At 73.0% G+C, this 54379-nt stretch carries 52 protein-coding genes, 7 tRNA genes and 1 pseudogene (2 of these 60 cut by a window edge); 18 read left to right on the top strand and 42 right to left on the bottom strand.

The window, feature by feature from the left end; translation table 11 throughout:
• A protein-coding gene (locus tag ACX6XY_RS00570) for an exonuclease domain-containing protein (protein WP_460325048.1) crosses the window boundary here: on the top strand, positions 1–71 show its 3' portion. It extends 655 nt beyond the left edge of the window; only the last 71 of its 726 coding nucleotides appear in the window; the start codon falls outside the window, past its left edge; its stop codon occupies positions 69–71.
• Positions 72–211: 140 nt separating this feature from the next.
• Here the strand turns inward: ACX6XY_RS00570 and ACX6XY_RS00565 are convergent.
• From ACX6XY_RS00565 to ACX6XY_RS00550, 4 genes are all read right to left on the bottom strand, one after another.
• Positions 212–283 (bottom strand) — tRNA-Val (locus ACX6XY_RS00565).
• Positions 284–338: 55 nt separating this feature from the next.
• On the bottom strand, positions 339–785 hold the full coding sequence (locus ACX6XY_RS00560) for an SRPBCC family protein (protein WP_460325046.1): 447 nt from the start codon (positions 783–785) through the stop codon (positions 339–341).
• A 114-nt stretch (positions 786–899) separates the two neighbouring features.
• Positions 900–971, bottom strand: a tRNA-Val gene (locus ACX6XY_RS00555).
• A gap of 58 nt (positions 972–1029) precedes the next feature.
• The gene (locus ACX6XY_RS00550; protein WP_460325044.1) at positions 1030–1470 is read right to left on the bottom strand and encodes a TIGR02611 family protein; all 441 of its coding nucleotides are present in this window, start codon (positions 1468–1470) and stop codon (positions 1030–1032) included.
• A gap of 189 nt (positions 1471–1659) precedes the next feature.
• Between ACX6XY_RS00550 and ACX6XY_RS00545 the strand changes: the two genes are divergently transcribed.
• A complete protein-coding gene (locus ACX6XY_RS00545; protein WP_003959770.1) occupies positions 1660–2073 on the top strand; it encodes an SsgA family sporulation/cell division regulator in 414 nt (137 codons plus the stop codon).
• Positions 2074–2316: 243 nt separating this feature from the next.
• The gene (locus ACX6XY_RS00540) at positions 2317–2874 is read left to right on the top strand and encodes a CGNR zinc finger domain-containing protein (protein WP_460325041.1); all 558 of its coding nucleotides are present in this window, start codon (positions 2317–2319) and stop codon (positions 2872–2874) included.
• A gap of 43 nt (positions 2875–2917) precedes the next feature.
• Here the strand turns inward: ACX6XY_RS00540 and ACX6XY_RS00535 are convergent, their stop codons facing one another.
• Together ACX6XY_RS00535 and ACX6XY_RS00530 are read right to left on the bottom strand one after the other, a co-directional pair.
• Positions 2918–3091: a hypothetical protein gene (locus ACX6XY_RS00535; protein ID WP_460325039.1), complete on the bottom strand. Its 174-nt coding sequence runs from the start codon at positions 3089–3091 to the stop codon at positions 2918–2920.
• A gap of 141 nt (positions 3092–3232) precedes the next feature.
• A complete protein-coding gene (locus tag ACX6XY_RS00530; protein WP_460325037.1) occupies positions 3233–3730 on the bottom strand; it encodes a hypothetical protein in 498 nt (165 codons plus the stop codon).
• Between the two features lie 149 nt (positions 3731–3879).
• Between ACX6XY_RS00530 and ACX6XY_RS00525 the strand changes: the two genes are divergently transcribed.
• On the top strand, positions 3880–4416 hold the full coding sequence (locus ACX6XY_RS00525; protein WP_460325035.1) for a DsbA family protein: 537 nt from the start codon (positions 3880–3882) through the stop codon (positions 4414–4416).
• Between the two features lie 51 nt (positions 4417–4467).
• On the opposite strand, the gene ACX6XY_RS00520 is transcribed toward ACX6XY_RS00525, so the two are convergent.
• The 4 genes from ACX6XY_RS00520 to ACX6XY_RS00505 form a co-directional block, all read right to left on the bottom strand.
• Positions 4468–5595 carry an amidinotransferase gene (locus tag ACX6XY_RS00520; RefSeq protein WP_460325033.1) on the bottom strand — a complete coding sequence of 376 codons (1128 nt, stop codon included), beginning with the start codon at positions 5593–5595 and terminating at the stop codon, positions 4468–4470.
• A gap of 48 nt (positions 5596–5643) precedes the next feature.
• Positions 5644–6480 (bottom strand): GNAT family N-acetyltransferase, encoded by an 837-nt coding sequence (locus tag ACX6XY_RS00515; RefSeq protein WP_460325031.1) that lies wholly within the window; start codon positions 6478–6480, stop codon positions 5644–5646.
• A gap of 84 nt (positions 6481–6564) precedes the next feature.
• On the bottom strand, positions 6565–7386 hold the full coding sequence (locus ACX6XY_RS00510) for an aminotransferase class IV (protein ID WP_460325029.1): 822 nt from the start codon (positions 7384–7386) through the stop codon (positions 6565–6567).
• Positions 7383–8462, bottom strand: coding sequence for a chorismate-binding protein (locus tag ACX6XY_RS00505; protein ID WP_460325027.1), 1080 nt, complete (start codon positions 8460–8462; stop codon positions 7383–7385). The genes ACX6XY_RS00510 and ACX6XY_RS00505 overlap by 4 nt, the downstream gene beginning before the upstream one ends.
• 181 nt (positions 8463–8643) lie before the next feature.
• Between ACX6XY_RS00505 and ACX6XY_RS00500 the strand changes: the two genes are divergently transcribed.
• From ACX6XY_RS00500 to ACX6XY_RS00480, 5 genes are all read left to right on the top strand, one after another.
• Positions 8644–8716 (top strand) — tRNA-Gly (locus ACX6XY_RS00500).
• Between the two features lie 36 nt (positions 8717–8752).
• Positions 8753–8826 (top strand) — tRNA-Cys (locus ACX6XY_RS00495).
• A 1-nt stretch (position 8827) separates the two neighbouring features.
• Positions 8828–8899 (top strand) — tRNA-Val (locus tag ACX6XY_RS00490).
• A gap of 20 nt (positions 8900–8919) precedes the next feature.
• Positions 8920–8991 (top strand) — tRNA-Val (locus ACX6XY_RS00485).
• 34 nt (positions 8992–9025) lie between these two features.
• Positions 9026–9097: transfer RNA gene (locus ACX6XY_RS00480), tRNA-Val, on the top strand.
• Between the two features lie 68 nt (positions 9098–9165).
• Here ACX6XY_RS00480 and ACX6XY_RS00475 read toward each other — a convergent pair.
• From ACX6XY_RS00475 to ACX6XY_RS00465, 3 genes are all read right to left on the bottom strand, one after another.
• Complete coding sequence (locus ACX6XY_RS00475; RefSeq protein ID WP_460325025.1) at positions 9166–9462, bottom strand: TFIIB-type zinc ribbon-containing protein; 297 nt, start codon at positions 9460–9462, stop codon at positions 9166–9168.
• Between the two features lie 44 nt (positions 9463–9506).
• A complete protein-coding gene (locus tag ACX6XY_RS00470) occupies positions 9507–10472 on the bottom strand; it encodes a phosphotransferase family protein (protein ID WP_460325326.1) in 966 nt (321 codons plus the stop codon).
• Between the two features lie 295 nt (positions 10473–10767).
• Entirely contained in the window at positions 10768–10974 is a 207-nt protein-coding gene (locus ACX6XY_RS00465) for a hypothetical protein (protein WP_460325023.1), read from the bottom strand.
• 557 nt (positions 10975–11531) lie between these two features.
• Between ACX6XY_RS00465 and ACX6XY_RS00460 the strand changes: the two genes are divergently transcribed.
• Positions 11532–12878, top strand: a complete 1347-nt coding sequence (locus ACX6XY_RS00460; protein WP_460325021.1) for a serine/threonine-protein kinase — start codon at positions 11532–11534, stop codon at positions 12876–12878.
• A gap of 287 nt (positions 12879–13165) precedes the next feature.
• Positions 13166–13972 (top strand): DUF4389 domain-containing protein, encoded by an 807-nt coding sequence (locus ACX6XY_RS00455; protein ID WP_460325019.1) that lies wholly within the window; start codon positions 13166–13168, stop codon positions 13970–13972.
• Positions 13973–13988: 16 nt separating this feature from the next.
• Here the strand turns inward: ACX6XY_RS00455 and ACX6XY_RS00450 are convergent, their stop codons facing one another.
• The 8 genes from ACX6XY_RS00450 to ACX6XY_RS00415 all read right to left on the bottom strand — a co-directional run bounded on the left by ACX6XY_RS00450 (position 13989) and on the right by ACX6XY_RS00415 (position 25683).
• Positions 13989–14822, bottom strand: a complete 834-nt coding sequence (locus ACX6XY_RS00450) for a TrmH family RNA methyltransferase (protein WP_460325017.1) — start codon at positions 14820–14822, stop codon at positions 13989–13991.
• Positions 14823–14886: 64 nt separating this feature from the next.
• Positions 14887–16110 carry a uroporphyrinogen-III C-methyltransferase gene (gene cobA / locus ACX6XY_RS00445; protein ID WP_460325015.1) on the bottom strand — a complete coding sequence of 408 codons (1224 nt, stop codon included), beginning with the start codon at positions 16108–16110 and terminating at the stop codon, positions 14887–14889.
• 146 nt (positions 16111–16256) lie between these two features.
• Positions 16257–20414 (bottom strand): nicotinate-nucleotide--dimethylbenzimidazole phosphoribosyltransferase, encoded by a 4158-nt coding sequence (gene cobT / locus ACX6XY_RS00440; protein ID WP_460325013.1) that lies wholly within the window; start codon positions 20412–20414, stop codon positions 16257–16259.
• Between the two features lie 424 nt (positions 20415–20838).
• Positions 20839–22038 (bottom strand): precorrin-6y C5,15-methyltransferase (decarboxylating) subunit CbiE, encoded by a 1200-nt coding sequence (gene cbiE / locus ACX6XY_RS00435; protein ID WP_460325011.1) that lies wholly within the window; start codon positions 22036–22038, stop codon positions 20839–20841.
• A gap of 134 nt (positions 22039–22172) precedes the next feature.
• Positions 22173–22865, bottom strand: coding sequence for a GNAT family N-acetyltransferase (locus ACX6XY_RS00430; RefSeq protein ID WP_460325009.1), 693 nt, complete (start codon positions 22863–22865; stop codon positions 22173–22175).
• A gap of 150 nt (positions 22866–23015) precedes the next feature.
• Positions 23016–23840: a MetQ/NlpA family ABC transporter substrate-binding protein gene (locus tag ACX6XY_RS00425; protein WP_460325007.1), complete on the bottom strand. Its 825-nt coding sequence runs from the start codon at positions 23838–23840 to the stop codon at positions 23016–23018.
• 62 nt (positions 23841–23902) lie between these two features.
• Entirely contained in the window at positions 23903–24634 is a 732-nt protein-coding gene (locus ACX6XY_RS00420) for a methionine ABC transporter permease (protein ID WP_460325005.1), read from the bottom strand.
• Positions 24631–25683: a methionine ABC transporter ATP-binding protein gene (locus tag ACX6XY_RS00415; protein WP_460325004.1), complete on the bottom strand. Its 1053-nt coding sequence runs from the start codon at positions 25681–25683 to the stop codon at positions 24631–24633. Before ACX6XY_RS00415 ends, ACX6XY_RS00420 begins: the two co-directional genes overlap by 4 nt.
• Positions 25684–26263: 580 nt before the next feature.
• On the opposite strand from ACX6XY_RS00415, the gene ACX6XY_RS00410 reads away from it, so the two are divergent.
• Together ACX6XY_RS00410 and ACX6XY_RS00405 are read left to right on the top strand one after the other, a co-directional pair.
• A complete protein-coding gene (locus ACX6XY_RS00410; RefSeq protein ID WP_460325002.1) occupies positions 26264–26623 on the top strand; it encodes a hypothetical protein in 360 nt (119 codons plus the stop codon).
• Positions 26604–27065 (top strand): hypothetical protein, encoded by a 462-nt coding sequence (locus ACX6XY_RS00405; RefSeq protein ID WP_460325000.1) that lies wholly within the window; start codon positions 26604–26606, stop codon positions 27063–27065. The genes ACX6XY_RS00410 and ACX6XY_RS00405 overlap by 20 nt, the downstream gene beginning before the upstream one ends.
• On the opposite strand, the gene ACX6XY_RS00400 is transcribed toward ACX6XY_RS00405, so the two are convergent.
• The 3 genes from ACX6XY_RS00400 to ACX6XY_RS00390 form a co-directional block, all read right to left on the bottom strand.
• Positions 26983–27501: a GNAT family N-acetyltransferase gene (locus tag ACX6XY_RS00400; RefSeq protein WP_460324998.1), complete on the bottom strand. Its 519-nt coding sequence runs from the start codon at positions 27499–27501 to the stop codon at positions 26983–26985. The two genes, ACX6XY_RS00405 and ACX6XY_RS00400, sit on opposite strands and share 83 nt — an antisense overlap.
• Before the next feature lie 17 nt (positions 27502–27518).
• A complete protein-coding gene (locus tag ACX6XY_RS00395) occupies positions 27519–28064 on the bottom strand; it encodes a sigma-70 family RNA polymerase sigma factor (RefSeq protein ID WP_460324996.1) in 546 nt (181 codons plus the stop codon).
• A gap of 134 nt (positions 28065–28198) precedes the next feature.
• Positions 28199–29419 (bottom strand): glycerophosphodiester phosphodiesterase, encoded by a 1221-nt coding sequence (locus tag ACX6XY_RS00390; protein WP_460324994.1) that lies wholly within the window; start codon positions 29417–29419, stop codon positions 28199–28201.
• Between the two features lie 284 nt (positions 29420–29703).
• On the opposite strand from ACX6XY_RS00390, the gene ACX6XY_RS00385 reads away from it, so the two are divergent.
• Positions 29704–30375: a lysophospholipid acyltransferase family protein gene (locus tag ACX6XY_RS00385; RefSeq protein WP_460324992.1), complete on the top strand. Its 672-nt coding sequence runs from the start codon at positions 29704–29706 to the stop codon at positions 30373–30375.
• 238 nt (positions 30376–30613) lie between these two features.
• On the opposite strand, the gene ACX6XY_RS00380 is transcribed toward ACX6XY_RS00385, so the two are convergent.
• From ACX6XY_RS00380 to ACX6XY_RS00325, 12 genes and pseudogenes are all read right to left on the bottom strand, one after another.
• On the bottom strand, positions 30614–32182 hold the full coding sequence (locus tag ACX6XY_RS00380; protein ID WP_460324990.1) for an MFS transporter: 1569 nt from the start codon (positions 32180–32182) through the stop codon (positions 30614–30616).
• A complete protein-coding gene (locus ACX6XY_RS00375) occupies positions 32179–32730 on the bottom strand; it encodes a TetR/AcrR family transcriptional regulator (protein WP_460324988.1) in 552 nt (183 codons plus the stop codon). The genes ACX6XY_RS00380 and ACX6XY_RS00375 overlap by 4 nt, the downstream gene beginning before the upstream one ends.
• Positions 32731–32868: 138 nt before the next feature.
• Positions 32869–34296, bottom strand: a complete 1428-nt coding sequence (gene argH, locus ACX6XY_RS00370; RefSeq protein WP_460324986.1) for an argininosuccinate lyase — start codon at positions 34294–34296, stop codon at positions 32869–32871.
• 253 nt (positions 34297–34549) lie between these two features.
• On the bottom strand, positions 34550–35125 hold the full coding sequence (locus ACX6XY_RS00365; protein WP_460324984.1) for an FkbM family methyltransferase: 576 nt from the start codon (positions 35123–35125) through the stop codon (positions 34550–34552).
• Positions 35126–35304: 179 nt separating this feature from the next.
• Complete coding sequence (locus tag ACX6XY_RS00360) at positions 35305–35838, bottom strand: arginine repressor (RefSeq protein WP_460324982.1); 534 nt, start codon at positions 35836–35838, stop codon at positions 35305–35307.
• Positions 35839–35848: 10 nt separating this feature from the next.
• Complete coding sequence (locus ACX6XY_RS00355; RefSeq protein WP_460325324.1) at positions 35849–37012, bottom strand: acetylornithine transaminase; 1164 nt, start codon at positions 37010–37012, stop codon at positions 35849–35851.
• 41 nt (positions 37013–37053) lie between these two features.
• A complete protein-coding gene (gene argB / locus ACX6XY_RS00350) occupies positions 37054–38022 on the bottom strand; it encodes an acetylglutamate kinase (protein ID WP_460324980.1) in 969 nt (322 codons plus the stop codon).
• Between the two features lie 6 nt (positions 38023–38028).
• Positions 38029–39186 carry a bifunctional glutamate N-acetyltransferase/amino-acid acetyltransferase ArgJ gene (gene argJ / locus ACX6XY_RS00345; protein ID WP_460324978.1) on the bottom strand — a complete coding sequence of 386 codons (1158 nt, stop codon included), beginning with the start codon at positions 39184–39186 and terminating at the stop codon, positions 38029–38031.
• Positions 39187–39271: 85 nt separating this feature from the next.
• On the bottom strand, positions 39272–40300 hold the full coding sequence (gene argC / locus ACX6XY_RS00340) for an N-acetyl-gamma-glutamyl-phosphate reductase (RefSeq protein WP_460324976.1): 1029 nt from the start codon (positions 40298–40300) through the stop codon (positions 39272–39274).
• A gap of 55 nt (positions 40301–40355) precedes the next feature.
• Complete coding sequence (locus ACX6XY_RS00335; protein ID WP_460324974.1) at positions 40356–41207, bottom strand: putative protein N(5)-glutamine methyltransferase; 852 nt, start codon at positions 41205–41207, stop codon at positions 40356–40358.
• A gap of 248 nt (positions 41208–41455) precedes the next feature.
• A pseudogene (locus tag ACX6XY_RS00330) lies at positions 41456–41559 on the bottom strand (GNAT family N-acetyltransferase); the annotation flags it as partial.
• Positions 41560–41602: 43 nt separating this feature from the next.
• Positions 41603–43045, bottom strand: coding sequence for an aminotransferase-like domain-containing protein (locus tag ACX6XY_RS00325; RefSeq protein ID WP_460324972.1), 1443 nt, complete (start codon positions 43043–43045; stop codon positions 41603–41605).
• Here ACX6XY_RS00325 and ACX6XY_RS00320 point away from each other — a divergent pair.
• Positions 43044–43988, top strand: a complete 945-nt coding sequence (locus ACX6XY_RS00320; RefSeq protein ID WP_460324970.1) for a DMT family transporter — start codon at positions 43044–43046, stop codon at positions 43986–43988. The genes ACX6XY_RS00325 and ACX6XY_RS00320 overlap by 2 nt on opposite strands.
• 106 nt (positions 43989–44094) lie before the next feature.
• A complete protein-coding gene (locus ACX6XY_RS00315) occupies positions 44095–44295 on the top strand; it encodes a DUF1918 domain-containing protein (protein ID WP_460324968.1) in 201 nt (66 codons plus the stop codon).
• A 15-nt stretch (positions 44296–44310) separates the two neighbouring features.
• Here ACX6XY_RS00315 and ACX6XY_RS00310 read toward each other — a convergent pair whose 3' ends face one another.
• Positions 44311–45573 carry a glycoside hydrolase family 10 protein gene (locus ACX6XY_RS00310; protein ID WP_460324966.1) on the bottom strand — a complete coding sequence of 421 codons (1263 nt, stop codon included), beginning with the start codon at positions 45571–45573 and terminating at the stop codon, positions 44311–44313.
• A gap of 205 nt (positions 45574–45778) precedes the next feature.
• Here ACX6XY_RS00310 and ACX6XY_RS00305 point away from each other — a divergent pair, with 205 nt between their 5' ends.
• Together ACX6XY_RS00305 and ACX6XY_RS00300 are read left to right on the top strand one after the other, a co-directional pair.
• Entirely contained in the window at positions 45779–46648 is an 870-nt protein-coding gene (locus ACX6XY_RS00305; RefSeq protein ID WP_460324964.1) for a 3-hydroxybutyryl-CoA dehydrogenase, read from the top strand.
• Between the two features lie 284 nt (positions 46649–46932).
• Positions 46933–47190, top strand: coding sequence for a hypothetical protein (locus ACX6XY_RS00300; protein WP_460324962.1), 258 nt, complete (start codon positions 46933–46935; stop codon positions 47188–47190).
• A gap of 75 nt (positions 47191–47265) precedes the next feature.
• Here the strand turns inward: ACX6XY_RS00300 and ACX6XY_RS00295 are convergent, their stop codons facing one another.
• The 5 genes from ACX6XY_RS00295 to pheS form a co-directional block, all read right to left on the bottom strand.
• Positions 47266–47796: an NUDIX hydrolase gene (locus ACX6XY_RS00295; protein ID WP_460324960.1), complete on the bottom strand. Its 531-nt coding sequence runs from the start codon at positions 47794–47796 to the stop codon at positions 47266–47268.
• A gap of 52 nt (positions 47797–47848) precedes the next feature.
• A complete protein-coding gene (locus ACX6XY_RS00290; RefSeq protein ID WP_460324958.1) occupies positions 47849–49207 on the bottom strand; it encodes a transcriptional regulator in 1359 nt (452 codons plus the stop codon).
• Between the two features lie 325 nt (positions 49208–49532).
• Positions 49533–50525 carry a PP2C family protein-serine/threonine phosphatase gene (locus tag ACX6XY_RS00285; protein ID WP_460325322.1) on the bottom strand — a complete coding sequence of 331 codons (993 nt, stop codon included), beginning with the start codon at positions 50523–50525 and terminating at the stop codon, positions 49533–49535.
• A 294-nt stretch (positions 50526–50819) separates the two neighbouring features.
• Positions 50820–53348 (bottom strand): phenylalanine--tRNA ligase subunit beta, encoded by a 2529-nt coding sequence (gene pheT / locus ACX6XY_RS00280; protein ID WP_460324956.1) that lies wholly within the window; start codon positions 53346–53348, stop codon positions 50820–50822.
• On the bottom strand, positions 53348–54379 hold the 3' portion of the coding sequence (pheS, locus tag ACX6XY_RS00275) for a phenylalanine--tRNA ligase subunit alpha (protein ID WP_460324954.1). 108 nt of this gene lie beyond the right edge of the window; 1032 of the gene's 1140 nt are visible here — the last part of the coding sequence; its start codon lies beyond the right edge, outside the window; its stop codon occupies positions 53348–53350. Before pheS ends, pheT begins: the two co-directional genes overlap by 1 nt.

Here is a 54379-nt window from a genome sequence, read left to right as displayed (position 1 = left end):
CGCGCTCCGGCGCCCCGGAGGCGGTGGATCCGGCGTGGCCGCTGCGGCCCGAACTCCCGGCGGCGGCCTGACGCGTACGGGTGTACGGCCCGCGCGGCGGCTCGTCCAGCCCGCGCGGCGGCTCGTCCGGCCTGTGCGGTGTCGCGTCTGGCGCGGGCGGTGTCCGGGCAGAAAAAAACCGGTCCGTCGTCGACGGACCGGTCCTTCCGGGTGGGCGATACTGGGTTCGAACCAGTGACCTCTTCGGTGTGAACGAAGCGCTCTCCCACTGAGCTAATCGCCCTAGGGCTGATCGCCCTGGGAACGGACTGAACCATACAGGCCCTGACGCCCGTCGTTCAAACCGTCTTCAGCATGCGGTGCAGTCCACGCCGTCCGCCGCGCATCATCAGCGCGTGATTCAGCCGGAACACCGGCCTGGCCACCAGCGAGAGGCGCCGCATCAGCGGTTTGCGCACCTCGACTTCCTGCTCGTACACGACCCGGCTGCCGTCGCCGCGCGGGGCGACGGTCCAGCGCGCCCAGCCGTCCAGGTCTCCGGTCATCGCTATCTCCAGTACCCCGGCGGCGGGGTCGCGCCGCTGTTCGCGGGCGGTGACGACCAGGTCGTACGGGAGCAGCGAGCGGAAGCGCGCGATGCCGCTGCGGTCGTCGAGCGGCGTCACCTCACGTACCTGCGGCCACCAGGCGGGGTAGTGCTCGGCCCGCTCGAGCGCCGCGTAGACGGCGGCGGGCTCTCCGGCCAGTTCCCAGACGCAGCGGAAGCGGTAGCGGCACCAGTCCATGGTTCCAGTCTGCCCGTCGCGGGCGCGTCGACCGGTGAACCCGGTGAACCTGGTGAACCCGTCAACGACGAAGGTCCGTGAGACGGGTGTCGTCTCACGGACCTTCGATCCGGGTGGGCGATACTGGGTTCGAACCAGTGACCTCTTCGGTGTGAACGAAGCGCTCTCCCACTGAGCTAATCGCCCGGGCGCACCGAGAACATTACCGCACCTCAGAGGGTGCCCCCGACCACCCCCGCCCTGGTCAGTCGCCGATGCTCCAGGGCGGGGTGATCCCGAACTTCCAGAGGTAGACGCCGAGCAGCACCGCGGTGATCACCAGGCCGACGGTGGTGAGGATGATGTTCCGGCGGCGGACTTTCGGGTCGAGCGCGCGCTGTGCGGCCTCGGTCACCTTGCGCTTGGTCCAGCGCAGCACCAGCTGAGCCCAGACGAACTCGGTGGCCCAGATCGCCATGCCAGCGAAGATCACGAACCAGCCGGGGCCCGGCAGCACGAGCATGGCGGCGCCCGCGGCCACCACCGCGAGCCCGACGATGAAGACGCCGACCTGCCAGCTCAGGTGCAGCGCCCTGCGCGCCTTGATGAAGTCGGGCGCCTTGGACCCGAGCTCCCGTTCGCCCTGCGCCGCCGAGCCCTCGGCCGTCACGACGCCACCCCCACCCCGGTCACTCTCCGTATCCATACTCGAAACATTACCGGACGGAAACACGTCACCGGAATGGGCGCACCGAGTCCGGTCACGGACGCCGTACGAGCTACCTAAAGACACGCAAATCGCTCAGAGGGGTTTACAACGGCACCGTAGGTGGCATGTCGATTTCGCCGACGTGCGAATCCCCGAGCGCACACTGAGCGAAAGGCCCTGGCGCTTATGAACACCACGGTCAGCTGCGAGCTGCACCTGCGCCTCGTTGTGTCGAGCGAGTCCTCACTGCCTGTACCCGCAGGACTGCGGTATGACACGGCCGATCCCTACGCCGTGCACGCCACCTTCCACACCGGAGCGGAGGAGACCGTCGAGTGGGTCTTCGCCCGCGACCTGCTCGCCGAGGGGCTGCACCGCCCCACCGGCACCGGTGACGTCCGTGTCTGGCCGTCCCGCAGCCACGGACAGGGCGTTGTCTGCATCGCCCTGAGCTCACCGGAGGGCGAGGCTCTGCTCGAGGCCCCGGCGCGGGCCCTGGAGTCGTTCCTGAAGCGAACCGACGCCGCCGTCCCACCCGGCACCGAGCACCGTCACTTCGACCTGGATACGGAGCTGTCACACATCCTGGCCGAGAGCTGAGCGGGCCCGACCACCCGAGAGCAGCCCGACACCGTCCGACTCGGGGAGACGGTGCGGGTGACGACAACCTCATACCGGCAGTCAGCGTCGCCGTCCCGCGCGGGTTCGTCCCGCCGGGACGGCGACGCTGGTATACGGCCGGATCGTCGACGTGCATCGACGTGGTCAGATCATCCGTGCGAACCGCTAGCATCGGCCAGCATCGGCGGGCGACTGCCCGACCCCCAGGCCAGGGAGCGAATCGTGCTGATCACCCACGACACCCGGTGCGCACTCGACGCCGTGGTCGATCTGGTGAACACCGCACCGGAGGACGACAAAGCCGAAGGGCTCGCGGATCTCGCGGCCCTCGGCGTGTTCGTCCAGACCCATGAGATCAGTGATGTCGGCGTGCTGTCCGAGCGGGACCTGGAGGCCGTACGCCAGGCCAGGAGCCGCTTCGCGGAGGTGTTCGCCGCGCCGGACGCCCGTACCGCGGCGACCTTGATCAATGACATCGTGGCCGCCGCCGGCACCACACCGCGGCTCACCGACCACGACGGCTACGACTGGCATGTGCACTACTTCGCGCCGGGCGCGTCGGTGGCCGACCACCTCGCGGCCGACTGCGGCATGGCGCTGGCCTTCTTCGTGGTCGCCGGGGAGCAGGAGCGGCTGCGCCGCTGCGAGGCGCCGGACTGCCGACGCGCCTTCGTCGATCTCTCCAGGAACCGCTCGCGGCGTTACTGCGACAGCCGCACCTGCGGTAACCGGCTGCACGTCGCCGCGTACCGGGCACGCCGCAAGGAGGCGGCCCGCTGACCGCACCCGGCCGCGCTCACAGGCCGCCGCTCACAGGCCGCGCTCACAGCAGGTAGAGGTCGTACACGGCGGCGAGGAGCAGCAGACAGCCGATCACCCCGAGAAAGATCATCAGCGGCGGCTGGGAGAGGGCGAAGAGGCAGCCGCGCGGCTCGGACGCGGGCGGCGACGGCGCGGGGTCTTGTGCGGGGGCCTCGCCCCGTGATGTGTCCTGCATCTCGGGGCGATGATGGCCCAGCCGCTCTCGCTCACTCGACCAACACGCCCGCAGGGAGCCGGAGTTAGCCGAATCTCACGCTCACTCAGGCGTGATCCCGACACACTTCGGACAGTGTCGGGCAGGGGTGGGCGGGGATCCTCAGATCCCGTGCTTTTTCAGAATCGCCTCGATGTCCGAGAAGTCCTCCGCCGGGGCGTCGGCCTTCTTCTGCTTCCCCTGGGCCGCGGCCGGGGCGGACTGGCCCGCGCCGAGCGAGGGCGCCGAGGCGTCGGGGGCGACCGCCTGCCGCGCGTCCGCCGCCGCGGCCCGCTTGCGCTCCTTGCGGGTGCCGCCGCCGCGCCGCTCGATGGCACGGGTGGTCGCGAACAGCACCCAGGCCAGGCCGAGCACGCCGACGCCGACCCAGGTACTCGGCTTGAAGACCAGGTCGGACGCCCACTCGACGACGCCGGTCAGCACCAGGCCGAGCGGGACGAGGGAATAGGCCGCCATACGGACGGCGGTCAGGAACCGCTTGCGGTACGCGGTGATCGCGGCGATGCCCAGGCCGGCCGCGGACACGGCGGAACAGACGGTCTCGGCAAGCATCCGGTCCTCCAGCGTTGAAGTGCCATGGCGGTACCCCCGCACCGTCATGGGTGACGTCCCTTCCATCCTGCACCGTCCGGGGTCCTCAGGGCCACGCTGCGGGGAGTACCTCAGGGACAACTCCGGGTCGCGTCCCTCGCCGGGTCCGGGGCGGGTCCGGGTTGGGGCGGGGACCAGGGGGCTGGAAGACTGTCCCCATGAGCGACTCCCTCCCCGGCCACGGCGCCGCCCGTCCCGTACTCGACGTATGGTGCGACCTCCAGTGCCCCGACTGCCTGACCGCCCTGGACGACCTGCGCGCGCTGCGTGCCCGTTACGGCGACCGGCTGGAGACGCGCCTGCGCCACTTCCCGCTCGAGAAGAACAAGCACTCCTTCGCCGCGGCGCAGGCGGCCGAGGAGGCCGCCGAGCAGGGGCGGGGCTGGCCGTACGCGGAGGCGGTGCTGGCACGCGTGAAGGACTTCGACCGCGCCGGTGAGGCACTGCTGTCGGAGGTGGCGCGGGATCTCGGCATGGACGCCGACGAGTTCGAGACGGCCCTGATCGACGGGCGGCACACCCTGGCCGTCGACGCCGACCAGGCCGAGGGCAAGGCGATCGGCGTCACCGGCACGCCGACCTACGTGATCGGCGGCGAGCGGCTCGACGGCGGCAAGAGCCAGGAGGGGCTGCGCGCGCGCATCGAGGAGACCGCGGACCGGCTGCTGGCCGAGCAGGACGCGTCACGCGGCTGAGGCTTCTCCGCCCGTACGGAAGCCGCTGCGCCGTGGGGCCCGGTGCGCCGGTCAGGGGCAGTACGACTCAAGCGTGCCGCGACGCCGGACGTCGAGCGTCGCGCAGTGGAACGAGCCCCCGAACGGCGCGTAGTGCAGCAGGTCGCACGGGATCGGCTCGAACCCCCACCCCTCCAGCGCGCGCAGCATCGCCTCGTGATGGCGCTCCGCGATGACCCGCTTCTCGTCGATCATGAGTACGTTCATGCTGAGCCACTTGCCGCACATCGAGGTGAACCTGAGCAGCCGCTCGTCGATCGGGGCGGGCTCGGGGGCGACCAGGACGTCCCACGAGCTGAGCACCTCGGGCAGCCGGTCGACGTCGATGTACTGCGGGTTGACCAGGACCTTTCCGGGGGCGAGCGGCAGGAAGGTCGTGTCGATGTGCATGGGCGTGCGGCAGCGGCTCTCGATCTCGTGGACGCGGTAGCCGGATCCCAGATGGCGGCGCAGCCACTCGATGCCCGTCCGGTTGGTGACGTTGCTTCGCGTGACGAAGAGGTCGCGCCCCGCACGCACGAAATCCGCCGCGTCGAACACCGGCTCGAACTCGGTGAGGACGTAGCGCATCGGCTCGTCCTCGCCGGGGGCGCGGAAATCCGCGTCGAACAGCGCGTCGGTGAGCTGCGGCTTGGGCGCCGACGACCAGCGGGCGCCGCGCCGGAAGTAGTCCTTGAGGATCGCGCGGTAGGAGTGGGTCTCGAAATACCGGCAGGGCCAGGCCATCGGGGTCTCGATGATCTCGTCCCCGACCACGAGCATGCTGTCGCGCGGGCAGGTGTTGCAGAAGCCGCGCGATGACCAGTCGGGGGTGGCGAAGCGCCGCTGGTGGTCGACCGCGTCCGGGCGTCTGACCGTGACGCCCAGGGACGTCAGGAGGGCGACGAACGCGTCGAGTTCCCGCTGTGCGGGCTCGACCAGCGCGCGGGGGAACCTGCGGCCCGCGGCGAGCCCCTGCAACCGGGCCGCCGCAGGGGGGATGTTGCACGCCACTACGGGATGGCCGGAGGGGATCGTCGCGCCGTCGAGCCGCCCGACGATGACTTCTTCCAGCGGGTCCCATTCGTTGTGCGAGCTGACCGGCGAGACGGGGTCCGCCGTGTCGTCGGGCTCCGCTGACCGCTGCTGCCCTGCCGCCATGCGAGAAATATATCCACGGCGGCCGCCGGAAGGCCTCACCGAAACGCCTCAGAGCAGTGGTTTGGACAGGCGGTACGCGGTCGGCCGGTAACCGAGCGAGGCGTACAGCCGCAGCGCCGTGGTGTTGTCCGCGGAGACACTCAGGCCGATCCGGCGGGCCCCCGCGGCGCGTGCCTCGCGCTCGGCGAGCCGGAGCAGCGACCGGCCGTGCCCCTGGCCCCGGTGCTCCTCGGCGACCTCGACGTCGTGGACGTACGCGCCGTCGTCGCACGGCCTCACCCAGAGGGCGCCGACGGCCGTGCCCCGGTGCTCCAGGACCCGCAGCCGCACCCCGTCGGTGGCCGTGCCGTGCGGCAGCCGCGTGGCGTGGTCGGCTTCCGACATGGCGTACGCCCGGCTCTCGGGGACGCCGCGGGCCGTCCAGTCCCGCGCGTGGCGCTCCTTGGCGCGCGCCAGCCAGGGGCCGTACTCGGCGTCGGACATCGGTCTGCCGACGCTGCCGTCCGGGAGGTCGGGGGCCTGCTCGGGCAGCGGCTCGGGCAGCGGCTTGGACAGGGTGCGGTCGCGTTCGGCGTAGCCGAGCGCGGCGGCCAGGCGCAGGGCGGCTTCGGCGTCCGCGGGGACGGTCGCCTCTACGCGGGTGCAGTGCCAGCCGCGCAGGATCTCCTCGGCGGCGAGCGCCGCCACCGTGGCCCTGCCCCGCCTGCGGTCGGGTGCGTCGATCCTGAGGGCGCGTATCCAGCCGGCGGTGGGGCCGAGGGCCGGGTGGGTGGCGAGATCGAGCACACCCACCGGGCGGCCGTTCACGCACACCTGGTAGAGGCGTGCACGCGCCCCGTCGGCTTCGCTCTGCAGCGGCCCGGTCGGCCGCAGGGTCGTGGTCATCACCAGGGTTCTACCCGGTGGCGAGCACTCTCGTCACCGGGCTCGCACACGGGACGCGTCGGACGTGACGGACGTGACGGACGCTCAGGGGTCCAGGTCCGCGCCGGAGCGCTCGTCGAAGATCCGCATCGCCTTGGCCGTCACCGGCCCCGGTGCGCCCGGCAGTTCGCGTCCGTCGACCCGGTGCACGGCCTGGATGTCGCGCAGTGTCGAGGTCAGGAAGATCTCGTCGGCGCGGTCGAGCACGTCCAGCGGCAGATCCGTCTCGTGCGCCGACGTCCAGTCGACGGTGAGCGCGCGGGTGATGCCCGCGAGGCAGCCCGACGCGACCGGCGGGGTGTGGATCTCGCCGTCGAGTACGACGAAGACGTTGGACCCGGTGCCCTCGCAGAGCTGGCCCACGGTGTTGCCGAACAGCGCCTCGCTGGCGCCCTGTGCGCGGGCCCGGTCGAGGGCCACGACGTTCTCCGCGTACGAGGTGGTCTTCAGGCCGGTGACCGCGCCGCGCTCGTTGCGGGTCCACGGAACCGTGACGACCGCGGTGCTCTCGGGCCTGCGCGCTGTCTCGCCGAGCGCGACGACCAGGGTCGGTCCGGCGTCGCCGCGGTCGGATCCGAGCGGTGCGAGCCCTCCGGTGTAGGTGATCCGCAGGCGGCCGAACGGTATCGGGTTGGCCTCGAGCACGGCGGCGCAGGCCCGGCGGGCCTCGTCCTGGTCGGGCTCGGGGAGCCCGAGGCCGCGTGCGGAGCGGGCGAGCCGGTCGAGGTGGCGGGTGAGCGCGAAGGGCCGTCCGTCGACGGCCTTGAGCGTCTCGAAGACGCCGTCGCCCACGGTCAGCCCATGGTCGAGGACGGAGACACGGGCCGACTCGAGCTCCCGCAGACCGCCGTTGAGCCAGATCTTCACGAGGCACTTCCTCCAGGGGGGCCGCCTGAGTGGTCGGCCGAGGGGTCGGCCGAGGGGTCGTACGTATCCGACGCTACCGCGAGCAGCCGGGCGGCCTTCAGCTCGGTCTCCCGCCACTCCCTCTCGGGGTCGGAGCCCCAGGTGATGCCCGCGCCGGTGCCGAACCGCAGCACGCCGTCGGTTCGGTCGGCCCAGAAGGTGCGGATGCCGACGGCCAGCTCCCCGGCGGCCCGGTCGGCGTCCACCCAGCCGATGCCTCCGCAGTACGGGCCGCGGGGCGCGGTCTCCAGCGCGTCGATGATCCGCAGGGCGCTGGACTTGGGAGCGCCGGTCACCGAGCCGGGCGGGAAGGCGGCGGCCAGCAGCTCGGGCCAGCCCGCCCCGTCGGCGAGTTCGCCGCGCACGGTGGAGACCAGGTGGACCAGGCCCGGATGCTTCTCGACGACGCAGAGTTCGGGGACGGTCACCGAGCCGGTGGCGCAGGCCTTGCCGAGGTCGTTGCGGACCAGGTCGACGATCATCACGTTCTCGGCGTGGTCCTTGTCCAGCAGGTCCGCCTCGGTCCGCCCGGTGCCCTTGATCGGACCGGACTCGACGGCCCGGCCCGCGCGGCGCAGGAAGAGCTCCGGCGACGCGGTGGCGATCTCCACGCCGTGCGCGGGCAGCCGGACGGTGCCCGCGTACGGGGCGGGGTTGCCGCGCGCCAGCAGCGCGGTCAGGGCGTCCAGGTCCGCGTCGGCCGCGAGCGGCGCGGAGAGCACCCGGCAGAGGTTGGCCTGGTAGACCTCGCCCGCGGCGATGTGCTCGCGTATGCGGCGTACGCCCGCGGTGTACGCGGCGTGGTCCAGGGACGTCGTCCAGTCACCGGCGGCGGGGCCGCGCCACCGTCCCGGCGCGGGGGCGGGCACGGGTTCGGTGCGTACGTCCGCGAAGCGGGCACAGACCAGGCGGCCCTCGAAGTCCGCGGACACCGCCCAGAAGCCGGTGGAGTCGAGGGCGGCGGGATCACTGGTGACATCGCGCAGGTCGGAGGCGACGAGGCCGCCGAAACGCGCCATCGCGGGGAGGTCGTACACGGTTGCGAGTCTATGACCGGGCGGACCGCCGGGCGGACCGCCGGGGGGCCGCCGGGGCGGTCGGCCGCCCTCGGACCGGGCGGCAGCGCAGCACGCTGCGTAAACGCGTTTTTGTGCTGGCACGGGAATCCGCTAGAGTTCAACACGTCGCCGGGACGCGCCAAGCGCTCCGGGAGGACAAGCGGACGTAGCTCAGTTGGTAGAGCGCAACCTTGCCAAGGTTGAGGTCGCCAGTTCGAACCTGGTCGTCCGCTCGGAACAGGGGGATCTTCCCGAGCCCCCGCACTCCTGGTGGAGTGGCCGAGAGGCGAGGCAACGGCCTGCAAAGCCGTCTACACGGGTTCAAATCCCGTCTCCACCTCCAAGGACGATTAGCTCAGCGGGAGAGCGCTTCCCTGACACGGAAGAGGTCACTGGTTCAATCCCAGTATCGTCCACTGGCCCGTAAGGGTCGCCCGCGCGATTAGCTCAGCGGGAGAGCGCTTCCCTGACACGGAAGAGGTCACTGGTTCAATCCCAGTATCGCGCACGCACCGCCCGCGATCTTCTGATCGCGGTCCCGAGGACGATTAGCTCAGCGGGAGAGCGCTTCCCTGACACGGAAGAGGTCACTGGTTCAATCCCAGTATCGTCCACACACCGAAGCCCCCGGCCCTCTCGGCCGGGGGCTTCTCACGTCACGGGCAGCTCAGGAGCGGGTGGCTCAGGAGGAGAAGAGCATCCGCCCGAAGCCCTTCTTGCGGTGGTGCCCGTGGTGACCGCCGTAGTGGCCGCCGTGCTGCGGCGCGCCCCAGGCGGGGGCCGGAGCGGACGGGTAGCCCTGGGGTGTGGGCGGGGCGGGCGGCGGCGGTGCCTGCTGCGACCACTGCGACTCAAGCCGGGTCAGCGCCTCAAGCTCCCCGTAGTCCAGGAAGATCCCCCGGCAGCCGCTGCACTGCTCGATCTGGACGCCGTTGCGGTTGTAGGTGTGCATCGGTGCTCGGCACTTGGGACACTGCATGCTCGGCTCAACTCCTCGCCGTCGGAACTGCTTCTCTGAGCAGCCTACTTCGCGGCGTCACCGGCCAACTCCCCCGCGATCCCGGCTATTCGGACACAGGACTCGACGAGTGCGTGCTCGGCCTCGTCGAGTGGACGTGACGCGATGTGCGACTTGGCGACGGCCAGGGCGGCGGTCTGTACCGTCAAGGCCCTGGCGGGGACGTCGAGTACGGGCCAGGGGTCGCCGTCGGCGGGGACCGCGGGGCCGCGCGCGGCCCGGTAGGCGCCGAGGAAACGGACCCAGTCCGCACCGGGCAGCAGCCCGGACGCGAACCAGGCGGCCGGGCGGGCCAGATCCCAGGCCGGGTCGCCGAGACCCAGGTCGTCCACGTCGATCAGCAGCCAGGGGCCGTCGGGGGCCGGGTGGCGGACGAGTTGCCCCAGGTGCAGGTCGCCGTGGCACACCGCGGACGCGTACGGCATAGACGCCTCGGCGCGCGCCCAGGCGGGCAGCGTCGCCCAGGCCCGCTCCACGGGGACGGCCGCGGGGTGCGCGGCCGCGTCCCGGCGCATCCGGGCGACGGCTCGGGCGGCCTTGACGGGGCCGCGCATCTCGGGGAGCGGGCCGGGGAGTTCGGGCACGGGCAGGCGGTGCAGACGGGCCAGCAGCGTGGCGGCCGCTTCCCACGGGGCGTCCTGCGGGGCGTCCGGGTCGACGGGCGCGCCGAGCGGCCAGCAGGTCACCGGGCGGCCGTGCAGCTCCGCCGCGGGCAGCCGCAGCGGGGGCAGCAGGACGCCGGTGAGCCGGGGGTGCGCGGCGAGGGCGAGGCGGGCCGCGAGGCCGACGCGGTCCGTGGCCGCGGCGTGCGCCTTGGCGACGACGCCGCCGTGCCGGACGACGGTGCCGTCGTCGCGGTCGGCGAGGACCTTGCCGGGGGCCGGGCAGGCGCAGGGGGCGGGGGCGGGGCGGTGCCGGTGGTACGCGCGGTGGGCCGTGTCAGCCAGCGCGCGGCGCAGCGTGGGTGTGATGGTGATGTCGTCCTCCCCCGCCGCCGCGGTGTGCCGTGCTGCCTGCGCCGCAGGGTATCGCGCCGGTCGTGGGGCGCTGGGGTCGGAGATCGGGCCCCCGCCCCTTCCCGAAAGGCCTCAGTCGCCGACCGGGCTCAAAGATCGTCCTCAAACGCCGGACGGGCTGATTTTTCGCGGTGCCCGCGCGGCTCGTGAGCCGCGCGGGCACCGCGTGCCGTCCGCCGCACCCCCGTCCCCACGGGGTATATGGCCGGATGTCCCCGCCCGGACCGCTCTTCCGGGCCTGGGGCGCCGCTCAGCGCCCCAGCATCACGCCCACGGACGACGCTTGTGTGACCACTGCTTCCCAGCCGCCGAAGACGACGACGAGCAGGGCCGCCAGGGGAAGGACCATGGCCGTCGCCACCAGGGGGTGGCGGGTGCCGGACCGGCGAGCGCCGAACGCGGCGTATGACCTGCGCTCCTGCGTGCGGACCAGCGTCCGCGGCACCGTGTCCGCCATGGTTCTCTCCTGTCGTGTCAACAGCGGCGGGTGTCTGACCTCGGGGGACGAGTGCTGCACCCGCCGCTTGCCTTCAAACCTAGGCGGCGGGCGCTCCGGGGGCGTCATGCCCTCGTACCGATTGCCTGGCCTCCCTCGGGATGAGCGGCGAGCCGCCGTGTACTCCCCTGGGTGGAGACGCGGCGCCAGGACTGAGGGTCTTCCCGGAGGGGTCGCCGTACTCGCCGAGTACGCGCCGCCGCCTCCCGCGCGGGAGGTTCCTCCTCGGGTGACTTCACTCACGTCGGCCGCCCCTTCGCGCACCGCGGCCCCCGCCCCGCGATCGCCGCCTCGTACGCTCTGGCGGCCCGGCCGTCTTCCGTGACCCCAATCCCCTTTCCGAGAGCGACCGTTGGGCATGCGGGCAGGTCCCGCGACACCGGTGTCCCGCCGCGCTGACCGCCCCTCAATTCACCCACCGGACGCCGACAATCGATCGGTCCGTGAAGGCGCGGCCTCTGCGCGCGTACGGGCGGGGAAACGTAAGCTGTGGCTCGTCAATCGGACAGGCAGCGGGGATGGACATGGCGATGATGCGGCTCCGGCGCGAGGACCCGCGTGTCGTCGGCTCGTTCAGGATTCACCGGCGGCTGGGCGCGGGTGGCATGGGTGTGGTGTTCCTGGGCTCCGACCGCCGTGGCCAGCGGGTCGCCCTGAAGGTGATCCGGCCGGACCTGGCGGAGGACCAGGAGTTCCGGTCGCGCTTCGCCCGTGAGGTGTCGGCGGCGCGCCGGATCAGGGGCGGGTGCACGGCCCGGCTGGTGGCCGCCGATCTGGAGGCGGACCGGCCGTGGTTCGCGACCCAGTACGTGCCGGGGCCCTCGCTGCACGACAAGGTCGCCGACGAGGGGCCGCTGACGGCGGCCGAGGTGGCCGCGGTCGGCTCCGCGCTCGCGGAGGGGCTGGTCGCCGTCCACGAGGCCGGGGTGGTGCACCGGGACCTGAAGCCGTCCAACATCCTGCTGTCGCCCAAGGGCCCGCGCATCATCGACTTCGGCATCGCCTGGGCCACGGGCGCGTCCACGCTCACCCACGTGGGCACGGCGGTGGGCTCGCCGGGGTTCCTGGCGCCGGAGCAGGTGCGCGGGGCGGCGGTCACCCCCGCGACCGACGTGTTCTCGCTGGGGGCCACGCTGGCCTATGCCGCGATGGGCGATTCGCCGTTCGGGCACGGCAGCTCCGAGGTCATGCTCTATCGCGTGGTGCACGAGGAGGCACAGCTGCGCGGGGTGCCGGACGCTCTGGCGCCGCTGGTGCGCGCGTGTCTGGCCAAGGCCCCCGATGAGCGCCCCAGTACGCTGCAGCTCTCGCTGCGGCTCAAGGAGATCGCGGCGCGCGAGGCCCAGGGGCTGACCGACAGCCGCCCGCCGGCTCAGCGCCACGCGGCGGACCGGCCGTCGGGGCAGCACGCGGACGCGTACCCCGAGCGCCGCACGCTGCGGCACACCCGGCCCGCCTCCCCGGCGTCCGGCCCGTCCCGTCCCTCCCGTCCTTCCAGCCCGTCTGGTCCGTCCAGCCTGTCTGGTTCTTCCGGCTCCTTCGGTTCCGAGGCGTCCCGTGCCGGTCGGCGCCCGTCCGCGTCCCGCGGCGGCACCGCACGCTCCGGGAGCAGGGCCGCGCCGCGCAGCGGTACGGGGCGGCAGGGGCCGCGTACGACGGGCGCCGCGCGTAGGGTGCCCGCCAATCCGCGGCTGCTGCGGCAGCGGCTGATCGTGTTCGTCGTGGTGACCCTGCTGGTGGCGCTGGGGATCGCGGCGGCACAGGGATGCCAGGGGCCCGCCCAGGGGCTGCGGCAGCAGATCTCGGGGCAGGACACCCCCGGTGTGGTCGAGCACTCAGCGCGCCAGCCGCGAGGACTTCCGTAGCGGCGCTCGACGACGCCCGCCGTGCGGTGCCGTGCGGGCGTTGACCGCGCCAGGCGGGGCCGCGACGGCGGGGCGACCGGCCCGTGTCCCGGCCGCGCGCGGTCCCGGCCGGGTGGCGGTCCGCCGCCGTGCCCGCCGTTCGTGTCTGCCGTTCGTGTCCGTCGACGCGTCCATTCGGGGGCCTCGGACGCGCGCGGACCGCCGCGGCGTCGCAGGCTGGCCTTGTCCAGCCGGTCGTGCGCGGACCGGGCACACGCCGTCGAGGCCAGGGATCGTCAGGAGCGCTCATGGCAACAGGCTGGGACCCCCGGCCCGCCCACCCCGCCGACGGAGACGGCGGCGGTGAGTGGCTGCCCGTCCTCGACATCCCCGCCCCCGCCCGGCAGCGGCGCTGGACCGTGCTGCTGCGCTGGCTGCTGCTCATCCCCCAGTTCGTGGTGGTCATCCTGCTGTCCGTCGCGGCGTTCTTCGTGACCATCGTCGGCTGGTTCGCCGCGCTGGTCACAGGGCGGCTGCCCGGCGCGGTCTTCGACTTTCTCGGCTCGGTGCTCGCCTACCGGACGCGGGTCAACGCGAGCGCGATGCTCCTGGTCGACCGCTATCCGCCGTTCTCGTTCTCCGCGCCCGACTACCCGGCGCGGATCGAGCTGCGGGCCACCCCGCTGAACCGGCTCGCGGTGCTGTTCCGGTTGATCCTGGTGATCCCCGCGGCGATCGTCAACAACCTGCTCCAGGCGGGCTGGTTCGCGGTCGGCTGGATCTTCTGGCTCATCACCCTCGTGCTGGGCCGGCTCCCCCGCCCCTGCTACGCCGCCACCGCCGCCGTGGTCCGCTACGGCATGCGCCTCACCGCGTACTTCACGCTGCTGACGCCCGCCTATCCCAAGCGGGTCTTCGGCGACCCGCCGGTACCCGACGACCAGGTCCGCTCCGGCACCCGGCCGCTGGTCCTGAGCACCGGGGCCAAGGTCCTCGTCGTGGTCTTCCTGGTGCTGGGCCTGGCGAGCAGCGTCGCGTCGAACACCGCGTACTACGGCGACGACGACGGCGACAAGGGCACGTACCGTGCCGTGACACCGGCCGGGCGGCCCTGACGGCTGCGGGAGTCGCTCAGGCGGACCGTGTCACGTAGAGGGCCACGGCGGAGGCCGCGGCGACGTTGAGGGAGTCCACGCCCGCGGCCATGGGGATGCGGACCCATTCGTCGGCCGCGCGCAGGGCGTCGACCGACAGGCCCTCGCCTTCGGTGCCGAACATCAGGACCAGCTTCTCGTAACGGCGGGCGGCCAGTTCGTCGATGGTGATCGACTTCTCGGAGAGGCACAGCGCGGCCGTCACGAAGCCGTGCCGCCGGAACAGGTCGGCGTCGTCGGGCCAGGACGTCAGCCGGGTCCAGGGGACCTGGAAGACCGCGCCCATGGACACCTTCACGGACCGGCGGTAGAGGGGGTCGGCGCAGCTCGGGGTGAGGAGGACGGCGTCCACGCCCAGGGCGGCCGCGTTACGGAAGGCGGCGCCCAGGTTGGCGTGGTCGACGATGTCCTCGAACAGGGCGACGCGCAGTCCCGTACCGCCCTGGCCCGGCTGGCGGGCGGCGGTGAGGAGCGCGTCGGCCGCGGGGAGCGGTTTGCGCTGCATGGAGGCGAGGGCGCCGCGGTGTACGTGGTAGCCGGTGACCCGCTCGGCGAGCTGGGGGCTGACCGCGTACACCGGGGCCGGGACCTCGTCGACGACGTCGCGCATGACGTCCACCCACTTGGCCGAGAGCAGCATCGACCGCATCTCGTATCCGGCGGTCCTGGCGCGTCTGATGACCTTCTCGCCCTCGGCGATGAAGAGGCCCTCGGCGGGCTCGCGCCTGCGCCGCAGCTCCACGTCGGTCAGTCCGGCGTAGTCGCTCAGGCGCGGGTCGTCGGGGTCGTCGATGGTGATGAGATCGGCCACAGGGTGATACTGCCTTGTTCGGGGTGCGGTGCCAACGGCCCGGCACGGATTGCGTTACCGACGGTTACGCGGGTGTCGGTCCTACGGTGACGACCTCGCCGATCACGATGACGGCGGGGGGCCGGACCTCCTCGTCGGCGACTGTCTGGGCGACCGTGGCGAGCGTGGCGTCCACCCGGCGCTGGGCCGCCGTGGTGCCCTCCTGGACCAGGGCGACCGGGGTCTCGGGCGCGCGGCCGCCGTCGATCAGGGTCCGCGCGATCGCGCCGATCTTGTCCACGCCCATCAGGACGACGAGGGTGCCGCGGAGCCTGGCGAGGGCCGCCCAGTCGACGAGGGAGCGCTCGTCGTCGGGTGCGACATGGCCGCTGACGACGGTGAACTCGTGGGCGACGCCGCGGTGCGTGACCGGGATTCCGGCGGCGCCGGGCACCGAGATCGAGCTGGAGATGCCGGGCACGACGGTGTACGGGATGCCCGCCTCGACGAGTGCCTGGGCCTCTTCCATGCCGCGGCCGAAGACGAAGGGGTCGCCGCCCTTGAGGCGGACCACGGCCTTTCCGGCCTTGGCGTGCTCGATCAGCGCGTTGTTGATCGCCTCCTGGGCCATGAAGCGGCCGTACGGGATCTTCGCGGCGTCGATCACCTCGACCTGCGGCGGGAGCTCGTCGAGCAGGTCGCGGGGGCCGAGCCGGTCGGCGATGACGACGTCCGCCTCGGCGAGCAGGCGGCGGCCGCGCACCGTGATCAGGTCGGGGTCGCCGGGGCCGCCGCCGACCAGGGCGACGCCCTGGGTGCGGACGCGGTGGTGCGGGGCGACCAGGGTGCCGTCCCGCAGGCCCTCGACGACCGCGTCCCGGATGGCGGCGGTGCGGCGCGGGTCGGGGGCGCCGCCCGTGAGCACCGCGACCGTGACGCCCTCGCTGCGGCCGGTGGCCGGGGTCCAGGCGGTGGCGGCGGTGGCGTCGTCGGAGCGTACGCACCAGACGCGGTGGGCCTCGGCCTCGGCGGAGGCGGCCTCGTTCGCGGCGTGGTCGCTGGTGGCGATCAGCGCGTACCAGGCCTCGGCGAGGTCGCCTGCGGCGTAGCGGCGGCGGTGCCAGGTGATCTCACCGGTGTCCGCCATGGCCTCGACGGACGGCGTCGCGGTCGGGGAGATCAGCGTGACGTCAGCCCCGGCCGCGAGGAGGGCGGGCAGGCGGCGCTGGGCCACCTGGCCGCCGCCGATGACGACTACGCGGCGGCCGGTGAGACGGAGACCTACGGGGTAGGCGGGGTGGTCGGCCATGACGGTTCGGCTCCCTTGGGCGGCTGTGCGGGCCGCTGCGGCGGTGGAGCGGCGTCTGGCGTGCGGTGATGGGGTCTGACGTGAGGCGGTGGGGGTGCGGCGTGGTGCGGGTCCAGAGTACGGGCCCGCACCGCGCTTGCCGTGTGCTACTTCTCCGTGACACCCGCCGAGTCGAAGGTCGCCACCTCGTGCATCGCCCGCGCCGCGCTCTGCACCACCGGGAGGGCCAGCAGCGCGCCGGTGCCCTCGCCGAGGCGCAGGTCCAGATCGACCAGCGGGCGCAGGCCGAGCTTGTTCAGGGCGGCGACATGGCCCGGCTCGGCGCTGCGGTGCCCGGCGACGCAGGCCGCCAGGGCCTCCGGGGCGATCGCGCGGGCCACCAGGGCGGCGGCTCCGGCGCTGACGCCGTCCAGGATCACCGGCGTACGCAGGGACGCGCCGCCGAGCAGCAGGCCGACGATCGCGGCGTGCTCCAGGCCGCCGACGGCCGCCAGGACGCCGATCGGGTCCGCCGGGTCGGGCTGGTGGAGTTCCAGGGCGCGGCGGACGACGTCGGTCTTGCGGGCCAGGGTCTCGTCGTTGATGCCGGTGCCGCGGCCGGTGACCTCGGCCGGGTCGGCGCCGGTGAAGACGGAGATCAGGGCGGCCGACGCGGTGGTGTTGGCGATGCCCATCTCGCCGGTGAGCAGCGCCTTGTTCCCGGCCGCCACCAGGTCGCGGGCGGTGTCGATGCCGACCTCGACGGCGGCCTTGACCTCCTCTCGGGTGAGGGCGGGCCCGGTGGTCATGTCCGCCGTACCGGCCCTGACCTTGCGGGGCAGCAGGCCGGGGGTGGCCGGGAGGTCGGAGGCGACGCCGACGTCGATGACGCAGACCTCGGCGCCGACCTGGTTGGCGAAGGCGTTGCAGACCGCGCCGCCGCCGAGGAAGTTGGCGACCATCTGGCCGGTCACCTCCTGCGGCCAGGGGGTGACGCCCTGGGCGTGCACGCCGTGGTCGCCCGCGAAGATCGCGACGGCCGCGGGCTCCGGGATGGGCGGCGGGCACATCCGGGACAGGCCGCTGAGCTGTGCGGAGATGATCTCCAGCATGCCGAGCGCGCCAGCTGGTTTGGTCATCCGCTTCTGCCGCTCCCAGGCCTCGCCGAGTGCCTTGGCGTCCAGCGGGCGGATGCCCGCGACGGTCTCGGCGAGCAGGTCGTGCGGCTCTTCGCCGGGCAGCGCGCGGCGGCCGTACGTCTCCTCGTGGACGACCCAGGACAGCGGGCGGCGCTTGGACCACCCGGCGGACATCAGCTCCGGCTCGTCGGGGAACTCGTCGACGTATCCGACGCAGAGGTACGCCACGACCTCCAGGTGGTCGGGCAGGCCCAGTTCGCGGACCATCTCGCGCTCGTCGAAGAAGCTGACCCAGCCGACGCCGAGGCCTTCGGCGCGGGCGGCGAGCCAGAGGTTCTCGACGGCGAGGGCCGAGGAGTACGGGGCCATCTGGGGCTGGGTGTGGCGGCCGAGGGTGTGGCGGCCGCCGCGGGTGGGGTCGGCGGTGACGACGATGTTCACCGGGGTGTCGAGGATCGCCTCGATCTTCAGTTCCTTGAACTGCTTGGCGCGGCCCTTGGGGAGGGACTTGGCATACGCCTCGCGCTGGCGGGTGGCCAGCTCGTGCATCGCGCGCCGGGTGTCGGCGGAGCGGATGACGACGAAGTCCCAGGGCTGCGAGTGGCCGACGCTGGGGGCGGTGTGGGCGGCCTCCAGGACGCGGAGCAGCACCTCGTGCGGGATGGGGTCGCTGCGGAAGCCGTTGCGGATGTCGCGGCGCTCGCGCATGACGCGCAGCACGGCGGCGCGCTCGGCGTCGTCGTAGCCGGGGGCGGGAGCGGGGGCGGCGGTCGGCTCTTGGGGCTGTGGGGGCTGCTGGGCCCCCTGGAGCTCCCAGGTCCCTTGAGGCTCCTGAGGCTCCAGGAACTCCGGGCCCTCTTGGGGCTCCAGAGTCTCCAGGGCTCCCGGAGTCTCTGGCGACTGCGGGGACTGCGGGGACTGCGGAGGCTTCGGGGCTTCGGAGGTCGCCAGGGCCCCGGACGGCTCGGGGCTCTCGGGACCCTCGGGGCCCGAGCCCCCTGCCGCTGCGGCCGGTTCCCTGGCTTCGTCGGCGGGGAGCGGGGCCGTCTGGCCTTCGTCGGTGGAGGTGGCCTCGACGGCTGTCGGGTTCAGCGCGGACTCCGGGGTGGCGTGGGGTGCGGGTGGTGCGGGTGGTGCGGCAGCGGTGGTGGCCTCGCTGTCAGAGGGGAGCGCGGCGGCTTCCTGCGCGTTGGCGTCAGGCATGGCGGGCCGCGTGTCCGCGTCGGGCGCGCTCGACGGGGCGGTGGCCTGGCCGCCCGCGCCGTGCGCGGCAGTCGGCTGGCCGTCGCGTACGGGCAGGACGGCGGCCTGGTCGTCGGTGGCGGGCGTCGCGTCCGGCTGGCGGTCCGAGCCTGGCCGAGCGGTGCCGAGCCCGTCGGCCGACTGGGCGTCAGCGTCCGGCGCGGCGGCGGCCTGTGCAGCGTCGCCGGGCACCGCCGCCGACTCGCCGTCGGCCTGCCCATCCGCGCCCGGCACGGGGGCAACCGGCACATCGGCGCTCTGCGCGGCTGCGCTATGCGCATCGGTGCCGGGCTCGGCAGCGACCTGCCCAGCGGGGGCGGCGGGTACGACGGCTGCCTGACCGTCAGCACCCGCCACTGCTGTGGCCTGCGCATCCGCGCCAGACATCGCGGCCTGACCATCCGCGCCCGGCAGCACGGCAGCCTGGACGCCAGCACCGGCCGACGCGGCGGCCTGCGGCTCGCCACCCGACACCGCGACAGACCCACCGTCACCTTCTGGCGCGCCAACGGGCTGCGCCACCACACTAGGCGCGGTGACCGCCTGGGCGTCAGCACCCGGCACCGAAGCCGACTGGGCACCAACACCGGCCGACGCGGCGGCCTGCGGCTCGCCACCCGACACCGCGACAGACCCACCGTCACCTTCTGGCGCACCAACGGGCTGCGCCACCACACCGGGCGCGGCGACCGCCTGGGCGTCAACGCCCGGCACCGGGACAACCTGACCATCCGCGCCCAACGCCCCGACAGCCTGGCCGTCACCTTCTGGCACACCAACGGGCTGCGCCACCACACCAGGCGCGGCGACCGCCTGGGCGTCAGCACCCGGCACCGAAGCCGACTGGACGCCAGCACCGGCCGACGCGGCGGCCTGCGGCTCGCCGTTGGGGGACTGGGCGGCGGCCTGCGCGGCGTCGACGGGGCTCTGCTCGTCGGGCTGCCCGTCCGTGCCCGGCGCGGGGGCGGTCCGCTCGTCGGCGCCTTGTGCGGCTGTGGGCTGCCCAGCGGTGTCGGGCGAGGTGACGGTCCGCGGGGCGGTGTCCGGCGCTGTGGCCGCCTGAGCGTTAGGGCCAGCCACGGCAGCGGGCTGCGCCGCACCGCCGGACGCCGCCTGGGCGCTGTTGCCGGGCGCGACGCCGGGTTGCGTATATGCACTGGACGTGACGGGCTGGCCGTCCGTGGCCGGTGGCGCGTCGACGGTTGGGGTCACGGTCATGGCGTGGGGCGGGGTCGGCGCCAGGTGCGGGGTGACCGGAATCTGGCCGTCGACCGGGACGAACTGGCCCACCGGCGCCGAAGGCTCCGGGGACGGTGTGGCGTCTGTGGCGCTCGGGACGACCGTTTCCGCGGTCGACACAGGGGACTGCGGTGCCCACGGGGCCGCCCCCTGCGGGGGCGTCTCGCCGGGTTGCGGGCCCGGAACGTCGAGGTACTCCGGGCCCGTGGTGGACGGTCCACGCACCGGACCGGCGGGTCCGACGCTGGGCGCCGCGGGTGCCGGACCGGCGGCCGGACCGCGGTCCGCGAGCGAGCGCACCGGGCCCGCCATCGCACCCGGCACGGGCGGACCCAGGTGCAACGGGCGCCGCGCGGGGCCGCTCTGCGGCGGCACGGCGTGGTCGGACGACGCGTCGGGCGCGGGCGACGGGCCCGGCACGCGGACCGCTCCGAGGTCGATCGAGCCGCTGTCGCGGCCCGCTGTCTCGTGCGGGCCGGGTTCGGGCGCGGGCTGCGGCGTCGGCTGCGCGGCCGCCGACGGGCCCGGCTGCCCCTCGGTCCACGCTCCCTGCGCGCCCGGCATCAGCAGCTGATCGTCATCGTCCGTCGCGGTCTCCGCGGGGGCGATGAAGGTGTGCACACCCGAGGCAGGCGTGCCCGGCTGCTCCACCGTGCCCGCGTCCTGAGGCAGTCCCTCACTCGGGACCTGGCCGGTGTCGGTCATGCGTACCCCTCGCCCATTGGTCGTGCTCTCCTTCGGCCGGCTCGCCCAGGGGCGGCGCGTCGGCCACCCATGGACAAGAACGAGCGTGCGCGCCGCGCGGCACGAACGACCCATCGACAAAACGACAAAGCGCAAAAACGCCTAGGCCATTGTCGCGGCCGCACCCACCACTGTGGCAGTGGATCCGCCACAGCCCGCTGTGGACTGCGCCACGTCGCGCGTCCCTCCCGGTTCCCGCAGTACCACAGACACCCCAAATCGGGCGCACCTTTAAGGCATTGACGGATAAACCGACGAACGTCCTGGCGTGGTACAACAATCGGCCAGCCTACCGCTCGCCTCGCGGCGGCATGGTCACGGGGCGCGGTCCGAGCGCACGCCCGGCCTCAGGGGCGCCAGGGCGTGTCCGTCAGGCAGGCCAGTCCTAGCGCGCTCCCAGTTCCCCGGAGAGGAGGAAGGCGACCGCGCGCTCGCGTTCCGTCCAGGCTCGGGTGTCCAGTTCCACGGACTGCAACAGGGCGCACTCGACGGCGTATCCGTGCTCGGTGAGGTCCCGGCCGATCAGTTCGGCCTCGTCGCGGGTGGCGGCGTGCGTCACGATCCGCTCGGGCCTGCGGTCGGCGACCGCCGAGACCACGGCCGCTCCCCCGCCCCCTACCCGTACGACGTCGGGCTCGGGCAGGTCCTCCAGGACGAGCGGCGCGGTTCCGTGCAGGATCTGCGGCTGGACCCCGAAGCGGCGGGCGACGGCCGCGGTGCGCCCGCAGGCGTCGGCGTCGCGGTCGACGGCGATCACGGCGGCGCCGAGCCGCGCGGCCTCGGCCGCCAGGGCGCCGCTGCCGCAGCCGATGTCCCAGAGGAGGTCTCCGACACGGGGGCCGAGGCGCGCGAGCTGGGCCGCGCGCAACTGCTGGTTCTCCCCTTCCGGCAGCTCGCCCCCGTACTCGCCGGTGGGCAGCGCCCAGCCGCGCGGCCGGGCGGCCGGGTCACGGCCCGCGAGCCAGCCGGTGTCGGCGGAGGCCTGGCCGCCGATGACGAGGACGACGTTCGGGTCGCGCCAGGCGCGGTCGGCGACCTTGTCCGAGGTGAGGACGGTGACCTGCTCCCGTGTGGTGCCCAGTTCCTCGCAGATGACGAAGGTGCGGTGCACGCCGTCGAGGAGCAGGGCCAGCTCGGCGGGGCCCGCGCCCGGCGAGGTGAGCACCGCGACCTTGGGGTGGGCGCGGCAGACGTTGACCGCGCGGCGCAGGGTGCGGGTGTGCGCGACCACGACCTGGGCGTCGTCCCAGGGCATCGAGGCGCGCGCGAAGGCCTGGGCGACGGCGGAGACGGCGGGGATCACCTCGACCTCGAAGCCGTGCTCGGGTGCGCGCAGGGTGCGGACGACGCCGAAGAATCCGGGGTCGCCGTCGGCCAGGACCACGGCGGTGCCCCGGTGGGCGGCGATCCGCCGGGCGGCCAGCGTGACGCTGCCGAGCCGGACGCGCTCCGCCGCCTCGGGCACCTCGGGCAGCGCCAGGTGGTGCGCCGCGCCCGCCACCAGCGTGGCGGCGGCGAGTGCGGAGCTGGCCGCCTCGGTCAGCGGCGAGCCGTCCCAGCCGATCACCGTGACCCGGTCGGCCATCGTCGTCAGTCTCCTGTGGGGTTCTCGGAGGTCGTGAACAGGGGGTACGCGAACCGCCCCTGAGCAGGCCGTCAGCGAGCGGCGGCCAGGGCAACGTGAGCGTACCCGCTCGCGCGGGCCGGGGCGCGTGCGGATCAGTTCCACTCGGAGAAGTCGGAGAAGTCGGTGTAGCCGGAGGCGTCGGCGAGCTGCTCGGTGACGCCGTCGAAGTCCTCGGGCAGCAGGCTCCAGACGATCAGGTCGGTGCGTACGTCCTGCCAGCCGTCGCCGCCGGTGCCGCCGTCAGCGTCTCCGTCAGCGCCGCGGTCGTTCCAGGTGCGCGCTATCCACGCGCCGCGCAGCACCCCTTCGCTGACGCAGCCGATCTTCTGCGCGACCTGCTGGGCGGCGGTGTTGTCGGCGGCGGTGCGCAGCTCCAGGCGCTCGAACTTCTGGTCGCGGAACAGCCACTGGGCGACGGCGACGGCGGCCTCGGCCGCGTAGCCCTCGCCGCGGGCCCAGGGGGCGATGACGTAGGACATCTCGGTCGCCCGTACCCGCCAGTCGGTGTGCTGGAGGTGCACGACGCCGACCAGTCGCTGGGTGAGGAACTCGGTGACGGCGAACACGATGCCGCGGCCTTCGGCGCGCTCGGCGGGGGCGAGCCTGGTGACCCACTCTCGGGCGTCGGCCTCGGTGTAGGGGTGCGGCACGGCGGTCCAGGAGGTGACCAGTTCGTCGTTCATCATCTCGACGCAGGCCTGGACGTCCACCTCGTCGAAGGGGCGCAGCACCAGCCGCTCCGTACTGATGGAGATGTCCGGGAACACCAGGTGGGCCGTCTTCATCGCGCCGCTCCGTCACTGCAGGATGCTGAAGTGCCCCAGCATGCAGCATCACAGCGGGCAACCGCACCACGGGGCCCGCACCTTGGCGGGTGCGGGCCCCGTGGTAGACGACGGTCCGTCAGACACGCGTGCGGACGGTTGGGCGGCCCGTCAGAACGCGGGCAGCACCGCGCCGTCGAACTCCTTCTCGATGTACTTCTTGACCTCGGGGGACTGGAGCAGCTTGACGAGCTTGGCGACCCGCGGGTCGTTCTCGTCGCCCTTCTTGACGGCCAGCAGGTTGGCGTACGGGTTGCCCTTGGCCGTCTCCTGGACCAGGGCGTCATCGGCCGGGCTGAGGTCGGCCTCCACCGCGTAGTTGCCGTTGATCACCGCGGCGTCCACGTCACCGAGCGAGCGGGGCAGCTGGGCCGCCTCCAGCTCCTTGAACTTCAGCCCCTTCGGGTTCTCGGCGATGTCCTTGGGGGTCGCGTCGTTGCCCGCGCCGTCCTTCAGCGTGATGACACCGTTGGCGTCGAGCAGCTTGAGCGCGCGCGCCTCGTTGGTGGTGTCGTTCGGAAGGGCGACGGTCGCGCCCTTGGCGAGCGCGTCCAGCTTCTCGATCTTCTCGGAGTAGAGGCCGAGCGGCTCCAGGTGGACGTCGGCGACCGGGACGATGTCGGTGCCGTTCTTCTTGTTGAAGTCGTCCAGGTACGGCTTGTGCTGGAAGAAGTTGGCGTCGACCGAGCCGTCCTGGGTCGCGGTGTTCGGCAGGACGTAGTCGGTGAACTCCTTGACCTCGAGCTTGAGGTCCTCCTTGGCGGCCAGGTTGTCCCGGACGTACTCGAGGATCTTGCCGTGCGGGGTCGGGCTGGCGGCGACGACCAGGGCGTCGCCGCCCGAGCCGGAGCCGGAGTCGGAACCGCAGGCGGTGAGGCCGAGGGTGAGGGCTCCGACGGCCAGGACGGCGCTGGTGATCTTTACGGTATTACGCACGAAAAGTGCCTTTCTCCATGAGTGGTGCGGTGGTGCCACCCGGTTACGGGTGTCGGTGCGGGTCAGGAAGTCTGTGACGGGGCGGCGGCCGGTGCGGTGTTCCGCAGCAGGCGCAGCCGGGGGGCCGTGGAGCCGCGGCCGCGGCGGGAGAGCGAGCGGGCCGTGTAGTCGCCGGTGAGCTGGATGGCCGAGATGACGACCGCCAGGATGCCCACGGTGATCCACATCAGGCCGGACTCGAAGCGCTGGTAGCCGTAGCGGATCGCGATGTCGCCGAGGCCGCCCGCGCCCACGGTCCCGGCCATCGCCGAGTAGCCGATGAGGACGACGACCGTGGTGGTGGCGCTGGAGACCAGCGAGGGCAGCGACTCGGGCACCAGGACCTTGCGGACCACGGTCCAGGTGTTGCCGCCCATGGCCTGTACGGCCTCGACGAGGCCGTGGTCGACCTCGCGTACGGCGGTCTCCACCAGCCGCGCGAAGAACGGGATCGCACCGATGGACAGGGGCACGATCGCGGCCTCGACGCCGATGGTGGTGCCGGTGATCCAGCGGGTGAAGGACATCAGCGCGACCATCAGGATGATGAAGGGCATCGAGCGCGCGATGTTCACGAGCTGGCCCAGGACCTTGTTCAGCACGGTGTTCCGCAGCAGCCCGTCGCGGTCGGTGAGGACCAGCAGGACGCCGAGCGGCAGCCCGCCCACGACGGCGATCAGGGTCGAGAGGCCGACCATGTAGAGGGTGTCCCAGCAGGCCTGCGTGAGCAGCGGCTGCATCTCCGACCAGGTCACTTGGCGCTCTCCTCGACCAGCTGGGACGGGACCGCCGGGCGGCCCGCCACGTCTACTTGCAGGCCCTGCTCGCGCAGGAAGCCGATGGGCACGACGTTGTCCTCGAAGCGTCCGGGCAGTTCGATGCGCATCCGGCCGACCTGCTTGCCGCCGACGGTGTCCATCGCGGCGCCCAGGATCGAGATGTCGACGTTGTACGTGCGGGACAGCTGGGAGATGACCGGCTGGGTCGCGGTGTCGCCGTGGAAGGTGACGTCGACGACGGTGCGGTCCTCGCCCGACGCGTCCCCGCTGACCGGGAAGAGCGCCGTGGCCAGCTCGGAGCCCGGTGTGGCGAGCAGGTCGTGCACGGTGCCGGACTCGACGACGCGGCCGCGCTCCATCAGGGCGGCGGAGTCGCAGATCTGCTTGACGACGTCCATCTCGTGCGTGATGAGCAGGACGGTCAGGCCGAGCTGCCGGTTGAGATCGCGCAGCAGGTCGAGGATCGAGCGGGTGGTGTCGGGGTCCAGGGCGCTGGTCGCCTCGTCGGAGAGCAGCACCTTGGGGTCGCCCGCCAGAGCGCGGGCGATGCCGACGCGCTGCTTCTGGCCGCCGGAGAGCTGGCTGGGGTAGCTGGCGGCCTTGTCGGACAGGCCGACCAGGTCGAGCAGTTCGTGTGCCTTGCGGGTGCGCTCGCGGCCGGATACGCCGAGGATCTCCAGCGGGAGTTCCACGTTGTCCCGTACGGTGCGCGAGGCCAGCAGGTTGAAGTGCTGGAAGACCATGCCGATGCGGCTGCGCGCCGCGCGGAGCTCCTTGCCCGCACGGGGGCCGCGTCCGGCGAGTGCGGTGAGGTCGGCGCCGTCCACGGTCACGGTGCCCGATGTGGGGCGTTCCAGCAGGTTGACGCAGCGGATCAGCGAGGACTTTCCGGCGCCGCTCTGGCCGATGACTCCGTAGACCTCGCCTTCGCGCACATGGAGGTCGACGCCGTCCAGGGCGGTGACCTCGCGGCCGCGCGAGCGGTCGGCCCGATAGATCTTCGTCAGGCCCGTAGTGGTGATCACAGGGTTTCCGTCACTGTCGAGTGCGCGGCGAGGTCGTCGCCGGGCACGGGGCATTCGTCGTTGCAGGGTGCGGGGTGCCGCATGCGCTACGGGGTGTCACAGGCGTACGAGGCCGGTGGGGACAACGTGTGCGCGGGGCGCGGCCGGTCCGGGCGCGGGTGGCGTACGGACGGGCTCAGCGGGTTCGCTTCGGGGCGCGAGGCTGTTGTGCGGGGGCCCTCAGAAGTCGCACATTCGACACATGCGACGAGCACCGGGCGTCATCTTCGCCTCGGTCGCAAGGGTGCGGCTGCTCGTCGTGGTCATGGGCCCCAGTAAAACAGAACGGGGCGCTCAGCGATCGATGCTGTCCGTATAGCGGACAGATTCGTCCGGCCTGAGGACGCGGCGGGGGCCGCCCGGCCCCTGCCGCGGTGGCCGCTCCACCGGCCGTGGCCTGCGTGGACACCCCCGGCCTCGCGGGTGCGACGAGGGCGGCGGCGGGCCTTGCCGGAGCGCGCGCTTGTGGCCAACGCCACGGTCCGCGCCCCTGCGCGGGGGCGCTCGCGGCAGGCCTTTCGTCCCGTAATAGGCTCGCCGCATGCTTGCTGCCCTGACGGTCGCGACCGCCGTGTCCGCGCTCGCACTCGCCGCGTGGTGCGGCTATGCCGCCTACCGCGACCAGCCGACCAAGGACTGGCACTTCATCGGCATGGCGGTGGTGACGCTGTTCGCCGTGGCCCAGCTGGTGGTCGGGATCGTGCAGCTGGCGCGCGGCGAGAAGCCGGACCAGGGGGCGACGCTGTTCGTGTCGTATCTGGTCGGCTCGGCGCTGTGCGTCCCGGCCGCGGGCTTTCTGTCGCTGGCCGAGCGCACCCGCTGGGGCTCGGTGACGGTCGCGGCGGGCGCGGTGGTGCTGGCCGTGCTCGAGGTACGGCTGTATGACATCTGGGGAGGCTGAGATGGCCAGGCGGGACACCGGGGGAACGCGTCCGACACGTCTGATCTCGGGTCCGGGTCTGGTCCTGGTCTGGCTGTACGGCGTGATGGTGGTCGGCGCCGTCTCGCGCTCCGCCTACCAGATCTCCACCGAGTTCGACCGGGCGCCGCTGGCGTACTCGCTGTCCGCTGTCGCCGCGCTGGTGTACGCGTTCATCGCCTACACCCTGGTACGCGGCGGCGAGGCGGCCCGCAGGGCGGCGCTGGTGTGCTGCGCCGCCGAGCTGGTGGGCGTCGTGGTGGTGGGCGTCTGGACGCTGGTCGCCCCCTCGGCGTTCCCGGATGCCACGGTCTGGTCCGAGTTCGGGATGGGCTATCTGTTCATCCCTGTGCTGCTGCCGGTGACGGCGCTGTACTGGCTGCGGCGTCCTTCGCCAGAGTCAGCAGCGTCAGCCGGGCGTTGACCCGGTCGCTCGCGACCGGCAGATAGCCGTGCTTGCGGTACAGCTGGAGGTTGGTCTCACTGCGGTGGCCGGTGAAGAGCTGGAAACGCTTGACGCCGCCCTGCTCGCCGAGCCGCGCCTCCACGGCGGTGAGCAGCCGTCCGCCCAGTCCGTGCCGCTGCATCCTCGGGTGCACGACGAGCTTGCCGATCCGCGCGGTGCCGTCGGCGTCCACGGTGCCGCGCACCGAGGCCACCACCTCGTCGCCGAGCCGGGCCACCAGGACGCAGCCGTCGCCCAGTTCGGCCTTGACGGACGCCAGCGACTGGGTGAGCGGTTCGATGGAGTAGTCGCCGTACAGCTCGGCCTCGCTCTGATAGCAGAGGTACTGCAGTTTCAGTATCTGCTCGGCGTCCTGCTCGGTCGCCGCCGCAGAGATGGTCACGCTCATGCCCATGTGCGCATGCCTCCCGCTCACCTGTCCGCCGGTTGCCTTCTGAGCACCTGTGCCCGCCGCTCAGGCAGCGCAACCTCCGCCGCGAGCATTCTGCGCAGGCATCCCAGGCAACGGGAACGTTCTGGCCCCAAAGACCCCTGTGAGATACCCAACTCCCCTGCGATCTCCCGGTAGGTCAGGTCCTTCGGGGACAGCAGGGCGGCCATCAGCCGGGGGCAGCGGCCCGGCAGCCGCCGCACGGCCGCGCGTACCGTGCGGCGCCGCTCGGCGGTCAGGGCGGCGCCTTCCGGACCGCCGTCCGGCAGGGCCGCGGGCTCGACGGCGTACGGCTGCTCCCGGCGCGCCCGGCGGCGGGCGCGCCGTGCTTCGTCGTGTACGGCCAGGCGCAGCCAGCGGGCGGGGTCGGGCGGCGGGTCGTCGGCGTCCAGGCGCTCCAGCAGGCGCAGCCACACCGCCTGTTCGAGGTCGGCCGGGTCGGCTCCGGAGGCCAGCGCCTCGGCGGCGGCCTCGGCGGTGAGGAGCGGGCGCAACGCGCCCACCAGGTCTGATACATGAGGGGTCATATCGGGCGGGACGCGGCCGCCCCGGCGGTCGGTTGCCGGGGCGGCCGCGGCTCACCCGTGCGGGCGGGCTCTTGATCAGGCCTTGACGCGGCGGGCTTTGGCGCGGCGGGGCTGACGCGGCGGGCCCTGGAGGGTCAGGCCTTCCTGAAGTCGGCGGCCGCGAGCAGGCCCGTGTCCGGGTTGTCCGTGAAGATCCCGTCGATGCCCGTCTCGAAGTAGCGCCGGAACGCGCCGAGGGAGTCGCCGTAGGCGTTCGGGTCGGTGCCGCGCCGGAACTCCGTCGGCAGGAAGCGGTTCTCGTTGCGCATCGTGTACGGGTGCAGCACCAGGTTCTTCGCGTGCGCGTCCCGGACCAGGGTGGTCGGTGTGCCCAGGCTGCCGTCGGCGTTCTTGGGGATGACCAGGTCGGCCAGCGGGCCGATGCCCTGGGCGTACGAGGCGATCCACGCCAGGCCGTCGGGCGTGATCAGATCGGCGACCGTGCGCGGGTCGCCCGCCTGGACGAAGTCCCACGGCTGGGAGTCGGCGGTCCACAGCAGCACCACGCGCGGCGTGTCGACCAGGCGCGCCATCCGCTCCATGCTGCTGGGCTCGAAGGACTGCAGGAAGGTCGGCGAGTGCTTGCGGTGCCGCCCGCACCGGCGCAGCAGCGCGGCCAGCCGCTCCTCCAGGCCGAGGCCGATGCCGCGGAAGTAGCTGGGGTGCTTGGTCTCGACGTGCAGCCACACCTTACGGCCGCGCCGTCGGCCCTCCCTGTCCGCCCAGCGCAGCACCTCCGCAAAGCTGGGCACGGTCCAGCGGCCGTTGTAGAGGGTGTTGTGCTGCCGGGTGCCGGGGATGCGCTCCACCGCGCGCAGCGTCTTGAGCTCGGCGAGCGTGAAGTCCTCGGTGAACCAGCCGGTGTGCTCGACGCCGTCCACCGACTTGGTCACCTCGCGGTCGGCGAACTCCGGGTGGTCCGCGACATCGGTGGTGCCGGTGATGGCGTTCTCGTGACGGCATACGAGATGGCCGTCCTTGGTGGGCACCAGGTCCTGCTCGATGACGTGCGCGCCCATGTCGAGCGCCAGTTGGTACGCGCCGAAGGTGTGCTCCGGGCGGTAGCCGCTGGCGCCGCGGTGCGCCACCACGGCCGGGACCGGCAGGCGCCGGCCGTGGCCGCCGCCGGTGCGCTGCCCGTCAGCGGCTGCCGCCGTGCCCGACAGGCCGAGCGCGGCGCCGCCCGCGCCGAGTGCGGCGGCGCCCAGGACCGCGCGGCGGCCCGGCCTCACGGCGGCGCCCGCCCCCGTACCCGTCTCTGTGCCCGTGCCCGTGCCCGTACCTGCGTGCTGCTCCTGCGAACTGCCCTGCGTCATGGGGCTCCTCCCTTTCGCGGTCCACTGCTGGGTCGACTCCGCGTCCACGGACGTCTGTTCGGCGCCCGATGTGATGTCCAGCACCTGTCACGGCGAGCACCGATGCTAGGTGGCTACGCCTGTGACAAGGGAGACTCTGGGGCAAACAGAGCGCGCATACACGTCAACACTTCGTATCCATCCCATGAACCCGATGTGCAAACCGCGCGGACCCGCGAGTATCGTCCTCACCTGCACCGAATCTGCACCGACCCCACGCTCACCCCTTGACACCGGAGGACTAGTTGTCCCGCTTTGCGTTCATCAAGGCAGTGCTCGGACCGGTCATGCGCCTGATGTTCCGCCCACGCGTGGAGGGCGCCGAGAACATTCCGGGGTCCGGGCCCGTGATTCTCGCGGGCAACCACCTGACGTTCATCGACTCGATGATCCTGCCGCTGGTCTGCGACCGGCAGGTGCTGTTCATCGGCAAGGACGAGTACGTCACGGGCAAGGGACTCAAGGGCCGCCTGATGGCCTGGTTCTTCACCGGGGTCGGCATGATCCCGGTGGACCGGGACGGCGCGAACGGCGGTGTCGCGGCGCTGATGACGGGACGTCGGGTCCTGGAGGACGGCCGGGTCTTCGGCATCTACCCGGAGGGCACCCGCTCTCCCGACGGCCGCCTCTACCGCGGCCGCACCGGCATCGCCCGGCTGACCCTGATGACCGGCGCGCCGGTGGTGCCGTTCGCGATGATCGGCACGGACAAGCTGCAGCCCGGCGGGGCAGGGCTGCCGCGGCCCGGTCGGGTCACGGTCCGCTTCGGCGAGCCGATGGAGTTCTCGCGCTACGACGGCATGGGCCGGGACCGCTATGTGCTGCGCGCGGTGACGGACTCGGTGATGGCCGAGGTCATGGCGCTGTCGGGTCAGGAGTACGTGGACATGTACGCCACCAAGGCCAAGGCCGCGTAGCGCCTCCCGGCGCTCTGGCCGGGGCACGCGCCCCGGCCAGAGCGCGCGTCCGTGCTGTCGGGCCCCGCGTCCCCGCCGGGGCGTGTGCCCCGGCGCGCCAGGCGGGCGGGCCGCGATGACCGGGCGGGGCTGACCGCGGCGATGCGCGCGGGACGGCGCTCCAGTGGTTCCGCCGCGAGCGTCCTGACGACGCCGCTGTCCCGCCGGTCACGCGCGGCACTCGCCGTCACGGCGCCGGTCAGCGCGCGTCCGCGGGGGCTGGCGGCGCGAGTTCGGCGCTCTCCTCGAGGTGCTGCCCGCGCAGCAGGAACCAGGCGCCCACGGCCGTGGCGAGCAGTACGGCCGCGCCCACCGCGCCCGCCGTCTCCAGGCCCCGCGTGAAGGTGTCGCGGGCCGCCGCGAGGAGTGCCGCGCCCTGCTCGGACGGCAGGCTCGCGGCCGTCTCCACCGCGCCGCCGAGCGACTCCCGAGCCGTGTCCGCCGCCTGCACCGGCACTCCGTCAGGCGTCACGAAGCCCCGGTAGGTGCTCGTGACGATCGAGCCGAGCAGGGCGATGCCGAGCGCCGCGCCCAGTTCGTACGCCGTCTCGGAGACCGCCGACGCCGCTCCCGCCTGCTCCTTGGGGACGCTGGACAGGATGACGTCCGCGGTCACCGTGAAGGCGAGCCCGGCCCCGGCCCCGCCGACGAACAGCGCCGCCATCAGCGACCCCGCCGAGGTGTCGGCGTCCAGCGCCAGGCAGGCGGCGAGCGCCAGGCCGACCGCGGTGAGACCGCCGGAGATGGCGATCCGTACGGACGTCCTGCGGGCCAGCATTCCGGCCGCGAGGCCGAACAGCACCGCGCCCACGGCGGCGGGCAGTTCGATGAGCCCGGCCTCCAGGGGCGAGCGGCCCTGGACCAGTTGCAGGAACTGGGAGAGGAAGAAGACCAGCCCCGACAGGCCGAGGATGGTCAGCAGGTCGGCCAGCACCGCGCCGGAGAACCCCCGGTGCCGGAACAGCCGCATGTCGAGCAGCGGCGAGTCGAGCGTGAGCTGCCGCCGCGCGAACCAGACGAGAGCGCCGACGCCGACCGCGGCGGCGGCCGCGATGTCCCAGCGGACGCCGTGCACCGCGGCCTCCTTGACCGCGTACACCACCGCGACCATGCCGACCAGCGAGAGGCCGACACTGAGCAGGTCCCAGGGTCCGGGCGCCGGGTTGCGCGACTCGGGCAGCAGCTTGACGCCCACGACGACCAGCACGGCCATCACCGGCAGGTTGATCAGGAAGACCGAGCCCCACCAGAAGTGTTCCAGCAGGAAGCCGCCCAGCACCGGTCCGACGGCCGCGCCCGCGGACGCCGCCGCGCCCCAGATGCCGACGGCGAGGCTGCGCTCCTTCGGGTCGTGGAAGATGTTGCGGATCAGGGCCAGCGTGGACGGCATCAGGGTCGCGCCCGCCACACCGAGCAGCGCCCGTGCGGCGATCATCATCTCGGGGCTGGTGGCGTACGCGTTGAGCAGCGAGACACCGCCGAACGCGACCGAGCCGACGAGCAGCAGCTTCTTCCGGCCGATCCGGTCGCCCAGGCTGCCCATGGACACCAGCAGGCCCGCGATGACGAACGAGTAGACGTCGCCGATCCACAGCAGCTGGGTGCCGGACGGGTTCAGGTCCTCGCTCAGGAACGGAGTGGCGAGGCCCAGTACGGTCACGTCGACCGCGACCAGCAGGACGGCCAGGACGAGCACGGAGAGCGCGAGCCAGCGCCCGGACCGCCGTTCGCCGTGGGTGTCGGCCACCCGCTGCTGGGTGCTGGTCATCGTTCCACGCTCCGTCGTACTCCGCCGAGCAGCAGCTCGACGATCATGAATGGGAAGTCTCTGGCCGCGAGGCGGCCGTCCTGTACGGACCAGGCGCCGGAGCCGATCAGTCCGTACAGGGCCTCGGTGAGCCAGGCCGGGGTCAGGTCGATGCGGAACTCGCCCGCCTCCTGGCCGCGCCGGAACAGCGCGGCGAACCGCTCGTCGATCCGCGTCCAGCCCGGATGCTGCTGTTCGCCCTCGAAGAGCTGGTTCTCGGTGACCAGGAAGGCCAGGAACCCGGCGACCGGCTGCACCTCGACGACCAGCCGCCGCAGCGCGCCGGACGCGTCCCCCTCGTCGAGCCGCGCGCGGTCGAGGGTCTCTTCGAGCTGGCGCAGGCCGAGCTCCTCCAGCGCCTTGACCAGCGCGTCCCGCCCGGCGAACTGCCGGTGCAGGGTGGCCCGGCTGATCCCGGCCGCCTTGGCCACCTCGTCCATGGTGGCGGTGGCCCGGCGGGTCAGCAGCTCGGCGGCGGCGCGCAGCACGTGTTCACGATCAACAGCCATGAGACAACGATAGCCCATGTGAGACATGAATGTCTCACATGGGGGCGAGTGTCCGGTGTCACGGGCCGGTCGCGGAAACGCGCCGGGGCCCGGCCGCCATGACGCTGGCGGCCGGGCCCCGGCAGGGCGCTGTGCGCGCTACTTCCCAGGCCGCGCCCAGGCCCGCTGAACGGCCAGGTCCCGCTTGACCTCGGCCAGCTGGACGGCGACCGCCGACGGCGCGGTGCCGCCCCGGCCGTCGCGCGAGGCCAGGGCGCCCGGCACGTTGAGGACCGTGCGCACCTCGGGCGTCAGATGCTCGGAGATCTTGGCGAACTGCTCGTCGGTGAGCTGGTCGAGCTCGATGCCGTGCCGCTCGCACTCCTGGACGCACTCACCGGCGACCTCGTGCGCGACCCGGAACGGCACCCCCTGCTTGACCAGCCACTCGGCGATGTCGGTCGCGAGCGAGAACCCGGCCGGAGCCAGCTCCGCCATCCGTTCCCGGTTGACGGTCAGGGTGGCCATCATGCCGGTGAAGGCGGGCAGCAGGATCTCCAGCTGGTCGCAGGAGTCGAAGACCGGCTCCTTGTCCTCCTGGAGGTCACGGTTGTACGCGAGCGGCAGGGCCTTCAGGGTCGCGAGCAGACCGGTGAGATTGCCGATCAGCCGTCCCGACTTGCCGCGCGCCAGCTCGGCGATGTCCGGGTTCTTCTTCTGCGGCATGATCGAGGAGCCGGTCGAGAAGGCGTCGTGCAGGGTCACGAAGGAGAACTCCTTCGTGTTCCAGAGGATGACCTCCTCCGCGATCCGCGAGAGGTTGACGCCGATCATCGCGGTGATGAAGGCGAACTCGGCGACGAAGTCACGGGACGCGGTGCCGTCGATGGAGTTGCCCGCGCTCCCGCGCTCGAAGCCCAGGTCACTGGCGACCGCCTCCGGGTCCAGGCCGAGCGACGACCCGGCGAGCGCGCCCGAGCCGTACGGCGAGACGGCCGTGCGCTCGTCCCACTGGCGCAGCCGCTCGGCGTCTCGGGACAGCGCCTGCACATGCGCCAGCACATGGTGCGCGAAGAGGACGGGCTGGGCGTGCTGGAGGTGCGTACGGCCGGGCATGGCGACGTCCGGGTGTGCGTCGGCCAGGCCGACCAGCGCCTCCTGGAGGTCGGCGAGCAGACCCCCGACGATCCGGGCGTGGTCGCGCAGATACATCCGGAACAGCGTGGCCACCTGGTCGTTACGGGACCGTCCGGCCCGCAGCTTGCCGCCGAGGTCGGGCCCGAGCCGCTCCAGCAGGCCCCGCTCCAGCGCGGTGTGCACATCCTCGTCCGCGAGGGTGCCGACGAACGAGCCGTCCGCGACATCCGCCTCAAGGCGGTCGAGCCCGTCGAGCATGCGGCTCAGCTCGTCGGCCGTGAGCAACCCCGCCTGGTGCAGCACGCGCGCGTGGGCGCGGGATCCCGCGATGTCGTACGGCGCCAGTCGCCAGTCGAAGTGGACGGACGCGGAGAGTTTTTCCAGGGCCTCGGCGGGCCCGTCGGCGAAGCGACCGCCCCAGAGCCGGACGTCACCGCTGTTGCTGCTCACTGCTGCTCCTCAGGTCGTACTGCGCTCGGGGGCAGGCTACTCAGCCGGGGCCTGGGCGATCCGCGCCCGCGTCTGGCGTTGCGCGGCGGTCTTCGACGACAGGCCGATTCACTGCCATGCATGAGTATGCAGACTTCTGCATGATTCGTCAATGCGGGGTCGGGGCGCGGGGAGATCGGGGCTACGCGGAGATCAGCGGAGATCAGCGGAGATCAGCGGGGATCAGCGAGGCTAAGCGGGGATCAGCCGGGAGTCAGCGGGGCAGCAGCAGAAGCGTGCGCCTGCCGCCGGGGCCGGACGCGACGCGGTGGACGTCCAGGCCGAGCCCGCGGTACCGGTCCAGGACCTGGTCCGGGTCCGCGCCCGCGGCGGCGATCGCCTCCGGCACGAACTCGGTGACGACGGCGGGCCGCTGGCGGGCGATCACGCGCTCCATGGCGCGTATGACCCGGTGTTCGGCGCCCGCCGCGTCGATCCTGACCAGCGTGACGTCCGGCACGCCCGCCAGCAGGTCGTCCAGGCGCACCGCGGGCACCCGTACCGGCGTCCCGCCGAGCGGCAGCTCGACGGCTCCGTTGCGGTCGAGCGCGGCCACCGCGGGCGCGGCGTAGGTGCCGGGGGCGTGGCGGGCCAGCCGGGCCGTGAGCACCCGGTGGCGGCGCGGGTCCGGCTCCACCGCGATGACGTGCCCGCTGGCCCCGGTCACCCTGGCTCCGAGCAGCGCGTGGCGGCCGGATCCGGCGCCCACGTCCACGAAGGTGTCACCGGGCTCCAGGCGTACGCACAGGATGGCCGCGACGTCAGGCTCCACGGCCGATGCTGCCCTCATCCGCTGCCCCTCCCCCGGTACGGGCGGACGCACGCCCCCAGCGTGGCACGGCCCGAGGGAGCCCGGCTCGGGCCGTGCGGGAGCCTCACTCGGGCTGCGGTGGGGCCTGACTCAGGCCGCGGTGGAGGCGGAGTCCGGCCGGGGCGCGGGCGACGGGGGCAACGACAGGCTCTCAGGCGTCAGCGGTCGTTCTGGGCCAGCCGCAGCAGGTGGTCGGCCAGCGCCTGGCCGCCGGTCGGGTCGCGACTGATCAGCATCAGGGTGTCGTCGCCCGCGATCGTCCCGAGGATGGCGTGCAGTTCGGCCTGGTCGATGGCGGAGGCCAGGAACTGGGCCGCGCCCGGCGGGGTGCGCAGCACCACCAGGTTGGCGGAGGCCTCGGCGGAGATCAGGAGTTCCGCGGACAGCCGCCGCATGCGCTCCTCCTTCGCGGACTCGCCGAGCGGGGCCTGCGGGGTGCGGAAGCCGCCCTCGCTGGGCACCGCGTAGATCAGCTCACCGCCGGTGTTGCGGATCTTGACGGCGCCCAGCTCGTCCAGGTCGCGGGAGAGCGTCGCCTGGGTGACGGACAGACCGTCGTCCGCGAGCAGCTTCGCCAGCTGGCTCTGCGAGCGCACCGGCTGCCGGTTGAGGATGTCCACGATCCGGCGGTGCCGGGCGGTACGGGTCTGCGGCACCGCGGGCCCGCCCGGTTCGTTCTCCTGCAGACTCATCGTCGTCGTCTCATTCTGTGGCTCGTCCGTCCCCGTCGGCCTGGTGGGCCGCGTCCAGGACACCGGGCAGCGCCCGGAGGAACGCGTCCACCGCGTCGTCCCCGACGGTCAGCGCCGGCATCAGCCGGATCACATCGGGGGCGGGCGCGTTCACCAGGAGCCCGGCGTCCTGAGCCGCCTGCTGCACCCGGTGTGCCAGCGGCTCCGTGAGCACGATACCCAGCAGCAGCCCGGCACCTCGGACATGGTCGACCAGCGGGTGTCCGGAACGCTCGATTCCGTCGCGCAGCTTCTCGCCCGCGCGCTTCACATGGTCAAGCAGCCCGTCGTCCGCGAGCGTGTCGAGTACGGCCAGACCCGCGGCGCACGCCACCGGGTTGCCGCCGAAGGTGGTGCCGTGCTGGCCGGGGTCCAGCAGGTCGGCGGCCGCGCCGAAGGCGACGACCGCGCCGATCGGCAGCCCGCCGCCGAGGCCCTTGGCCAGGGTCATCACATCCGGCTCGGCGCCTTCCTCGGCCTGGTACGCGAACCAGTGGCCGGTGCGGCCGATGCCGGTCTGCACCTCGTCCAGGACCAGCAGGGCGCCGACCGCGGCGGTGATCTCCCGAGCCGCCCGGAGGTAGCCGGGCGGCGGCACGACGACGCCGTTCTCGCCCTGGATCGGCTCGATCAGCACGAACGCGGTCTGCTCGGTGACCGCCGCCCTGAGCGCCTCGGCGTCGCCGTACGGCACATGCGTGACGTCACCCGGCAGAGGCTGGAAGCCGTCCTGCTTGCCCGGCTGGCCGGTGAGCGCGAGCGCGCCCACGGTGCGGCCGTGGAAGCCGCCGTCGGTGGCGACCATATGGGTGCGTCCGGTGAGCCGTCCGAGCTTGAAGACGGCCTCGCTCGCCTCGGTGCCGGAGTTGCAGAAGAAGACCTTGCCGGGGCGGCCCGCGTGCCGCAGCAGCCGCTCGGCGAGCGCGACCGGCGGCTCGGCGGCGAACAGGTTGGAGACATGGCCGAGTGTGGCGATCTGGTCGCTGACCGCGCGGACGACAGCGGGGTGCGCGTGGCCGAGCGCGTTCACCGCGATGCCGCCGACGAAGTCCAGGTATTCGCGGCCGTCCGCGTCCCAGACCTTGACGCCCTCGCCGCGCGCCAGCGGCAGCCTCGGGGTGCCGTAGTTGTTCATGAGGGCGCCCTGCCAGCGCTGTGTGAGCTCCTGGTTGCCGGTCACTGTGCTCCCCCTGCGGTGTCGTCGCTGTCGGTGCTGCCTGTGCTGCCGTCGTTGCCTGTGCTGCCTGTGCTGTCGGCCTGGCCGTCGGGCACGACCATCGTGCCGACGCCGTCGTCCGTGAAGATCTCCAGCAGGATCGAGTGCTGGACCCGGCCGTCGATCACGCGGGCGGTGTGCACGCCGTTGCGCACGGCGTGCAGACAGCCCTGCATCTTGGGCACCATGCCGCTGGCCAGGTCGGGCAGCAGCTTCTCCAGCTCGCTCGCGGTCAGCCTGCTGATCACGTCGTCGCTGTGCGGCCAGTCCTCGTAGAGGCCCTCGACGTCGGTGAGGACCATCAGCGTCTCGGCGTTCAGCGCGGCGGCCAGCGCGGCGGCGGCGGTGTCGGCGTTGACGTTGTAGACGTGGTCGTCGTCGGCGGAGCGCGCGATGGACGAGACGACCGGGATACGGCCGTCGGCGAGCAGCGCCTCGATCGCGCCGGTGTCGGTCCCGGTGATCTCGCCGACCCGGCCGATGTCCACCGACTCGCCCGCGATGCGCGGCTGGTGCTTGGTCGCGGTGAGGGTGTGCGCGTCCTCGCCGGTGAGGCCGACGGCGAGCGGGCCGTGCTGGTTCAGCAGCCCGACCAGTTCGCGCTGGACCTGTCCGGCCAGGACCATCCGTACGACGTCCATGGCCTCGGGCGTGGTGACCCGCAGCCCGGCCTTGAACTCGCTGACCAGGCCGTGCCGGTCGAGCGCCTCGCTGATCTGCGGGCCGCCGCCGTGCACCACGACGGGCTTGAGCCCCGCGTGGTGCAGGAAGACGACGTCCTGCGCGAAGGCGGCCTTCAGCTCCTCGTCGACCATGGCGTTGCCGCCGAACTTGATGACGACGGTCTTGCCCCGGTGGCGGGTCAGCCAGGGCAGCGCCTCGATGAGGATCTGCGCCTTGGGCAGTGCGGTGTGCTTACGGGTGCTCATGAGTCCTCAGGAGGAGTACGCGCTGTTCTCGTGGACGTAGTCGGCGGTCAGGTCGTTGGTCCAGATCACCACGGGCTCGGCCGCGCCCGCGGCCAGGTCGGCGGTGATCCGCACCTCGCGGTAGCGCATGTCGACCAGGTCGCGGTCCTCGCCGACGCTGCCGTTCTCGCAGACCCGGACGCCGTTGATCGCCACGTTCAGCCGGTCCGGGTCGAAGGCCGCCGCCGTGGTGCCGATCGCGGACAGCACCCGGCCCCAGTTGGGGTCCTCGCCGTGGATGGCGCACTTGAGGAGGTTGTTGCGGGCGATGGAGCGGCCGACCTCGACGGCGTCGTCCTCGCTCGCCGCGTTGACCACCTCGATCCGGATGTCCTTGCTGGCGCCCTCCGCGTCCCCGATCAGCTGCCGGGCGAGGTCGTCGCAGACGGTGCGTACGGCCTCGGTGAACTCGGCGTCGCCGGGGGTGGTCTCACTGGCGCCCGAGGCGAGCAGCAGCACGGTGTCGTTGGTGGACATGCAGCCGTCGGAGTCGACCCGGTCGAAGGTCGTACGGGTGGCGTCGCGCAGCGCCTTGTCGAGTCCGGCGCTGTCGACGGCCGCGTCCGTGGTGAGCACGACCAGCATGGTGGCGAGGCCGGGAGCGAGCATGCCCGCGCCCTTGGCCATGCCGCCGACCGTCCAGCCGTCGCCCTCGTACACGGCCGTCTTGTGCACGGTGTCGGTGGTCTTGATGGCGATGGCGGCCTTCTCGCCGCCGTGCGGGGAGAGCGCGGCCGCGGCCCGCTCGACGCCCGGCAGCAGCCTGTCCATCGGCAGGGTGACCCCGATGAGCCCGGTGGACGCGACGGCGACCTCGCCCGCGCTGTGGCCCTCCAGCACCTGAGCGACCTTCTCGGCGGTGGCGTGGGTGTCCTGGAAGCCCTTGGGGCCCGTGCAGGCGTTGGCGCCGCCGGAGTTGAGGATCACGGCGGACACCTGGCCGCCCTTGAGTACCTGCTCGGACCACAGGACGGGCGCGGCCTTGACGCGGTTGGAGGTGAACACGCCCGCGGCGGCCAGACTCGGGCCGTTGTTGACGACCAGCGCCAGGTCCGGGTTGCCGTTCTCCTTGATGCCCGCGGCGATGCCGGAGGCGGTGAAGCCCTTGGCGGCGGTGACACTCACTGCATCTCCTCGTTCGCTTCTCCGCCCGCGCGGCGCGGCGGTGCGGCCATCGTCGTCTGCGGCCCGGCGGCCGCGCGCGCGTCGCTCACGGTGCGACTCCGATCGTGGAGAGCCCGGTCTGCTCGGGCAGCCCCAGGGCGATGTTCATGGACTGCACGGCGCCGCCCGCCGTGCCCTTGGTCAGGTTGTCGATGGCGCTGATCGCGATCACCCGGCCCGCGCTCTCGTCGTAGGCGACCTGGAGCTGTACGGCGTTGGAGCCGTAGACGGAGGCGGTGGCGGGCCACTGCCCCTCGGGGAGCAGGTGCACGAACGGCTCGTCGGCGTAGGCCTTCTCGTAGGCGGCCCGTACGCCGTCGGCGCTCACGCCGGGCCTGGCCTTGGCGCTGCAGGTGGCCAGGATGCCGCGGGCCATCGGGGCGAGGGTCGGCGTGAAGGACACCGAGACCCGCTCACCGGCGGCCGCGCTCAGGTTCTGGATCATCTCGGGCGTGTGCCGGTGCACACCCCCGACGCCGTACGGCGACATCGACCCCATGACCTCGGAGCCCAGCAGATGGGGCTTGAGCGCCTTGCCCGCGCCGGAGGTGCCGGTGGCGGCGACGATCACCGCCTCCGGCTCGGTGAGGGACGCGGCGTAGGCGGGGAGCAGCGCGAGCGTCACCGCGGTCGGGTAGCAGCCGGGCACCGCGACGCGCTTGGTCCCCTCCAGCGCCGCGCGGCCGCCCGGCAGTTCCGGCAGGCCGTACGGCCAGCTCCCGGCGTGCGCGGAGCCGTAGAACTTCTCCCAGTCCGCCGCGTCCCGCAGCCGGAAGTCCGCCCCCATGTCGATGACCAGGACATCGGGCCCGAGCCGCTCGGCGACGGCGGCGGACTGGCCGTGCGGGAGCGCCAGGAACACCACGTCGTGCCCGGCGAGCGCGTCGGCGGTGGTCGGCTCCAGGACGCGGTCGGCCAGCGGCGGCAGCTGCGGCTGCAGCGCGCCCAGCCGCTGGCCGGCGTTCGAGTGCCCGGTGAGGGCGCCGATCTCCACCTCGGGGTGGGCGCTCAGCAGGCGCAGCAGTTCGCCGCCCGCGTATCCACTCGCCCCTGCCACTGCCGCACGTACCGTCATCGAGCCCTCCTAGTGATGGCATGACTATACGCATGGATGCAGTTTTATACAACGCTTAGTGTGCTCTGGCGCCGATCACGACGGTGGCGTACAGCTCGTCGTCGGTGGCGACGCGCGCGGCCAGCCCGCCCCGCGTGAACGCGTCGACGGCGGCCTGGGCCTGGCGCTCGCTCGTCTCGACCAGCAGGCGCCCGCCGGGCGCCAGCCAGTGCGCGGCTTCGGCGGTGACCCGGCGCAGTACGTCCAGGCCGTCGCCGCCGCCGTCGAGGGCGGCCAGGGCCTCGTGTTCGCGGGCCTCCGGGGGCAGCAGGCCGACCTCGTCGGTGGGGACGTACGGCACGTTGGCGAGGAGGACGTCGACGCGGCCGCGCAGGGCGGCGGGCAGCGGGGCGAACAGGTCGCCCTGGTAGACGCGTCCCTGGGCCGCGGCCACGTTGCGCCGGGCGCAGCGGACCGCGGCGGGGTCGATGTCGGCCGCGTGCAGGTCGACCGGGCCTACGGCCGCGGCCAGCGCGGCGCCCAGCGCGCCCGAGCCGCAGCACAGGTCGACGACGACGGGGAGCCCGCGCCCCTCGGGTACGAGACCGGCCGCCCGCGCGACCAGGAACTCGGTGCGGCGGCGCGGCACGAAGACCCCGGCGTCCACGGCCATCCGGATGCCGCGGAACTCGGCCCAGCCCAGCACGTGTTCGAGGGGAAGACCGGCGACGCGGCGGTCGGCCATCGCGGCGAGGTCGGACGGGGTGCGCGCCGCGGAGGCGATCAACTCGGCCTCGTCCTCGGCGAAGACACAACCGGCGGCGCGGAGCCGGACGACGAGCGGGGCGATGGACGCCAGCGACGGCGAAGGCGTCGAAGGAGAGGGCGACGAGGGCGAAGACGGTGCGGACAGCGAAGACGACGACATGCGAGTCGGGAAGACCTTTCGGGATGCCGAAGGGTGCTCTCGCGGGTCGTCCAGATCAGCTGGACCGCAGGACCGCGAGGTGAGAACACCCAGCCTGAACAGCGGAAATCGTTCTCACCTCCTTGGTCGGGTCCCCGGTCGGGGAACGCCGCACACACTACCCCAGGCGGCATCGGGCGTCACTGAAGGAACAACGCCATCCAGCGCTCCGGGTCCGGCAGGGCCGCGAAGCCGGCCTTCTCGTACACGCCGTGCGCGTCCTGCGCGCCCAGTAGGCGTCGGTGGAGAGCCAGTGGTGGACGCGGGCCGCGTCGATCCTGGCCGGGTCGGCGGAGATCTCGTAGTCGCTCATCCCGGAAGACTCGCAGGCGGGCGGCGGTCTGGCCGAGCGGTTCTCACACCTGGCCGAGCACCTCGTCGCAGGCGGCGCGGAGGCGGCGTACGCCCTCGGCGAGCTCGGCCGCTCCGGCCACGGCCGCGAAGCTCAACCGCAGGTGCCCGGCCGGGGGTTCGGCGCTGAAGTAGGGGCGTCCCGGTGTGACGGCGACCCCGGCCCGCAGGGCGGCCGACACCAGGGCCGCCTCGTCGGCGCCGTCCGGGAGCCGCAGCCACAGGTGGTAGCCGCCCGAGGGGATGTGCGGCAGGGCGAGTTCGGGGATCTCCTGGTGCAGCGCGGCCGTCAGCAGGGTCCGGCGCTCCCTCAACTCGGCGGCGACCGCCCGCAGATGACGGCTCCAGGCAGGTGAGCCGACCAGTTCCACGGCGGCCTCCTGCAGCGGCCGGGGTACGAAGAAGTGGTCGACGATCTGGATCGCCCGCAGCCGTTCGAGCACCGGCCCCCTGGCGACCAGGGCGCTGACCCGGAAGCTGGGCGAGGTCGCCTTGGTGAGCGAGCAGACGTGCACGACGACACCGTCGTGGTCGTCGGCGGTCAGCGGCGGCGGCAGCGGCCCGGCATCCTCGTGCGTGAGACGGCGTACGTAGTCGTCCTCGACGAGGAACGCGCCCGCCTCGCGGGTGGCGCGCAGCACCTCGGCGCGGCGGCCGGGCGCGAGCACCGCGCCGGTGGGGTTCTGGAACAGCGGCTGGCAGACGAACACCCGCGCGCCGGTGGCCCGGAACGCCGAGGCGAGCAGATCGGGCCGTACGCCGTCGGTGTCCACCGGGACCGGCACCGGGCGCAGCCCGGCGGCGCGGGCGATGGCCAGCATGCCCGGATACGTGGGCGACTCGACCAGGACGGGCGCGCCGGGCGGGGCGAGCGCGCGCAGCGCCGTGGTCAGCGCCGACTGGCCGCCGGATGTGACCAGGACCTCGGACGCGGTGATCGCGCCGCCGCAGCCGCGGGCGAACCACTCGCGCAGCTCGGGCAGGCCGTCCATGGGCGGCCTGCCCCAGGCGCCGGGACGGCGTCCGGCGCGGGCGAGCGCGGCGGCCATCGCGCGTTCGGGCTGGAGGGAGGCGTGCAGATAGCCGCCGTTGAACTCGATGACCCCGGCGGGCGGCGCGGCGAGGCTGGTCAGCACCCCGGAGGCGTCGACGGCGCGCGGGGCCGCATCGGGCGCGGCGTCGGCGCTGAGCGCCAACTGCTGCCAGGAGGTGTCGCCCACCGGGTCGGCGGCGGGCCGAGGTTCGGCCCGGAAGGCTCCGGCGCCCGGCCGGGTGACGACCAGGCCTTCGGCGGCCAGCGTGGCGAGCGCCCGCGACACGGTCACCGGGCTCACCCGGTAGCGCTCGACCAGAGCCCGGCTCGACGGCAGCTTTCCACCCGGAGAGTAGCGGACCAGTTCGCTCCGCAGGAGGTTCGCCAACTCGCCCACACTGCTACGCTCATGCATGACAGCACAGGATAGCGCTACTCGCTCGGACTCGATAGCGGTCAGCCCGGCGGCCCCGGACGCCGCGGCGGGCACCGCCGGCGCCGTGGGCGGGACCGTGCTCGCCGCGCTCGGCGTCACCGCCTTCTCGCTCACCTTCCCCGCCACCGCCTGGGGTCTGGAGGGCTTCGGCCCGTGGTCCCTGGTCGCGGTGCGCAGCGCGCTGGCCGCCCTGATCGCGGGCTGCTGTCTGCTCGCGCTGCGCGTGCCGGCGCCCGGCCGCCAGCACCTCAAGGGCCTGGCGGTGGTAGCGGCCGGGGTCGTCGTCGGCTTCCCGCTGCTCACCACGCTCGCGCTGCAGACCTCGACGACCGCGCACGCCGCGGTGGTGGTCGGGCTGCTGCCGCTGACCACCGCGCTGCTGTCCGCGCTCCGCACCGGGGCGCGGCCCTCGCGCACGTTCTGGGCGGCGGCGCTGACCGGCGCGGCCGCGGTCGTGGCGTTCACCGTGCAGCAGAGCGGCGGGGCGCTGTCCACCGCCGATCTGCTGCTGTTCGGGGCGCTGCTGATCTGCGCCGCCGGCTACACCGAGGGCGGTCGGCTGGCCCGTGTGATGCCGGGCTGGCAGGTCATCGGCTGGGCGCTGGTGCTCTGTCTGCCGCTGGCCGTGCCCGGCGCCCTGCTGGCGCTGTCCCTGGAGCCGGGGCCGGTGCGGCTGACCGCGCACAGTGTGGCCGGGCTGCTCTGGGTGGCGGCGGGCTCGCAGTTCCTCGGGCTGGTCGTCTGGTACCGGGGCATGGCGGTGATCGGCGTCCCCCGAGCCAGCCAGCTCCAGCTCGCGCAGCCGCTGCTCACCCTCGTGTGGTCGGTGCTGCTGCTGGGCGAGCAGCTGCCGACGGCGGCCCCGGTGACCGCCGTCGCCGTCCTCGTCTGCATCGCGCTCACCCAGCGGGCGCGCGCCTGACGGGAACCGGACCGGCGCGCGTCGCCGCCAGGGCCGGTCCGGGCGAAACGCCCTAGACTGACAGACACGGATCGCTACCTCTGACGCGATGAGGAGGGCACTGTCCATGCAAGCGTCTGTGGGTGACCGACTGCTGGTGCACGGCAGGGTCGTAGGGCAGCACGACAGGACCGCGGAGGTCATCGAGGTGCTCGGGGAGGACGGCTCTCCCCCGTATCGCGTCCGTTTCGAGGACGGGCACGAGACCTTGATGTCGCCGGGTCCCGACTGCGTGGTCCGGCACCTGTCGACCGCCGAGGAGCAGTAAGACGAGGAGCGGCACTCAGCCCAGCGGCGGACACGCCCTGCGGTAGTGGTCGGCGACCACCCTGGCCATCGCGCCGGTGGGGTCGTCGGCCACCTCCTTGGCGGAGAAGAAGCAGTGGCCGCGTACCTGCGCGTACCGGTCGGCGAACGTGAGATGGCGGGACAGCTCGGCGACGTCCTGCCAGGGCTCGGGCTGCGCCGGGTCGCCCGCCTTGTAGAGCGCCTCACCGATGATCAGCTTCACCCTGGTGCCGCGCGTGACCTCGGCCCACCACGGGACCAGCCTGGCGTAGTCGGCGGGCGGGAAGCCGATGTTCCAGTACACCTGGGGCACGACGTAGTCGATCCAGTTCCGCGTCACCCACTTCCGGGTGTCGGCGTACAGGTCGTCGTACGTCTCGACGCCCGCTCTGGTGTCGGAGCCAAGCGGGTCGGTGGCGGCGTTGCGCCAGACGCCGAAGGGGCTGATCCCGAACCGCACCCCGCCGCGCGTGACGCGGATGCGCGCGGCCATCTCGCGCACCAGGCAGTCGGTGTTGTGCCGCCGCCACGCGGCACGGTCCGGGAAGGCCCCGCCGTAGCGCGCGTACGCGTAGTCGTCGTCGAAGTGCTCGCCCGCGACCGGGTACGGGTAGAAGTAGTCGTCCCAGTGCACCGCGTCGACCGGGTAGCGCCGCACGGCGTCCAGCATCGCGTCCTGGACGAAGCGGCGGACCTCCGGGAGTCCGGGGTTGTAGTAGAGCTTGCCGCCGTACGGCACTGCCCAGTCGGGGTGCGTCCGCGCCGGGTGCTCGGGCACCAGCCGGGTCGGGTCGGTGTGGTTCGCGATCCGGTAGGGGTTGAACCAGGCGTGCAGCTCCAGGCCGCGCCGGTGAGCCTCGTCGACCGCCGTGCCCAGCGGGTCCCAGCCGGGGTCCCGGCCCTGCTCCCCGGTGAGGTACTCCGCCCACGGCTCGCACGGGGACGGCCACAGCGCGTCCGCGGTCGGCCGCACCTGGAAGACCACCGCGTTCAGCCGACGGCGTACCGCGGCGTCCAGGAAGTCGAGCAGTTCGGCGCGCTGCTCCCACGCGGGCAGGCCGGGCGCGGAGGGCCAGTCGCGGTTGGCGACGGTCGCCAGCCACATGCCGCGGAACTCCCTGCCGACGCCCCTGCCTCCGCCGGTTCCCGTGCCGACGGCCGTGCCGGTGCCGGTGCCGGGCGACGCGATCGCGTCGCCGCCCGTCGCGATTCCGGCGAGCGTCGCCGCCGCGGCCGTCGCGAAGCTCCTGCGGCTCATACGCACGGTATGCCACCCCCTGTACGGGTTGTCTGGAATCTCACCTGTCGCCGGTTATCGCCACCCGTGGTGCGGCGGCCTTGAAGAGCATGCCCGCCCCGGCCCGACATCCACCAGGAGGCGCGGGGTAACGTCGGTGGGCGAGGCGGGCGCCTGAGCCATACGGGGGAAGCCCGCCGGGCCGAAGATCTGCGAAGGGCACGAAGTGACGGACTTCTCGACCGATATCTCACGCGTCGGAGTGGTGGGCTGTGGCCAGATGGGTGCGGGCATCGCGGAGGTCTGCGCCCGCGCCGGCCTGGATGTCATGGTCGCGGAGACCACGGGCGAGGCCCTGGAGATCGGCCGTACCCGGCTGCACAACTCCCTGTCCAAGGCCGCCGAGCGCGGGAAGATCAGCGCCGACGAGCGGGACGCGACGCTGGCGCGGCTGAGCTTCACCACCGACCTCGGGGAGTTCGCCGACCGCGATCTGGTGATCGAGGCGGTCGTGGAGAACGAGCAGGTCAAGACCGAGATCTTCCAGGTGCTCGACCAGGTCGTGACCCGGCCGGACGCGATCCTCGCGTCCAACACCTCCTCCATCCCGCTGGTGAAGCTGGCCGTCGCGACCTCGCGTCCCGACCAGGTCATCGGCATCCACTTCTTCAACCCGGCGCCGGTCCAGAAGCTGGTCGAGCTGATCCCGGCGCTGACCACGTCCGAGGGCACCATCAGCCGGGCCGTCGCGGTGGTCGAGAAGGTGCTCGGCAAGCACGCGATCCGCGCCCAGGACCGGTCCGGGTTCGTGGTCAACGCCCTGCTCATCCCGTATCTGCTCTCCGCGATCCGGATGTTCGAGTCGGGCATCGCCAGCCGCGAGGACATCGACAACGGCATGGAGATGGGCTGCGCCCACCCGATGGGCCCGCTCAAGCTCGCGGACCTGATCGGCCTGGACACGGTGGCGTCGGTCGCCGACAGCATGTACGCCGAGTACAAGGAGCCGCTGTACGCCGCTCCCCCGCTGCTCCAGCGGATGGTCGACGCGGGCCGCCTCGGCCGGAAGACCGGCTCGGGCTTCTACACCTACTGAGGGCGCGGCCCCGCCGAGGCGGATGCCTTTCGCGTGCGCCCGGTTACTGAGCGCACACGACTGCCCCGCACACCCCCGTGGTTTCGGCCACTCTGCGTATACATTCGGCCATTCGAGACGGGTCCGGCGCCCGACGGCGAGCGCCGGGCCCGTCGCGTTCACACACCGTGTGTTCGCCGGACCCGCATATGCCTCTCGCACACGCTCCCGCGTCGCCCACCAGGCTTGTTTACTTCCCGTGCGCCTGGAAGGGATGACTGAGTCATACCGAGAGGAGAGGACTCGTGACCGCCGAACCCGAACATCCCGTGGTCCCGGAGGAATACGCGGAGTTGCGCCGCAGTCTGGATGTGGGCCTGGCCCGCGTCGACGGCAGGCTGGCGTTGCTCACCCAGCGCGACGAGCAGAGCGGCAGGGACCTCACCAGTCTGAGCGCCCGCGTCACCGCTCTGGAGCACAACCGCTGGCCGCTGCCCGCCGTGGCGGCGCTGACGGCCGTCGGCGCGCTGGTGGTGGCCGTCTGGCAGGCCGTCGGCCACTGACCGGGCCGCGGCCTGCCAGCGCCTGGGGCGCCCTAGGGCTGGGCGCCCCAGGGCCGGTCCGGCGGGGGACAGGGGCTAGCCGAGCCGCAGGTGGTGCAGGAGGAGGAGTGCCGCCGCCATGTTCGCGGCCGGGACCTCGCCGCGGGCCACCATGTCGGGGACCAGCTTCAGCGGGACCCACTCACGGCGGTCCGACTCGAAGTCGTCCTCGGGGTACCCGATGTACGCGCCCTCGTCGGACCAGAAGACGTGGTGCCGGGCGTCGGTGAGCCCGTTGGAGGGCTCGACGCTCATCAGGTGCCGCAGGCGGCCGGGCCGCCACCCGGTCTCCTCCTCCAGCTCGCGGGCGGCCGCGTCGGCCACCGGCTCGCCGTCCTCGACGACGCCCGCCGCCAGCTCCCACCCCCAGCTGTCGGTGATGAAGCGGTGCCGCCACAGCAGCAGGACCTCGTTGGCCTCGTTGACCACGGTGGCGACGGCGACCGGCCGGAGCCTGATCACAAAGTGGTCGAGACGCCTGCCGTCCGGCAACGCGACATCCGCCAGGTTGACTTGGAACCAGCGGTTCTCGTACACGGTCTGCTCGTTTTGGTTCGTCCACTGCACGGTTTTGCCACCTTCCGCTGAGGTAGATGGCAATATCGCAGCAGGAAGGCGTTCACAGCGGTACGCGCAGCGCCCCGTCGATCATCGCGGCCGCCTCCGCGGTACCCGAGCAGCCGTTGCGTACGAGATGCTCGCGCACCGCGCGCAGCCGGTCACGGAGCCGCTGGGACTCCATCCCCCGTGCCTGTTCGGCCATTTCCACGGCGGTCGCCACCGCCTGGTCGGCCTCGCCCTGGCGCAGCGCGATCTGACTGAGCATGGCGAGCCGGTGCACCCGCCCCCGGTCGTGCGCCGGGGTGTCCACGGCGGCCGCCGCGTGCTCCCTGGCCGCCTCCAGGTCGCCGAGGCTCAACAGCGCTTCCGCCACCTGTACGTTGACCAGGCCCGGCTGGACATAGCCGGTCTCGTCCGGCTCCTGTCGGCGGCGGATGCGGTCGGCCGCCGTCTCGGCCCTGCGGATGCAGGCCAGCGCGCTGCTGCCGTCGCCGAGGTGCGCGTACGCCTTGGCCTGCATCGCGTACAGGTCGGCGGCGAGGGCGGGGGTGATGTGCCGTCCCGCGGCGCGCAGCGCGGCCTCCGCGAAGGCGACCGCCTGCCGGAACTCCCGCATGAACAGGGACTGGTTGACCAGCAGTGCGATCACATAGGCGCCGAGCCCCCGGTCGCCGCTGGCCTTGGCGAGGCGGAGCGCCTGGTGGAAGTAGCGCTGGGCGAGGCCGTGCGCGTCGGAGTCGTAGGCGCAGATCCCGGCCACCGCCACCAGTCCCCCGGTGGCGCGGTGCAGTTGGCGTCCGGTGGCGTCGGTGTAGCTGCCGCGCAGCAGCGGCGCGGTCTCGGAGTTCAGGAAGCCGACGATCCTGGCGCGGGTCGCGACGCCGCCGGTCTTGCGGTACATCTGCTCGTAGTGCGCGCGGGCCGAGCGCAGGGTCTCGATGTCGCTCATGGTGACCCGGTGCCGCCCGCCCCGTGAGACGTCTGTGTCCTCGGGCGGGTTCTCCCACTCCCACACCGGCATCACGGCGGGGTTGCCGGTCACCGCCGGCGCTCCGAGTACGTGCGGGCGCTGCTGCTCGTCGGAGCGCCACAGGGCGGTGGCCCGCTCCACGAAGCCGGAGATCGACGACGGTCCCGCGCGTCCCGCGCCGTACGATCCGGTCAGCTGGCCGGGCACGCCGAGGCCGATGTCGTCGAGGGTGACGGGGCGGTGCAGCCGCGCGGCGAGCACCTCGCAGATCAGGTCCGGTACCCGGCCACGGGGCCGCTGCCCCTTCAACCACCGGGCGACCGCCGTGTGTTCGTAGCGCAGTTCGAGGCCCTTGGTCCTCCCCGCGTGGTTGACGTGAGCGGCCAGGCCCGCGTGGGAGATTCCGGCCTCGTCGAGGATGGCGTCGAGCAAGGTGTTGGGCTGCATGCCTGCCCTCCGGATGGCTCAGTGCGACCCAGCGTAGTGGAGTCCGTACCGCACGGGGCGCGAAGCGCGAGGGAGTTCACACGGGGTGTGAACGGAACGCCCGCATCCGTCCTGCGCACCCGGTGCCGTACGGGGCCCGGCTCGGCTTCACTGGGGAGGTCCGGCTTCCCCTGGGCCGGGCGCCTTCTGGCTTCGCCAGAGGCGGCCGGGACCGTCGGCTCCCCCCTCGAACCAGCACGGCGGTCCGGCTTCCGCGTCACCCGCCCGCCGTCTGCCGAACGTCCGCGGCGGGCGGGTGGCGTCGGCCGTGTCTCAGTCGGCCGTGTCAGGGGGCGGTACGGGCGTGCGGGACGGCCGAGTCGGACGCCGACCGCGGCGCCTGGCGCCGGTCGTTGCGGATCACCAGCAGGGCGACGTCGTCCGAGAGCCGCCCGCCGGTATGCCGCAGCAGCGCCTCATGCACCAGCCGCACCAGGGATCCGGGGGCGACCGGGGCGGCGCGCGCCGCGTTCGTCAGCGCTTGGCGCAGCGGGAAGAACCGGCCCGCCGCGTCTCGGGCGTCCGCGACCCCGTCGGTGTGCAGCACGAGCGCCTCGCCCGGCAGCAGCCGCCCACAGTGCCGTACCGGAGGTCTGTCGGGGAGCGGGAAGACGCCCAGCGGCGGCAGGGGGTCGCCGCCCGCGACGCGTTCCGCACCCTGGGCGAGGCGGTAGGGCCAGGGGTGGCCGCAGTTGAGCGCGAGCAGCTCTCCGTCCGGGCGGATCTCCAGGAGCAGGACCGTGACGAACTCCTCGGCGACCGGGCTGTCCGGCTCCGTGTCACAGGACGCCGGGTGCTCGGCCCGTGAGCGCTCCCGCAGGTGCCGGTGCGTGGCGCGTTCCAGGCGGCGCAGTACGCCGGTGAGTTCGGCCTCGTCGTGGGCCGCCTCGCGGAAGCTGCCGAGCACCGCGGCGACCGTGCCGATCGCGGTGAGGCCGTGTCCGCGGACGTCTCCGATGACGACCCGCACCCCGTGGTCGGTGGCGACCGCTTCGTACAGGTCGCCGCCGACCGCCGCGCCGGGGTGCGCGGAGAGCTGGCCCGCGGCGACGGCCAGTCCGTCCAGGCGCGGCGGCAGGGGGCGCAGCAGCACCCGCTGGGCGGCGCCGGCGACTTCGCGTATCTGGGCCAGTTCCTGGAGCAGGGCCCGGCGCGCGGCGACTATCAGGCCGGTGCCGACGGCGAAGAAGACCGCGCTGCTGGCGATCCGCGCGCCGAGGCCGTCCTGCTGGGCGAGCGGACAGGTGAGTTTGTAGGTGATGGCGACGGCACCCCACAGTGTGGGTACGGCGAGGGTGGATCCGCGGGGCGGGCGCGGGGCGTGGTGCGCGCGTGTGCCGCCTCGGCCGAACCGTCCTCGGAGGGGAGCCCAGGACCTGATACCGATCATGCCGACGGCCTCCCTGGGGCCTGTCTCCCTGAAGGCCTCCTCGACTCTCCCCGAAGGCCTCAACGACCGGGTCGATTCTGTCCGTGCCCGCGCCCGTCGAGCCGGGGAGCCCGCACTTCTCACCCGAACGAGTGAGGGGCGCACTCGGTGCCCCGAGTGCGCCCCTCAGCAGGGAAAACGCGCCTACGCGCCGCGCAGCACCGCGCCGGTGCGCTCGGCCGCGAGGGCGATCGCGGCGTCGCGGGCCGCCGACGCCTCGTCGACGGTCAGGGTGCGGTCCGGGGCGCGGAACCGCAGCGCGTACGCGAGGGACTTCCGGCCCTCGCCGAGCTGCTCGCCGGTGAAGACGTCGAACAGCCGCAGCGACTCCAGGAGTTCGCCCGCGCCGTCGCGCAGCGCCCGCTCCACGTCGGCGGCCGGGACGTCGCCGTCCACGATCAGCGCGACGTCCTGGGTGGCCACCGGGAAGGCGGAGATCCGCGGCGCGCGCAGTGCGCCCGTGGACGCCTGCTCCAGGATGTCGGTGTCGACCTCCATGGCGCAGGTGCGCTCGGGCAGGTGCATCGCCTTGATGGTGCGCGGGTGCAGCTCACCGGCGTGGCCGATGAGGGTCTGCGCGCCGTCCACCGTGACGTACAGCGCGGCGCAGCGGCCCGGATGCCACGGTGCGTGCTGGTCGGCGCGCACGGTCAGCTCGACGCCGGCCTCGGCGGCCAGCAGGCGCGCGGCCTCGACGGCGTCCGCCCAGGTCGCCGGGTAGCCCTTGCCCCACCAGCCGGACTGCTCGCGGGCGCCCGCCAGGACGACCGCGGCGCGGCGCGGCTGACGCGGCAGCGCGGCGTTCAGCGTGGCGATCTCCTCGTCGGTGGGGCGGCGGTCCACGGGCAGCCGGACGGCCCGGGGCTCGTCGCCGGACGGCCGGAAGACCAGGCCGGTCTCGAACAGCGCCAGGTCGTGGCTGCCGCGTCCGTCGTTGCGCCGCAGCGCGGCGAGCAGGCCCGGCAGCAGCGTGGTGCGCAGCGCGGGGTCCTCGTCCGAGAGCGGGTTGGCGAGGGTGACCGTACGGCGGCGCGCGTCGTCGGCGTCCAGGCCGAGCTGGTCGAAGACCTGCGCGCCGACGAACGGGTAGTTCAGCGCCTCGACATAGCCCGCCGAGGCCAGCGCGCGGCCGACGCGGCGGTGCAGCCGCTGCCGGTCGGTGAGGCCGCGGCCCGCCGGGGGCCCCGGCAGTGTCGAGGGCAGGTTCTCGTAGCCCTCCAGCCGGATGACCTCTTCGGCGAGGTCGTTGGGGTCGGTCAGGTCGGGCCGCCAGGACGGCGCCGTGACGGTCAGGGTGTCCTGGCCGTAGACGTCGCAGCCGACCTGCTGGAGGCGGCGTACCACGGTCTCGCGGCCGTAGGCGACGCCCGCGACCTTGTCCGGGTGGTCGGCGGGGATGGTGAGGGTGCGCGGCACGGACGGCGCGGCGACCTCGGTGACCCCGGCCTCGGCGGAACCGCCCGCGAGCAGCACCAGCAGGTCGACGGTGCGCTGCGCCGCGGCGGCCGCGGCCTCGGGGTCGACGCCGCGCTCGAAGCGCTTGGAGGCCTCCGACGACAGCTTGTGGCGGCGCGCGGTGCGGGCGATGGCGAGCTGGTCGAAGTGCGCGGCCTCGATGACCACCTCGGTGGTGCCCTGGACCTCGCCGGTCTCCGGGTCGGTCTCGGAGTCGGCGATCTCGGTGTTGGCGCCGCCCATGACGCCGGCCAGGCCGATCGGCCCGCGGTCGTCGGTGATCACCAGGTCCTCGGCGTCGAGTACCCGCTTGGCGCCGTCCAGGGTGACGAACTCCTCGCCCGCCTGGGCCCGGCGTACGCCGATCGGGCCCACGACACGGGACCGGTCGTAGGCGTGCAGCGGCTGGCCGAGTTCCAGCATCACGTAGTTGGTGACGTCGACGGCCAGCGAGATCGGCCGCATCCCTGCCTTCTGCAGGCGGCGGCGCAGCCAGATCGGGGAGCGCGCCTCGGGGTCGAGGCCGGTGACCGTGCGGGCGGTGAAGCGGTCGCAGCCCCGCGGGTCGTCGACCTTCACCGGGTAGCCGTAGTCGTTGGGCGCGGGGACGTCGAGGAGAGCCGGGTCGCGCAGCGGCAGGCCGTACGCGGTGGCGGTCTCGCGGGCGACGCCGCGCATCGACAGGCAGTAGCCGCGGTCGGGCGTGACGGCGATGTCGAGGACCTCGTCGCGGAGTTCGAGCAGTTCGACGGCGTCGATGCCGGTCTCGTGCTCGGGCGGCAGCACGATGATGCCGCCGGTGCCGTCGTCGCCCATGCCGAGCTCGTCGCCGGAGCAGATCATGCCGCGGGACATCTTGCCGTACGTCTTGCGCTCGGCGATGCGGAAGTCACCGGGCAGCACGGCGCCGGGCAGGGCCACCACGACCTTGTCGCCCTCGGCGAAGTTCCGGGCGCCGCAGACGATCTCCTGCGGCTCGCCGGTGCCGTTGGCCTGGCCGACGTCGACGGTGCAGAAGCGGATGGGCTTCTTGAACTCGGTCAGCTCCTCGACGGTGAGCACCCGGCCGACCACCAGGGGCCCGGTGAGGCCCGCGCCGAGGTGTTCGACGGTCTCGACCTCGAGGCCGACGGACACCAGCTTGGCCTGTACGTCGCGGCCGGTCTCAGTGGCCGGCAGGTCGACGTACTCCCGCAGCCAGGAAAGCGGGACCCGCATCAGATCTCCATCCCGAACGGCCGGGTGAACCGGACGTCACCCTCGACCATGTCTCGCATGTCTTCGACGTTGTGGCGGAACATCAGCATCCGTTCGATGCCGAACCCGAAGGCGAATCCGCTGTACTTCTCGGGGTCGACGCCGCAGGCGGTGAGCACCCGCGGGTTGACCATGCCGCAGCCGCCGAGCTCGATCCAGCCCTCGCTGCCGCAGGTGCGGCAGGGCCGGTCGGGGTCGCCGACGGAGGCGCCGCGGCAGACGTAGCACACCATGTCCATCTCGGCGGACGGCTCGGTGAAGGGGAAGTAGTTGGGGCGCAGCCGGGTCTTCATGTCCGGGCCGAACAGCGCCTGGACCATGTGGTCCAGGGTGCCCTTGAGGTCGGCCATGGTCAGGCCCTCGTCGACGGCGAGCAGCTCGATCTGGTGGAAGACCGGGGTGTGCGTGGCGTCCAGCTCGTCGGTGCGGTAGACCCGGCCGGGGCAGACGATGTAGACGGGCGGCTCCCGGTCGAGCAGGGCGCGCGCCTGGACCGGCGAGGTGTGGGTGCGCAGGACGACGCCGGACTCGTCGCCGGCGGTGGCCTTGCCGTCCGCGGTCGTGCCCTGGACGAAGAAGGTGTCCTGCATCTGGCGTGCCGGGTGGTCGGGCACGAAGTTCAGGGCGTCGAAGTTGAACCACTCGGCCTCGACCTCGGGGCCTTCGGCGATCTCGTAGCCCATCGCCACGAAGACGTCGGCGACGCGCTCCATGAGGGTGGTGAGGGGGTGCCGGGCGCCGGCCGGGACGCGGTCGTAGGGCAGGGTGACGTCCACCGCCTCCTCGACCAGGACGCGCGCGTCGCGCTCGGCTTCGAGTTCGCTCTGGCGGGCGGCGAGCGCCTTGTTCACGGCGCCGCGCGCCATCCCGACGCGCTTGCCGGCCTCGGCCTTGGCCTGTGGCGGGAGCGCGCCGATCTCGCGGTTGGCGAGCGCCAGCGGCGAGCCGCCGCCGGTGTGCGCGACCTTCGCCTGGGCGAGCGCGTCGAGGTC

The organism is Streptomyces sp. O3, assembly GCF_054788135.1.
This window is presented reverse-complemented; position numbering and strand designations above follow the sequence as displayed.

What these genes read in the sequence shown, in the direction of transcription:
- cobA (WP_460325015.1), bottom strand. Translation starts at nt 16,110, where the DNA reads ATGGCCGACCACCCCGCCTACCCCGTAGGTCTCCGTCTCACCGGCCGC.
- ACX6XY_RS00365 (WP_460324984.1), bottom strand. Translation starts at nt 35,125, where the DNA reads ATGAGGGCAGCATCGGCCGTGGAGCCTGACGTCGCGGCCATCCTGTGC.
- ACX6XY_RS00475 (WP_460325025.1), bottom strand. Translation starts at nt 9,462, where the DNA reads ATGCAGTGTCCCAAGTGCCGAGCACCGATGCACACCTACAACCGCAAC.
- ACX6XY_RS00460 (WP_460325021.1), top strand. Translation starts at nt 11,532, where the DNA reads ATGGACATGGCGATGATGCGGCTCCGGCGCGAGGACCCGCGTGTCGTC.
- ACX6XY_RS00525 (WP_460325035.1), top strand. Translation starts at nt 3,880, where the DNA reads ATGAGCGACTCCCTCCCCGGCCACGGCGCCGCCCGTCCCGTACTCGAC.
- ACX6XY_RS00545 (WP_003959770.1), top strand. Translation starts at nt 1,660, where the DNA reads ATGAACACCACGGTCAGCTGCGAGCTGCACCTGCGCCTCGTTGTGTCG.
- ACX6XY_RS00290 (WP_460324958.1), bottom strand. Translation starts at nt 49,207, where the DNA reads ATGCAGCCCAACACCTTGCTCGACGCCATCCTCGACGAGGCCGGAATC.
- ACX6XY_RS00320 (WP_460324970.1), top strand. Translation starts at nt 43,044, where the DNA reads ATGACAGCACAGGATAGCGCTACTCGCTCGGACTCGATAGCGGTCAGC.
- ACX6XY_RS00405 (WP_460325000.1), top strand. Translation starts at nt 26,604, where the DNA reads ATGACATCTGGGGAGGCTGAGATGGCCAGGCGGGACACCGGGGGAACG.
- ACX6XY_RS00455 (WP_460325019.1), top strand. Translation starts at nt 13,166, where the DNA reads ATGGCAACAGGCTGGGACCCCCGGCCCGCCCACCCCGCCGACGGAGAC.
- argB (WP_460324980.1), bottom strand. Translation starts at nt 38,022, where the DNA reads ATGAGCACCCGTAAGCACACCGCACTGCCCAAGGCGCAGATCCTCATC.
- ACX6XY_RS00400 (WP_460324998.1), bottom strand. Translation starts at nt 27,501, where the DNA reads ATGGGCATGAGCGTGACCATCTCTGCGGCGGCGACCGAGCAGGACGCC.
- ACX6XY_RS00335 (WP_460324974.1), bottom strand. Translation starts at nt 41,207, where the DNA reads ATGTCGTCGTCTTCGCTGTCCGCACCGTCTTCGCCCTCGTCGCCCTCT.
- pheT (WP_460324956.1), bottom strand. Translation starts at nt 53,348, where the DNA reads ATGCGGGTCCCGCTTTCCTGGCTGCGGGAGTACGTCGACCTGCCGGCC.
- ACX6XY_RS00530 (WP_460325037.1), bottom strand. Translation starts at nt 3,730, where the DNA reads ATGACGGTGCGGGGGTACCGCCATGGCACTTCAACGCTGGAGGACCGG.
- ACX6XY_RS00310 (WP_460324966.1), bottom strand. Translation starts at nt 45,573, where the DNA reads ATGAGCCGCAGGAGCTTCGCGACGGCCGCGGCGGCGACGCTCGCCGGA.
- ACX6XY_RS00380 (WP_460324990.1), bottom strand. Translation starts at nt 32,182, where the DNA reads ATGACCAGCACCCAGCAGCGGGTGGCCGACACCCACGGCGAACGGCGG.
- ACX6XY_RS00395 (WP_460324996.1), bottom strand. Translation starts at nt 28,064, where the DNA reads ATGACCCCTCATGTATCAGACCTGGTGGGCGCGTTGCGCCCGCTCCTC.
- cbiE (WP_460325011.1), bottom strand. Translation starts at nt 22,038, where the DNA reads ATGGCCGACCGGGTCACGGTGATCGGCTGGGACGGCTCGCCGCTGACC.
- ACX6XY_RS00560 (WP_460325046.1), bottom strand. Translation starts at nt 785, where the DNA reads ATGGACTGGTGCCGCTACCGCTTCCGCTGCGTCTGGGAACTGGCCGGA.
- ACX6XY_RS00360 (WP_460324982.1), bottom strand. Translation starts at nt 35,838, where the DNA reads ATGAGTCTGCAGGAGAACGAACCGGGCGGGCCCGCGGTGCCGCAGACC.
- ACX6XY_RS00535 (WP_460325039.1), bottom strand. Translation starts at nt 3,091, where the DNA reads ATGCAGGACACATCACGGGGCGAGGCCCCCGCACAAGACCCCGCGCCG.
- ACX6XY_RS00315 (WP_460324968.1), top strand. Translation starts at nt 44,095, where the DNA reads ATGCAAGCGTCTGTGGGTGACCGACTGCTGGTGCACGGCAGGGTCGTA.
- ACX6XY_RS00390 (WP_460324994.1), bottom strand. Translation starts at nt 29,419, where the DNA reads ATGACGCAGGGCAGTTCGCAGGAGCAGCACGCAGGTACGGGCACGGGC.
- ACX6XY_RS00520 (WP_460325033.1), bottom strand. Translation starts at nt 5,595, where the DNA reads ATGGCGGCAGGGCAGCAGCGGTCAGCGGAGCCCGACGACACGGCGGAC.
- ACX6XY_RS00325 (WP_460324972.1), bottom strand. Translation starts at nt 43,045, where the DNA reads ATGCATGAGCGTAGCAGTGTGGGCGAGTTGGCGAACCTCCTGCGGAGC.
- ACX6XY_RS00355 (WP_460325324.1), bottom strand. Translation starts at nt 37,012, where the DNA reads ATGAACAACTACGGCACCCCGAGGCTGCCGCTGGCGCGCGGCGAGGGC.
- ACX6XY_RS00465 (WP_460325023.1), bottom strand. Translation starts at nt 10,974, where the DNA reads ATGGCGGACACGGTGCCGCGGACGCTGGTCCGCACGCAGGAGCGCAGG.
- argC (WP_460324976.1), bottom strand. Translation starts at nt 40,300, where the DNA reads ATGACGGTACGTGCGGCAGTGGCAGGGGCGAGTGGATACGCGGGCGGC.
- ACX6XY_RS00515 (WP_460325031.1), bottom strand. Translation starts at nt 6,480, where the DNA reads ATGACCACGACCCTGCGGCCGACCGGGCCGCTGCAGAGCGAAGCCGAC.
- ACX6XY_RS00410 (WP_460325002.1), top strand. Translation starts at nt 26,264, where the DNA reads ATGCTTGCTGCCCTGACGGTCGCGACCGCCGTGTCCGCGCTCGCACTC.
- cobT (WP_460325013.1), bottom strand. Translation starts at nt 20,414, where the DNA reads ATGACCGACACCGGCCAGGTCCCGAGTGAGGGACTGCCTCAGGACGCG.
- ACX6XY_RS00375 (WP_460324988.1), bottom strand. Translation starts at nt 32,730, where the DNA reads ATGGCTGTTGATCGTGAACACGTGCTGCGCGCCGCCGCCGAGCTGCTG.
- ACX6XY_RS00550 (WP_460325044.1), bottom strand. Translation starts at nt 1,470, where the DNA reads ATGGATACGGAGAGTGACCGGGGTGGGGGTGGCGTCGTGACGGCCGAG.
- ACX6XY_RS00430 (WP_460325009.1), bottom strand. Translation starts at nt 22,865, where the DNA reads ATGAAGACGGCCCACCTGGTGTTCCCGGACATCTCCATCAGTACGGAG.